Source organism: Shewanella sp. ANA-3, from assembly GCF_000203935.1.
Taxonomy (GTDB): domain Bacteria; phylum Pseudomonadota; class Gammaproteobacteria; order Enterobacterales; family Shewanellaceae; genus Shewanella.
The window spans coordinates 2,993,417-3,051,087 of record NC_008577.1 but is presented as its reverse complement, the minus strand read 5'-3'; the positions used below and the strand labels follow the sequence as shown (position 1 = coordinate 3,051,087).

Annotated in this window: 49 protein-coding genes and 9 tRNA genes (2 of these 58 running past the window's edge); 39 read left to right on the top strand and 19 right to left on the bottom strand. The window is 47.7% G+C overall.

The window, feature by feature from the left end; all coding sequences use genetic code 11:
• Positions 1 to 381 carry the final stretch of a TonB-dependent siderophore receptor gene (locus SHEWANA3_RS13450; RefSeq protein ID WP_011717457.1) on the top strand. Its footprint begins 1,836 nt before the window's first position, so 381 of the gene's 2,217 nt are visible here — the last part of the coding sequence; the start codon falls outside the window, past its left edge; the stop codon is at positions 379 to 381.
• 275 nt (positions 382 to 656) lie between these two features.
• Positions 657 to 1,664: a patatin family protein gene (locus tag SHEWANA3_RS13445; protein WP_011717456.1), complete on the top strand. Its 1,008-nt coding sequence runs from the start codon at positions 657 to 659 to the stop codon at positions 1,662 to 1,664.
• Between the two features lie 149 nt (positions 1,665 to 1,813).
• Here SHEWANA3_RS13445 and asnB read toward each other — a convergent pair whose 3' ends face one another.
• The 5 genes from asnB to purM form a co-directional block, all read right to left on the bottom strand.
• Positions 1,814 to 3,478, bottom strand: a complete 1,665-nt coding sequence (gene asnB / locus SHEWANA3_RS13440; RefSeq protein WP_011717455.1) for an asparagine synthase B — start codon at positions 3,476 to 3,478, stop codon at positions 1,814 to 1,816.
• Between the two features lie 464 nt (positions 3,479 to 3,942).
• Positions 3,943 to 5,616 (bottom strand): M28 family metallopeptidase, encoded by a 1,674-nt coding sequence (locus SHEWANA3_RS13435; protein WP_011717454.1) that lies wholly within the window; start codon positions 5,614 to 5,616, stop codon positions 3,943 to 3,945.
• Positions 5,617 to 5,813: 197 nt separating this feature from the next.
• Complete coding sequence (locus SHEWANA3_RS13430) at positions 5,814 to 6,560, bottom strand: HAD-IIA family hydrolase (RefSeq protein WP_011626525.1); 747 nt, start codon at positions 6,558 to 6,560, stop codon at positions 5,814 to 5,816.
• A gap of 138 nt (positions 6,561 to 6,698) precedes the next feature.
• Positions 6,699 to 7,343: a phosphoribosylglycinamide formyltransferase gene (purN, locus tag SHEWANA3_RS13425; RefSeq protein ID WP_011623140.1), complete on the bottom strand. Its 645-nt coding sequence runs from the start codon at positions 7,341 to 7,343 to the stop codon at positions 6,699 to 6,701.
• Entirely contained in the window at positions 7,343 to 8,380 is a 1,038-nt protein-coding gene (gene purM, locus SHEWANA3_RS13420; RefSeq protein ID WP_011623139.1) for a phosphoribosylformylglycinamidine cyclo-ligase, read from the bottom strand. The genes purN and purM overlap by 1 nt, the downstream gene beginning before the upstream one ends.
• Before the next feature lie 327 nt (positions 8,381 to 8,707).
• Here purM and upp point away from each other — a divergent pair, with 327 nt between their 5' ends.
• The gene (upp, locus tag SHEWANA3_RS13415) at positions 8,708 to 9,334 is read left to right on the top strand and encodes a uracil phosphoribosyltransferase (protein WP_011717453.1); all 627 of its coding nucleotides are present in this window, start codon (positions 8,708 to 8,710) and stop codon (positions 9,332 to 9,334) included.
• 202 nt (positions 9,335 to 9,536) lie between these two features.
• Positions 9,537 to 10,943, top strand: coding sequence for a GGDEF domain-containing protein (locus SHEWANA3_RS13410; protein ID WP_041412669.1), 1,407 nt, complete (start codon positions 9,537 to 9,539; stop codon positions 10,941 to 10,943).
• Between the two features lie 83 nt (positions 10,944 to 11,026).
• Here the strand turns inward: SHEWANA3_RS13410 and SHEWANA3_RS13405 are convergent, their stop codons facing one another.
• Positions 11,027 to 12,346, bottom strand: a complete 1,320-nt coding sequence (locus SHEWANA3_RS13405) for a Na+/H+ antiporter family protein (RefSeq protein WP_011717451.1) — start codon at positions 12,344 to 12,346, stop codon at positions 11,027 to 11,029.
• Between the two features lie 370 nt (positions 12,347 to 12,716).
• Between SHEWANA3_RS13405 and SHEWANA3_RS13400 the strand changes: the two genes are divergently transcribed.
• Positions 12,717 to 13,322: a peroxiredoxin C gene (locus SHEWANA3_RS13400; protein ID WP_011623136.1), complete on the top strand. Its 606-nt coding sequence runs from the start codon at positions 12,717 to 12,719 to the stop codon at positions 13,320 to 13,322.
• Between the two features lie 74 nt (positions 13,323 to 13,396).
• On the opposite strand, the gene rnt is transcribed toward SHEWANA3_RS13400, so the two are convergent.
• Positions 13,397 to 14,065 carry a ribonuclease T gene (rnt, locus tag SHEWANA3_RS13395; RefSeq protein ID WP_011717450.1) on the bottom strand — a complete coding sequence of 223 codons (669 nt, stop codon included), beginning with the start codon at positions 14,063 to 14,065 and terminating at the stop codon, positions 13,397 to 13,399.
• A 142-nt stretch (positions 14,066 to 14,207) separates the two neighbouring features.
• Here rnt and motY point away from each other — a divergent pair, with 142 nt between their 5' ends.
• The gene (motY, locus tag SHEWANA3_RS13390) at positions 14,208 to 15,080 is read left to right on the top strand and encodes a flagellar protein MotY (RefSeq protein ID WP_011717449.1); all 873 of its coding nucleotides are present in this window, start codon (positions 14,208 to 14,210) and stop codon (positions 15,078 to 15,080) included.
• Between the two features lie 116 nt (positions 15,081 to 15,196).
• On the opposite strand, the gene SHEWANA3_RS13385 is transcribed toward motY, so the two are convergent.
• Positions 15,197 to 15,610, bottom strand: a complete 414-nt coding sequence (locus SHEWANA3_RS13385) for an Rrf2 family transcriptional regulator (protein WP_011717448.1) — start codon at positions 15,608 to 15,610, stop codon at positions 15,197 to 15,199.
• A 116-nt stretch (positions 15,611 to 15,726) separates the two neighbouring features.
• On the opposite strand from SHEWANA3_RS13385, the gene SHEWANA3_RS13380 reads away from it, so the two are divergent.
• The 19 genes from SHEWANA3_RS13380 to SHEWANA3_RS13295 all read left to right on the top strand — a co-directional run bounded on the left by SHEWANA3_RS13380 (position 15,727) and on the right by SHEWANA3_RS13295 (position 27,399).
• Complete coding sequence (locus SHEWANA3_RS13380; protein WP_011717447.1) at positions 15,727 to 16,626, top strand: NAD(P)/FAD-dependent oxidoreductase; 900 nt, start codon at positions 15,727 to 15,729, stop codon at positions 16,624 to 16,626.
• A 704-nt stretch (positions 16,627 to 17,330) separates the two neighbouring features.
• Entirely contained in the window at positions 17,331 to 19,511 is a 2,181-nt protein-coding gene (locus tag SHEWANA3_RS13375) for a prolyl oligopeptidase family serine peptidase (RefSeq protein WP_011717446.1), read from the top strand.
• Positions 19,512 to 19,681: 170 nt separating this feature from the next.
• Positions 19,682 to 20,083 carry a tol-pal system-associated acyl-CoA thioesterase gene (ybgC, locus tag SHEWANA3_RS13370; RefSeq protein ID WP_011626519.1) on the top strand — a complete coding sequence of 134 codons (402 nt, stop codon included), beginning with the start codon at positions 19,682 to 19,684 and terminating at the stop codon, positions 20,081 to 20,083.
• Entirely contained in the window at positions 20,073 to 20,759 is a 687-nt protein-coding gene (gene tolQ, locus SHEWANA3_RS13365; RefSeq protein WP_011626518.1) for a protein TolQ, read from the top strand. Before ybgC ends, tolQ begins: the two co-directional genes overlap by 11 nt.
• A complete protein-coding gene (gene tolR, locus SHEWANA3_RS13360) occupies positions 20,759 to 21,193 on the top strand; it encodes a protein TolR (RefSeq protein ID WP_011623130.1) in 435 nt (144 codons plus the stop codon). The genes tolQ and tolR overlap by 1 nt, the downstream gene beginning before the upstream one ends.
• Positions 21,194 to 22,216 (top strand): cell envelope integrity protein TolA, encoded by a 1,023-nt coding sequence (gene tolA, locus SHEWANA3_RS13355; RefSeq protein WP_011717445.1) that lies wholly within the window; start codon positions 21,194 to 21,196, stop codon positions 22,214 to 22,216.
• 9 nt (positions 22,217 to 22,225) lie between these two features.
• Positions 22,226 to 23,554 carry a Tol-Pal system beta propeller repeat protein TolB gene (tolB, locus tag SHEWANA3_RS13350; protein ID WP_011717444.1) on the top strand — a complete coding sequence of 443 codons (1,329 nt, stop codon included), beginning with the start codon at positions 22,226 to 22,228 and terminating at the stop codon, positions 23,552 to 23,554.
• A gap of 46 nt (positions 23,555 to 23,600) precedes the next feature.
• Complete coding sequence (pal, locus tag SHEWANA3_RS13345) at positions 23,601 to 24,137, top strand: peptidoglycan-associated lipoprotein Pal (protein ID WP_011717443.1); 537 nt, start codon at positions 23,601 to 23,603, stop codon at positions 24,135 to 24,137.
• Between the two features lie 24 nt (positions 24,138 to 24,161).
• Complete coding sequence (gene ybgF / locus SHEWANA3_RS13340; RefSeq protein ID WP_011717442.1) at positions 24,162 to 24,914, top strand: tol-pal system protein YbgF; 753 nt, start codon at positions 24,162 to 24,164, stop codon at positions 24,912 to 24,914.
• 142 nt (positions 24,915 to 25,056) lie between these two features.
• Positions 25,057 to 25,132 (top strand) — tRNA-Lys (locus tag SHEWANA3_RS13335).
• A gap of 54 nt (positions 25,133 to 25,186) precedes the next feature.
• Positions 25,187 to 25,262 (top strand) — tRNA-Lys (locus SHEWANA3_RS13330).
• A gap of 35 nt (positions 25,263 to 25,297) precedes the next feature.
• A tRNA-Lys gene (locus SHEWANA3_RS13325) sits at positions 25,298 to 25,373 on the top strand.
• 36 nt (positions 25,374 to 25,409) lie between these two features.
• Positions 25,410 to 25,485, top strand: a tRNA-Lys gene (locus tag SHEWANA3_RS13320).
• A gap of 35 nt (positions 25,486 to 25,520) precedes the next feature.
• Positions 25,521 to 25,596 (top strand) — tRNA-Lys (locus SHEWANA3_RS13315).
• A gap of 34 nt (positions 25,597 to 25,630) precedes the next feature.
• Positions 25,631 to 25,721, top strand: a tRNA-Lys gene (locus SHEWANA3_RS13310).
• A gap of 35 nt (positions 25,722 to 25,756) precedes the next feature.
• A tRNA-Lys gene (locus SHEWANA3_RS13305) sits at positions 25,757 to 25,832 on the top strand.
• A 35-nt stretch (positions 25,833 to 25,867) separates the two neighbouring features.
• Positions 25,868 to 25,957, top strand: a tRNA-Lys gene (locus tag SHEWANA3_RS23620).
• Positions 25,958 to 25,992: 35 nt separating this feature from the next.
• A tRNA-Lys gene (locus SHEWANA3_RS13300) sits at positions 25,993 to 26,068 on the top strand.
• Between the two features lie 167 nt (positions 26,069 to 26,235).
• Entirely contained in the window at positions 26,236 to 27,399 is a 1,164-nt protein-coding gene (locus tag SHEWANA3_RS13295; RefSeq protein WP_011717441.1) for a DcaP family trimeric outer membrane transporter, read from the top strand.
• A gap of 58 nt (positions 27,400 to 27,457) precedes the next feature.
• Here SHEWANA3_RS13295 and SHEWANA3_RS13290 read toward each other — a convergent pair whose 3' ends face one another.
• From SHEWANA3_RS13290 to acs, 3 genes are all read right to left on the bottom strand, one after another.
• Positions 27,458 to 27,718, bottom strand: coding sequence for a GrxA family glutaredoxin (locus SHEWANA3_RS13290; RefSeq protein ID WP_011072684.1), 261 nt, complete (start codon positions 27,716 to 27,718; stop codon positions 27,458 to 27,460).
• A 60-nt stretch (positions 27,719 to 27,778) separates the two neighbouring features.
• On the bottom strand, positions 27,779 to 29,551 hold the full coding sequence (locus SHEWANA3_RS13285) for a DEAD/DEAH box helicase (RefSeq protein ID WP_011717440.1): 1,773 nt from the start codon (positions 29,549 to 29,551) through the stop codon (positions 27,779 to 27,781).
• A 226-nt stretch (positions 29,552 to 29,777) separates the two neighbouring features.
• On the bottom strand, positions 29,778 to 31,730 hold the full coding sequence (gene acs, locus SHEWANA3_RS13280) for an acetate--CoA ligase (protein ID WP_011717439.1): 1,953 nt from the start codon (positions 31,728 to 31,730) through the stop codon (positions 29,778 to 29,780).
• A 175-nt stretch (positions 31,731 to 31,905) separates the two neighbouring features.
• On the opposite strand from acs, the gene SHEWANA3_RS13275 reads away from it, so the two are divergent.
• Positions 31,906 to 35,346: a NahK/ErcS family hybrid sensor histidine kinase/response regulator gene (locus SHEWANA3_RS13275; RefSeq protein WP_011717438.1), complete on the top strand. Its 3,441-nt coding sequence runs from the start codon at positions 31,906 to 31,908 to the stop codon at positions 35,344 to 35,346.
• 60 nt (positions 35,347 to 35,406) lie between these two features.
• On the opposite strand, the gene SHEWANA3_RS13270 is transcribed toward SHEWANA3_RS13275, so the two are convergent.
• Both SHEWANA3_RS13270 and bioA read right to left on the bottom strand, forming a co-directional pair.
• Positions 35,407 to 37,008: a methyl-accepting chemotaxis protein gene (locus tag SHEWANA3_RS13270; protein ID WP_011717437.1), complete on the bottom strand. Its 1,602-nt coding sequence runs from the start codon at positions 37,006 to 37,008 to the stop codon at positions 35,407 to 35,409.
• Between the two features lie 503 nt (positions 37,009 to 37,511).
• Positions 37,512 to 38,870, bottom strand: a complete 1,359-nt coding sequence (bioA, locus tag SHEWANA3_RS13265) for an adenosylmethionine--8-amino-7-oxononanoate transaminase (protein ID WP_011717436.1) — start codon at positions 38,868 to 38,870, stop codon at positions 37,512 to 37,514.
• 122 nt (positions 38,871 to 38,992) lie between these two features.
• On the opposite strand from bioA, the gene bioB reads away from it, so the two are divergent.
• From bioB to bioD, 4 genes are all read left to right on the top strand, one after another.
• On the top strand, positions 38,993 to 40,045 hold the full coding sequence (gene bioB, locus SHEWANA3_RS13260) for a biotin synthase BioB (RefSeq protein ID WP_011623120.1): 1,053 nt from the start codon (positions 38,993 to 38,995) through the stop codon (positions 40,043 to 40,045).
• Positions 40,046 to 40,279: 234 nt separating this feature from the next.
• Complete coding sequence (locus tag SHEWANA3_RS13255) at positions 40,280 to 41,500, top strand: 8-amino-7-oxononanoate synthase (protein WP_011717435.1); 1,221 nt, start codon at positions 40,280 to 40,282, stop codon at positions 41,498 to 41,500.
• Between the two features lie 175 nt (positions 41,501 to 41,675).
• Positions 41,676 to 42,503, top strand: coding sequence for a malonyl-ACP O-methyltransferase BioC (bioC, locus tag SHEWANA3_RS13250; RefSeq protein WP_011717434.1), 828 nt, complete (start codon positions 41,676 to 41,678; stop codon positions 42,501 to 42,503).
• A 55-nt stretch (positions 42,504 to 42,558) separates the two neighbouring features.
• The gene (gene bioD, locus SHEWANA3_RS13245) at positions 42,559 to 43,254 is read left to right on the top strand and encodes a dethiobiotin synthase (RefSeq protein WP_011717433.1); all 696 of its coding nucleotides are present in this window, start codon (positions 42,559 to 42,561) and stop codon (positions 43,252 to 43,254) included.
• Positions 43,255 to 43,334: 80 nt separating this feature from the next.
• On the opposite strand, the gene SHEWANA3_RS13240 is transcribed toward bioD, so the two are convergent.
• The 3 genes from SHEWANA3_RS13240 to pepE form a co-directional block, all read right to left on the bottom strand.
• Positions 43,335 to 44,303: a DUF3187 family protein gene (locus SHEWANA3_RS13240; RefSeq protein ID WP_011717432.1), complete on the bottom strand. Its 969-nt coding sequence runs from the start codon at positions 44,301 to 44,303 to the stop codon at positions 43,335 to 43,337.
• A 700-nt stretch (positions 44,304 to 45,003) separates the two neighbouring features.
• Positions 45,004 to 46,584 (bottom strand): glucan biosynthesis protein G, encoded by a 1,581-nt coding sequence (locus SHEWANA3_RS13235; RefSeq protein ID WP_011717431.1) that lies wholly within the window; start codon positions 46,582 to 46,584, stop codon positions 45,004 to 45,006.
• A gap of 417 nt (positions 46,585 to 47,001) precedes the next feature.
• On the bottom strand, positions 47,002 to 47,712 hold the full coding sequence (pepE, locus tag SHEWANA3_RS13230) for a dipeptidase PepE (RefSeq protein ID WP_011717430.1): 711 nt from the start codon (positions 47,710 to 47,712) through the stop codon (positions 47,002 to 47,004).
• Positions 47,713 to 47,999: 287 nt separating this feature from the next.
• Between pepE and htpX the strand changes: the two genes are divergently transcribed.
• Positions 48,000 to 48,863 (top strand): protease HtpX, encoded by an 864-nt coding sequence (gene htpX, locus SHEWANA3_RS13225; RefSeq protein ID WP_011717429.1) that lies wholly within the window; start codon positions 48,000 to 48,002, stop codon positions 48,861 to 48,863.
• A 324-nt stretch (positions 48,864 to 49,187) separates the two neighbouring features.
• Entirely contained in the window at positions 49,188 to 49,538 is a 351-nt protein-coding gene (locus tag SHEWANA3_RS13220; RefSeq protein ID WP_011717428.1) for a cytochrome c3 family protein, read from the top strand.
• Positions 49,539 to 49,607: 69 nt separating this feature from the next.
• On the opposite strand, the gene SHEWANA3_RS13215 is transcribed toward SHEWANA3_RS13220, so the two are convergent.
• Positions 49,608 to 50,354 carry a cytochrome b/b6 domain-containing protein gene (locus tag SHEWANA3_RS13215; protein WP_011717427.1) on the bottom strand — a complete coding sequence of 249 codons (747 nt, stop codon included), beginning with the start codon at positions 50,352 to 50,354 and terminating at the stop codon, positions 49,608 to 49,610.
• 296 nt (positions 50,355 to 50,650) lie between these two features.
• Here SHEWANA3_RS13215 and SHEWANA3_RS13210 point away from each other — a divergent pair, with 296 nt between their 5' ends.
• Positions 50,651 to 51,286 (top strand): LuxR C-terminal-related transcriptional regulator, encoded by a 636-nt coding sequence (locus SHEWANA3_RS13210; protein ID WP_011717426.1) that lies wholly within the window; start codon positions 50,651 to 50,653, stop codon positions 51,284 to 51,286.
• A gap of 155 nt (positions 51,287 to 51,441) precedes the next feature.
• On the opposite strand, the gene SHEWANA3_RS13205 is transcribed toward SHEWANA3_RS13210, so the two are convergent.
• On the bottom strand, positions 51,442 to 53,208 hold the full coding sequence (locus tag SHEWANA3_RS13205; RefSeq protein WP_011717425.1) for a PDZ domain-containing protein: 1,767 nt from the start codon (positions 53,206 to 53,208) through the stop codon (positions 51,442 to 51,444).
• 145 nt (positions 53,209 to 53,353) lie between these two features.
• On the opposite strand from SHEWANA3_RS13205, the gene hinT reads away from it, so the two are divergent.
• The 6 genes from hinT (at position 53,354) to tsgA (ending at position 57,501) form a co-directional block, all read left to right on the top strand.
• Positions 53,354 to 53,710 carry a purine nucleoside phosphoramidase gene (hinT, locus tag SHEWANA3_RS13200; protein WP_011623075.1) on the top strand — a complete coding sequence of 119 codons (357 nt, stop codon included), beginning with the start codon at positions 53,354 to 53,356 and terminating at the stop codon, positions 53,708 to 53,710.
• A complete protein-coding gene (locus SHEWANA3_RS13195; RefSeq protein WP_011717424.1) occupies positions 53,707 to 54,234 on the top strand; it encodes a PaaI family thioesterase in 528 nt (175 codons plus the stop codon). The genes hinT and SHEWANA3_RS13195 overlap by 4 nt, the downstream gene beginning before the upstream one ends.
• A complete protein-coding gene (locus SHEWANA3_RS13190; protein ID WP_011623073.1) occupies positions 54,221 to 54,685 on the top strand; it encodes a PaaI family thioesterase in 465 nt (154 codons plus the stop codon). Before SHEWANA3_RS13195 ends, SHEWANA3_RS13190 begins: the two co-directional genes overlap by 14 nt.
• Positions 54,686 to 54,815: 130 nt before the next feature.
• Positions 54,816 to 55,208 (top strand): YcfL family protein, encoded by a 393-nt coding sequence (locus SHEWANA3_RS13185; protein ID WP_011717423.1) that lies wholly within the window; start codon positions 54,816 to 54,818, stop codon positions 55,206 to 55,208.
• A 362-nt stretch (positions 55,209 to 55,570) separates the two neighbouring features.
• Positions 55,571 to 56,275 (top strand): purine-nucleoside phosphorylase, encoded by a 705-nt coding sequence (deoD, locus tag SHEWANA3_RS13175; RefSeq protein WP_011717422.1) that lies wholly within the window; start codon positions 55,571 to 55,573, stop codon positions 56,273 to 56,275.
• 50 nt (positions 56,276 to 56,325) lie between these two features.
• Positions 56,326 to 57,501, top strand: coding sequence for an MFS transporter TsgA (gene tsgA / locus SHEWANA3_RS13170; RefSeq protein ID WP_041412667.1), 1,176 nt, complete (start codon positions 56,326 to 56,328; stop codon positions 57,499 to 57,501).
• A 55-nt stretch (positions 57,502 to 57,556) separates the two neighbouring features.
• Here the strand turns inward: tsgA and SHEWANA3_RS13165 are convergent, their stop codons facing one another.
• Positions 57,557 to 57,671, bottom strand: the 3' end of a protein-coding gene (locus SHEWANA3_RS13165) for a Crp/Fnr family transcriptional regulator (protein ID WP_011717420.1). 566 nt of this gene lie beyond the right edge of the window; the window shows 115 of its 681 coding nt (coding positions 567-681); the start codon falls outside the window, past its right edge — the gene reads right to left on this strand; it ends in the stop codon at positions 57,557 to 57,559.

Below are 57,671 nucleotides of genomic sequence, written 5' to 3'. Positions count from 1 at the left end.
TATGCCTATAACGATACCCAAGTGATTAAAGGCGTGATCAACGACAGCCTAACCAACACCTTTGGTGACGGCAAACATTTTGCCAATGCGCCGCGTCATCAAGCGGGGCTGTGGACACGTTACGATATTCAAGCGATTGATTCGGCCATTGCTTTTGGGATGGACTATGTGGGCGAGCAATTTAGCCTCAATGGTCAAACGGTGAAACCCCATACAGTGTTTGATATGAGCTGGACGACCCAATGGGACCAAACCCAAGTGCGCTTAAATCTGAAGAATATCTTCGACAAGGAATATGCTGTTAGCGGATTTAGTGAGCGCAATGGCCATTTCCCCGGTGAGCCACGTAATGTCACCTTGGAGTTGACCCATAAGTTCTAGGGTAAAGCTTCCAAGTGTCATCTATGCCCGCGTGATGATTCGTGGGCATAGATTGCTTATCAAGATATTGTATCTAAAGATAAATTTAACTATACCTTTTAATGTGCAGCGTGTTTTAGCATTGCTGCTAACCATGCCATGATCCGCATGAAACGCTTCTAATATTTTATTTATCGATTACAACGATAGATTCTATCCGTTTTTGACTGTGACAATCTTTGTTTAGACTGAGCTTATCTATTCTCCATTGCGTCTTTGTTGCGATAAGGTCAGTTATGCCGCCGATTAGCCATTTATCTTCTGCCTCTCAATCTGTTACCGCGCCGAAAGTGGCGTTAATTGCAGAAGGCGGTGGCCAGCGTGGCATTTTTACCGCAGGCGTACTCGATGCTTGGCTTGAGGCGGAGTTCGACCCCTTCGATTTATTGATTGGTACCTCAGCAGGCTCGCAAAACTTGACCAGTTTTTTAGCCAGACAAAAGGGTTACGCCAAAAAACTCATCCGAGGGCTAACGCGCCATAAACGCTTTTATCAACTAGGACGCGGTTTGATTGGTGCCAACGTTATCGATCTTGACTGGTATTTTGAGCAGACTCAGCGTGGCAGCTTTAAGCTGGATTTAGCTGCGGCGAGTCAATCCCTCAATGGGCGAGAACTCCTTATTACGACTACACGAGTGTCTGATCGCCAAGGGTATTTCTTGAGTCCAACCAGTCATGAGCACTGGCGTGAACTACTCAAAGCCTCTAGCGCCTTGCCTTTTTTATATAAACAGGGGGTCAAGTTAACGCCTTGGTTAGGGATTGAATCTGCTAATCATGTTGAAGCGACACTCGAACCCGAGCAAGACTTTTACCTCGATGGCGGTTTAGCGGCGCCGCTGCCCGTGCGAGAGGCGTACAAACGGGGCGCCCGTAAAATTGTGGTCGTGAGAACAGTCAATGAGGACTTTCAAGCCCAATCGGCTTGGGTACATAAGCTTAAATCGTGGATCTGTGTCTCTGGCTTTTGCCCTAAGACCATTGATTACTTAGTGCAGCATGAAGAAGCCTATCAGGCCGAGTTAGACTTTATTGCCAATCCTCCCGATGATGTTGAAATTGTGCAGATTTTTGCGAAGGCGCCATTACAGAGCAAGCTGTTAGGCAGTACAGATGTGGATTTACGCATTGATTATCAGCAAGGGATAAAGGCGGGGAAGGCGTTTCTTGCAACGTCTTCTGGGCAAATTGCCAAGGCTAAAGATGCGACGCCCGTTGCACCGCTGGCGATATCGGCCTAGGTTATTTGTTCGATCTCAAGGTGATATTTCAAAGCAGCATTTATGTTTGGCGCCATGTGGTCAAGCTAAATCCAAGTCTTAAAGAGTTAGATAGTTAAAGATAAAAGCCACCCTAGGGTGGCTTTTATCTTGATGGCATGCGTCAGCGATTAATAGCTGGCGGCATGCACTGAGCGTACGGCGCGGCCAGAGGGGTCGATAATGCCACGTAGGCTTTCATCCCATGCCAGCGCTTCTGGAGTAGAGCAGGCGACCGACTTGCCACCGGGAACCGTTTCGGCGGCGCTTGGCAATGGATAATGCTCCTCAAAGAAACAACGGTAGAAATAGGCTTCCTTGGTTTCTGGCGTGTTGTACGGGAAGCGGAACTTCGCGTTAGCCAGTTGTAAGTCGTCGACTTGCTCAGCAGCATGGGCCTTTAAACCATCGATCCAAGAGTAACCCACGCCATCGCTGAATTGCTCCTTTTGACGCCAGGCGACTTCTTTTGGCAGTTTATGCTCAAAGGCTTGGCGCAGAATGTGTTTCTCAATGCGGCCATCCTTAGACATTTTTGCCTCGGGGTTGATGCGCATCGCCACATCCATAAATTCCTTATCGAGGAAAGGCACACGGGCTTCGAGTCCCCACGCCGCCATGGCTTTGTTGGCGCGCAGACAGTCGAACAGATGCAGTTTATCCAGTTTACGCACGAGTTCTTCATGGAAGGCCTGCGCGTTTGGTGCCTTATGGAAGTACAAGTAACCGCCAAAGAGTTCGTCGGCACCTTCACCCGATAACACCATTTTAATGCCCATCGCTTTGATTTTACGCGCCATCAGGTACATAGGTGTCGCGGCACGAATGGTGGTCACATCATAGGTTTCTAAGTGGTAGATGACTTCTTTAATCGCATCTAAACCCTCTTGGAAGGTAAAGTTGATCTCGTGGTGAATGGTACCAATCGCATCGGCGACCTTCTTAGCGGCGGCTAAATCCGGCGCGCCTTTTAACCCTACGGCAAAGGAGTGCAGCTGTGGCCACCAAGCGCCACTTTGATCGTCATCTTCAATACGGCGCTTGGCAAAGGTTTGGGTAATGGCTGAGATCACCGAGGAATCTAAACCGCCAGACAACAACACGCCGTAGGGCACGTCGGACATCAATTGGCGCTTAACGGCGGCTTCGAGGGCATCACGTAATTCTTCTTGGCTGGCGCCGTTATCTTTCACTGCATCAAAGCTCTGCCAATCGCGAGTGTAGTATTGCACTGGCTCACCGATGCTTGAGTACAGATATTGCCCTGGCTGGAATTCGGCCACGGTTTTACAGACAGGCATCAGTGCCTTCATTTCGGAGGCGACATAGAAGTTACCCGCCGCATCACGCCCTGTGTACAGTGGGATAATGCCCATATGATCGCGGCCAATAAGGTAGGCGTCTTTGGCTTTATCGTAGAGTACGAAGGCGAAAATACCGTTTAATTTATCAAGGAATTCAGTGCCATATTCTTGATATAGCGCCAAGATCACTTCGCAGTCAGAGTTGGTTTGATAGCTGTATTTATCGCCGAGTTGGGCTTTGAGTTCTTTATGGTTGTAGATCTCACCGTTTACCGCGAGGATAAGGCTGCCGTCTTCGGTTAGCAGTGGCTGCGCACCGTGTTCAATATCGACAATCGCCAAGCGCTCATGGGCCAAAATCGCTTTGTCGCTGGCGTAAATGCCTGACCAATCGGGGCCGCGATGGCGCATCAGTTTGGACATTTCCAGTGCCACTTGGCGCAGCTCTTTCGCATCGGATTGAATATCTAAAATTGAAAAAATCGAACACATAATGCAACTCCTAAACCGCTATATTTCATTTGAGGATGTCTCAATTGAGTATCAATGTGCCAGCAATTCGGGATTTTGCCAAACATTATTTTTGACGATTCGTTTGATTTTAGGTGTTTTAAGTGAGTTTGCTGTATCTTTAAAATGCTTTTAATTGGTTTTTATTTAATTTATTTCGAATTTTTATGAATAAAGTGTTTTTGCTTGTGGGTTGCCAAGCGGGATATTGGTAAATACGTAATGTTGACTCAAGAAAATCCGTTTTTAGGAAAATAATCATAAATGTGAGCAAGATAGTGATCCAATCGCAAGTGTTGCTGATTTAATAAACAGTTTATCGGCGGTCAATGCGCGTGTTGCTACAGTCAAGGTCAAACTAAAGTGGGGCGGCTGGTAAAATAATAAGGCACCTCTCAAGGTGCCTTATAGGGATGTTTTAGCGATGAATCGCTTTACTTAAGTGTTTACTTTGCGGCCGTGGCAAGTTCCGTTTTGGCAGGACGCAGGCTGTTGAACTCAGTGCCTTGATAATAGCCTGGCCAATCTTGGCTGTTACCTAAGGTGCGAGTCACCTGATAGTAAACTTCGAGATCTTGAATCGCACCGCTCAGATCCCAGTCTTCATGGTATTCATCGCAGACATTGTGGTAGCAGCCCTTCATGGTCGCCTGCATCTGAGTCTTATAGCTTGCTGTTGCGGCATCTAGGGGCTCGCTGCCGCCACCAGCAAAGACCGCAGGCACGCCAAGTTTGGCAAAGCTGAAGTGATCAGAGCGGAAGAAACCGCCCGACGCAGGATTCTTTTCACCCAAAGCAATACGGTTTTGCAGTTTGGCGGCATCGACTAAGTAGTTCTCAAGCTCAGACTTACCTTTACCGACGATAGTGAAGTCCTTGGTTTTTCCATAGATATTGGTGCTATCTAAGTTGAGCACTGCCACTGTTTTATCAATGGGATAGATTGGGTTGGCAGCGTAATAGCGTGAGCCGAGTAAACCTTGCTCTTCACCTGTCGTCGCGATAAAGGTCACCGAGCGCGCTAAGCCGTGGCCCTGTTTGGCGTTATCGGCCAGTTGTCTGGCGATTTCTAAAATGCCCGCAATGCCCGATGCGTTGTCCATAGCACCATTGTAAATCTTATCGCCTTCTTTACTGTCATCTTTGCCAATATGGTCCCAGTGGCCAGTAAATAGGATTTGCTCATCGGCTTGCTTAGTGCCGGGAAGGGTGGCGACCACGTTATAGCTGTTGGCGTATTCGGCTTTGTTTTTAAAGGCGATGTTGGCCGTTTGCTCAAGGGGTAAGTTAATCGGGCTATCGGCGGCGCGCGCCATCAGCGTTGGTAGGGATAAACCTGCTTTTTCAAATAATTGTGTTGCAGCATCTAAGGTTAACCAGCCTTCGACTTGCACGCGACTGTCTTGCTCGGCTTTGCTGAGGACTAAATCTTGCTGCGCGCCAGTCCAGCTGTTTTCAACCACGGACCAAGGATAAGAAGCAGGCTCGGTATCGTGAATGATCAATGCGCCGAGCGCACCTTGGCGGCTCGCTTCTTCAAATTTGTAGCTCCAGCGACCATAGTAGGTCATGGCTTTACCGTTAAACTTACCTGAGTCAGGGCGGGCAAAACCGGGATCGTTCACTAAGATCACCGCAATTTTGCCTTTCATATCCACATCTTGGTAATCGTTCCAGCCATATTCAGGTGCATTCACACCGTAGCCAACAAACACTAAGGGCGCGTTTTCGATATTGACGCCGCCATTATCGTGACGACTGTTTAAGACGATATCTTTGCGAAAGGTTAACGGCAATCCTGCCAAGCTGATTTGCTGCGCATCGTAGGCGGTATAACTCACCATAGGTACTGGTTGTAAAAAACTGCCTTGATAGGCGCCTTTGAGTCCCATTTCGGCAAAGGCCTTAGATAGGTAGTCTAAGGTGAGCTTTTCACCGTGGGTAGTGGGGGCGCGGCCTTCAAACTCATCGGAGGAAAGGTTTTTAATATCGTTTCTAAAGCGTGCTTCATTCATTTGCACGGGTTTCAGTGCTGTACTGCTGTTGGCATCGGGCTGGGCCGAATTAGGGCTGCAGGCGCTGAGCATGGCTAGCGCGCAGACAGGATACAAACGTCGCATAGGTTAATCCTACTGTTGTTTTTAGGGCGTATTTCACGCATATATCAAAGGAGTATGTCGCGCCTTATCATGAAGCAAGCGCTACTGGGGAACAAGGGAGAGCCAAGGGGAAAAATGTTACTTAATGTTGCTTTACCGTATCGAGTCTGTTGTGGTTCTCAGCACGCTAAGGTGCTGAGAATCGGGCGATTTAAGGATTAAACTACATCAATATCGCCGGCGCAGGCGAATACATGATTGGGGCGGAAAGGCTCTTTATCGATATCTTCAAGCTTACTTACGCCGCTGGTAACCAGAATGGTCTCAAGCCCCGCTTGAAACCCCGCCAGAATATCGGTACGCATATTGTCGCCAATGATCACGGTATTTTCGGAGTGACCGTCGATATGGTTGAGCGCCGAGCGAATAATCCACGAGCTGGGCTTGCCCACATAAAAGGGCTTTTTGCCAGTAATGCGCTCTATTGGAGAACACAGGGCGCCGCATGCTGGACTGTAAGCGGGGCCGTGAGTGTCGGGATTGGTGGCGATAAAACGGGCACCGCGGGCGACGAATCCGGCGGCCTTATGGATCATATCCCAGTTATAGGAGCGGGTTTCACCCACAATCACGAAGTCGGGATTAATGTCGGTAATGGTAAAGCCAGCCTTGTAGAGCTCATGGGTGAGGGCGCCTTCGCCAATCACAAAGGCTTTACTGCCTTCTTGATGCTTTAAAAAATCGGCGGTGGCCATGGCCGAGGTGTAAAAACATTCTTCAGGTACGTCTATCCCGGCGGCGCTGAGGCGGTTTTGCAGATCTTTACCCGTTTGTACTGGGTAATTGGTCAGAATAACGAGGGGATTGCCTTGGTCGAGAACGCGGTGGATAAATTTATCACTGCCGGGGATCAGCTTATTGTCGTGCAGGAGTACACCATCGATATCGCAGATAATATTTTTCATCTAATAGTCTCTTGTATGCCGAACAAAATCACTTTTCGTTAGCTTATCTAATGCCACATTAGGCGAGAAAACAATGATTTTGTATGACAAGACGAAAAAAAAGAGACCCTTAAGGTCTCTTTTTTCGCGAGGCTGTGTTTAATCGGGGGCGTAGCCGTTAGGTCCGATTAAGGTGCCATCGAGATAGGCTTGGCCGTCCTGCATCTTGAGGCGTTGATGGCTGAACCATTTCACCACCAAAGGATAAATCGCATGCTCTTGCTCATGGACACGAGCGGCGAGCATCTCAGCGGTATCATCCTCATAAACAGGGACTTTTGCCTGTAAAATCACTGGGCCTGCATCCAGCTCTGGGGTGACAAAATGCACACTGGCGCCATGTTCAGTGTCTTTGGCATCAATGGCGCGCTGGTGGGTGTTTAATCCGGTATATTTAGGCAGCAATGAAGGGTGGATATTGATCATGCGTCCTAAGTAACGATTCACAAAATCGTTGGTCAGAATACGCATAAATCCGGCCAACACGATCAAATCGGGTTGGTACTTTTCAATTGTTGCCATTAACCGTGCATCGTAATCAGAGCGAGATTCACCTGAATGAGCAATCACGCAGCTGGTATCAATTTCACTATGATGGGCGCGAATTAAACCGTAGGCATCGGGTTTATTACTGATCACTCCGACAACTTCGGCCTGCAGATTATCGTCACAACCGTCGATAACGGCTTGCAGGTTACTGCCATTTCCGGAAATTAATACAACTACACGACAGCTTTGGGGCATTACAGGATCTCCACTTGCTCTTCATTGCCTTCGCGAGCAGCGATAGCACCGATTAGCCAAGCTTGTTCGCCTTCGGCGGCGAGCAGTGCCAGTGCGGCATCGACCTTATCGGCTGGCAGCGCAACGATCATGCCGACACCACAGTTAAAGGTGCGGTACATTTCATATTCTGCAATGTTACCGTTTTCCATTAACCAATTGAAAACGGCAGGCCATTGCCATGAATCACCTTGGATAACGGCTTTGCAGTTTTCAGGCAGTACGCGGGGGATATTTTCCCAGAAACCGCCGCCAGTGATGTGCGCCATTGCGTGCACGTCTGATGCTTCGATCAGCTTGAGCAATGATTTAACGTAAATTTTGGTTGGTTCTAACAGATGTTGGATCAATGGCTTGCCATTGAGATCCTGTTGAGGGTCCGCTTGGCTGACTTCTAATACTTTACGAACTAATGAGTAGCCATTTGAATGAGGACCGCTTGAGGCTAAGGCGATCAGCGCATCACCCGCAGCCACTTTACTCCCGTCAATGATGTCGGCCTTTTCAACCACGCCCACACAGAAACCTGCGAGGTCGTAATCTTCGCCTTCATACATGCCTGGCATTTCAGCGGTTTCACCGCCGATTAACGCACAACCAGATTGGAAACAACCTTCGCCGATGCCGTTAACAACAGAGGTTGCTGTTTCTACATCTAGCTTGCCTGTTGCGTAGTAATCGAGGAAAAACAACGGCTCAGCACCTTGAACGATCAAGTCGTTCACACACATAGCCACTAAGTCGATACCGACTGTGTCGTGTTTTTTGTAATCGATAGCTAAACGCAATTTAGTACCAACACCATCGGTGCCTGACACTAAAACAGGTTGCTTGTATTTAGTGGGTAATTCACACAATGCGCCAAAACCACCTAAGTTGCCCATTACCTCTGGACGACGGGTACGTTTAACAGCCGCTTTAATGTTACTTACCAGTGCATTACCAGCATCAATATCAACGCCAGCGTCTTTATAGCTCAGTGGGGTAGGAGTGCTCACGGAGGATCCTCTCGGGTACATCGTTATTGGATTTTTATGCGGCGGTATTCTACCAGCTTGTGCTAGGGGTCGAAAGCCATGATTTGGATTTATCGCCTTGCGGGGAGTATTTTTAGCTTCACAGGGGGATATTTCACATTTTCTATCCTGCGATTGGTCATAAAATAGTAGATGAATGGGCGTATCTTAAGCGATAGGCAATAATTCTTGGGATATTGCTCACGATTAGCTCGAATGGCAAAACTTTATGTTTTACCCAATAAACAAATCATCTAAAATCTGAAAAATTTGCCTAAGATATTTCGCGAACAACAGTAGGAGAGAAAAATGAAAGTTGTCGAGGTTAAACACCCGTTAGTGCGTCACAAAATCGGCCTGATGCGTGAAGGTGACATTAGCACTAAACGTTTCCGCGAGCTAGCCGCCGAAGTGGGCAGCTTGTTAACCTATGAAGCTACCGCAGATTTCGAAACCGAAACTGTTACGATTGAAGGCTGGAATGGTCCAGTTGAAGTGGATCAGATCAAGGGCAAAAAAGTGACTGTTGTGCCAATCCTGCGTGCGGGTTTAGGTATGATGGACGGTGTACTTGAGCATATTCCAAGTGCGCGTATTTCGGTTGTAGGTATCTACCGCGACGAAGAAACCTTAGAGCCAGTGCCATATTTTGAAAAGCTGGCCAGCGATATGAACGAGCGTATTGCACTGATCGTTGACCCTATGCTGGCAACCGGCGGCTCTATGATTGCGACGATCGATCTGCTGAAAAAACGCGGTTGTACGTCAATTAAAGCCCTAGTGTTAGTCGCTGCGCCTGAAGGGATTAAAGCCCTTGAAGCGGCTCACCCAGATGTAGAGCTGTATACTGCCGCTATCGACAGATGCTTAAACGAGAAAGGCTATATTCTGCCTGGTTTAGGCGATGCCGGTGATAAAATCTTCGGTACTAAATAAAAACGAGATGACTTAACCGTCATTAAGATTCGATAGGGGAGCTTAGGCTCCCTTTTTGTTTTTGGCGTCCGCAATACAAAATTCATCGCCCTTCCCACTGCTTGAACTAGAGTTAACAATAAGATTTATTTCAATTTAATACTTGAACAATACAAATGTTCGTTATATTCAATTCATTTTAAGTAAGATGATCGCAGGGATTATGATTAGTACAAAACTCAGTTGGGCACTGGTTCGTCAATCCTGTTCACTGGCAACATTGATATTTGTTGTCCTGCTGCTCATTCTCTTACCCTTCAAAATCGATAAGGAACATAAGGCTTTCGTTCATTTCCTGAGGGCAAAACACACTGTGCCAAGTTATGTGGAGCTGCTTGGGAAAGGATTGTCGTTACACGATATTATTGATTTTGATAGCGCGCTGCTTGCGCCCTTTAAGCTCGACCCTTCGCGCTTATTATTGCCTCCTGGAAGTCATTTACTGCCGGAAGAAGAGCAAATCATTCGTTATTTTGACTACCTCTATTCGAGTCGCAAGAATGCGGTTCGCGGGGCTTTTGTCTATATCGGCTTATATAAAAGCAATGCCTTGTATGTGGCATCCCCAATTCCTGAAGAAGTGAAAAACCGATTAATTCACGATCACATTTTGACCAATGAGTTTTGTCAGCGGCTGCATTATTGTAGTAAGGACGCGTCGGCGGAGTCCTTGGCGGACGGTATCGTGTTATCGATTCCTTATGTTGATGAAATTACAGGAAATGTAATTTTCTCTATGGCGGCACCGATTTCATCTTCCCACGATCCTGCGCACCTGTGGGGGGATGTGATTGCCGATACGGCATTTATGGCATCGGGATTTATGCGGGGTAAAGGCTATGAGTCGGTGATGACTCCTTATGGCACAGATATAGTGATCACTGGCGACAGCCTCTGGACGCGTATTACGCCAGAGTTCTTGTTTTATCCCATGAGTAATCATCTGGATAACCTCACCACATTAACCTACAAAGTCAGTGTATTACGCTTTGTGGTTCAGTATGTTCCCTTATGGTTCTTGTTGTGCGTGTTAACTGTTATCTTCCAACTCAGATATATGCGCCTTAAACAGCTGCGAGCAGAACGTCAACGGTTCGGCGAAGCGATGCTGCAGGATCCTTTTACTAAAACCTACAATAAGAAGATCTATGAGACGCTGACATTTAAGGCGGCGACCGAGGGCCTGTATGCGGTGATCTGTATCGATGGCGATAAAATCAAAACCATCAATGACACCTACGGACATAAACTGGGCGATATGGCGATTCTGCAAATTGTTGAAGCCATGCGGGCGGTATTTCGGGAGAATGACTTGTTTATCCGCACTGGTGGGGACGAATTTGTGGTGATCCTCAGTAATTGCTCCCAGGATAAAGCGTTACAACTTGCTCATAAGCTTAAAGAGAATGTTGAGCAGCGCCAGTTCTTAAGCATGCTAACGGTATCGTGCGGGGTGGCAGATTCGAGCGGCTATCCATCCTTTGACTCAGTGTTACAGGCGGCGGATAAGGCTTTATACGTGGATAAGGCCAAAAAGGGTGGGCATGTGTCCGATAATAGCCTGCGCTGAGTTCCTTTTACTGAGCTAGCTAGACATTAAAAATTAGGCATAAAAAAGCGTGGTCTTGCCACGCTTTTTTATTGCTATCTGCCCTAGAGCACCATGGCGGCAATCCAACCAAAGACCAGTAAGGGAATATTGTAATGGATAAAGGTTGGGATCACGCTGTCGCGAATATGGTCGTGCTGACCATCGGCATTTAAACCCGAGGTCGGGCCCAATGTTGAGTCAGATGCTGGTGAGCCAGCATCGCCCAAGGCCGCAGCGGTGCCGACTAACGCGATAGTTGCAGGCACTGAAAAACCAAAGCTTAAGGCTAAGGGCACGTAAATTGTCGCGATAATCGGAATGGTCGAGAAGGACGAGCCAATGCCCATGGTGATCAAAAGACCGACCAGTAACATCAAAAAGGCGGCAAGGGCTTTATTATCCCCAATCAATGAACTCAATGACGAGACAAGTGTGCCGACTTCGCCGGTTTCTTTGACTACCGCAGCAAAACCTGCGGCGGAGATCATGATAAAGCCGATATTGGCCATCATGCGCACGCCTTGGGTGAAAATATCTTGATCGGCAACGTGCTTAAGCGCGCCCGAAAAACTGAAGATCATAAAGCCGACTAAGGCGCCGAAGATCATCGAATCGGTTTCAAGTTGCACAAACAGGGTCGCCAGAATCGCAAACGCGGCGATAACGATATTGCGTTTATTGAGGCTTTCTTCAGGTTCGGCGGTCAGTACCTTAGCTTCATCGTAAACCCTAGGTTTGCGGTAACTGAAAAATACCGCGATCAGCAAGCCGACCACCATACCGGCGGCGGGGATCAGCATGGCAGGGGGTATTTGATCGCGTACGGCAACCAATCCATTGCCCGTCAGGTTAGAGAGCAAAATATCATTCAAGAAAATCCCACCAAAGCCTACGGGTAAAATCATATAGGTGGTCACAAGACCGAAGGTCAGCACGCAGGCGACCAGACGGCGGTCGATATTCAGCTTGGTCATCACATGCAGCAGCGGCGGCACGAGTATCGGAATAAAGGCGATATGGATTGGCAGGATATTTTGCGATGCCATCGACATAGCGAGCAGGGATAACAACAATAACCAGCGGACCCAGTTGGTGTTGGTAGCATTGGGATCTTTGCCAAGGCTTTTAATGATGGAGTTGGAGATCAGTGTCGTTAAGCCCGAATGGGATAGTGCCACAGCAAACGCACCAAGTAAGGCATAACTGAGGGCGATTTGTGCGCCGCCACCTAATCCCGTATTGAAGGCATCAATCGTTTGATGCAGATCCATTCCCCCGACCAAACCGGCAACGAGGGCACTGATAGTGAGTGCAATCACCACATTCACCCTCGCCAAACTGAGGGCTAACATTAAACACACTGCAATAACGACTGCATTCATAGACAATATCTTAATTCTGTAAACCAAAGGGACTATTTTTGACTGCAAAGGCCGTGTCTGTCCAGTTTACGGCGGCTTAATCTGAAAAATATCTGAAAATGTGAATTGGGTGGGTTTTTACTGTTAGACGAATGTGTTCTCGCACGCTTACCACTCGTCCAGATTGCTCTATCCTTAAGCAGTAGTGTCAAAATGCCCTTGAAAAATGTGATATTGGTCTTAAATAGGTTGTAAGGCAAAACGCACGACTTATAATGCCTAAAGATTTGATTGGTAAACTCCCTCAAAGACACTCGCGCAAATCAGCGCAAGCGTGTTTAAGGGATGTTTTACTTTAATAGTTAGTTCAACTCATAGATGGAGATATAAAATGAGCGTATTAGTAGGCCGTCCGGCTCCTGATTTTACTGCTGCAGCTGTATTAGGTTCTGGCGAAATCGTAGATAGCTTTAACTTAACTGCGGCCATCAAAGGTAAGCCAGCGGTTGTATTTTTCTATCCACTTGACTTCACTTTCGTTTGTCCATCAGAGTTGATCGCTTTCGATCACCGCATGGAAGAGTTCACTAAGCGTGGTGTTGAAGTGATCGGTGTGTCTATCGATTCTCAATTCACTCACAACGCATGGCGCAACACCCCTGTAGAAAAAGGTGGTATCGGCCAAGTGAAATACACTTTAGTTGCTGACGTTAAACACGACATCTGTAAAGCATACGATGTTGAGCACCCAGAAGCTGGCGTGGCTTTCCGTGGTTCATTCCTGATCGACAAAGAAGGTATGGTACGTCACCAAGTGGTTAACGATCTGCCATTAGGCCGTAACGTTGACGAAATGCTGCGTATGATCGACGCTCTGCAATTCCACGAAGAGCACGGTGATGTATGCCCTGCGGGTTGGGAAAAAGGCGACAAAGGTATGAACGCAAGCACTGAAGGTGTTGCGGCTTACTTAGCAGAAAACGCAAGCTCTCTGTAATTTGCGGATTTTCGCGTAATAATAAAGCTGCCCTAGGGCAGCTTTTTTATTGGACGGTCGATAAGCATTAACGCCTATTCCTCACCATCTGCATCCTCTGACTCACCCGCGGCTAATAATGGCCAACCACCTAACTGCTTCCAGCGGTTGACGATATGGCAAAACAGCTCTGCGGTGCGCTCGGTATCGTAAAGTGCTGAGTGAGCCTCTTTATTATCGAAAGGGATCCCCGCCATGATGCAGGCTTTGGCCAGCACGGTATGGCCAATCGCTAAGCCTGCGAGTGTTGCCGTATCAAAGGTGGCAAAAGGGTGGAAGGGGGATCGTTTTAAGTCACAGCGCTCAATCGCTTTACTCACAAAGCCATGATCGAAGGCGGCATTGTGCGCCACGATAATACTGCGGTGACAATCTGAGGCCTTCTGCGCCTTTTTAACGGCTTTAAAAATCTCTAAGAAGGCTTCTTTTTCGCTTACGGCGCCGCGTAATGGATTGGTGGGATCAATACCATTAAAGGCCAGCGCCTCAGGTTCTAAGTTGGCGCCTTCAAAGGGCTCAATATTGAAATGCAGGGTTTTATCAATGCCGAGCAAGCCTTCATCATCCATTTTTAACAGCGTGACGGCTATTTCCAGCAACGCATCGGTTTGAGAGTTGAAGCCCGCGGTTTCGACATCTATCACTACCGGAAAGTAGCCTCGAAATCGGTGTTTCAATTTGTTTGCGTCGCTAATATCGCTCATTAAAGTACCCAAGAAAAATGATAGGGCGCTATTATGCTAAATGTACTAGGATGTGTCATGTTTGATTGGTGGTTTTATGAGCTAAAGGAACTAAATAGTTTGCCGATAAAACTTCGTAACCGAATAAACACGAGTAAGGGCTATGTGGCGAAAACTGATATTAGTATCAATTTTATGCGTTCCAGCAACTGCAATGGCAGAGTTGCGCCACTATGTGGCCTCTTTGGGCGAATCCCAATGGCGAGTCAGTCAAAACAGCCCCATCGTATGCCGTCTTGAGCATGATATTCCATCTTACGGTAAGGCGATTTTCACCAGCGAAGCGGGTAAACAGTTAAACCTTAACTTTACCTTGGACATGTGGGTGAAACCGGACCAAGTCACACAGGCGACCTTGATGAGTCGCGCCCCCCAGTGGCGTCCTGGCGTAGTATCGAAAGAAATCACTTCACTACGTTACCAAAAGTATTTTAATGGTGAAGTACCAAAGCGTGCCGCTTGGTCGATGTTGAGCGAACTGAGCCGTGGCATGGAGCCGACGTTTTATTATGCCGATTGGTATAACGAATCGAATAAAATTGCGGTAGGGCTGTCGGCGGCGAACTTTGGCCGTAAATATGCTGAGTTTAAGTCGTGCCTATCACACTTATTGCCATACAGTTTCGAGGATATCGCCTTTACCGTACTGAATTACGAAGAAGGCGGCACCGATTTAACCCGTTTCTCACAGCAGCAGCTTTCCCGCATTCAGGAATACTTGTCCTACGATCCGGATGTGGAACTGGTGTTAGTCGATGCCTATACCGACAGTTACGGTGGCCGCTCCGTTAACCAAAAAGTATCGGATAAGCGCGCAGAATCGGTAAAAGATTTCTTTGTCGCCAGCGGTATTCCTCAGGATAGGATTGTCACTGTTGGCCATGGTGAGCGCCGTCATGTGGCATCGAATGATGATATTGAGGAGCGAGCACTCAACCGCCGCGTCGTTATCCGGATCAGTAAGCCGCTGATGTGATATTTGGCTCTAAGTTCTAGTTTCGTTCAGTTTAAATGCACTTCATATAAACCAACAATGCCAAGCCTTCTGACTTGGCGTTATTGGTTTCTTTCTTCTCACAGTTTATGCGCTCATTATACCGATTGAGTAAACGCCAATTTATCTAAGGTGATCTCACCAAATCGTTGCAGCAACAATGACTCAGCTTCTTGCATAACGTCCTTTAATGCGTCGTTGACGGCTATTTCAATAGGGCAGTTATTGTGTTCATCAGTCAGGCCAATCGTAAAAAAGGCACTGTCTCCTAGTGCTTGATGAATTTCCAGCAGAGTGATCTTGGCAAGTGGTTTTGCCAAAGCCCAGCCGCCAGCATGCCCTTTGCTTGAGGTGACATAACCTTGATCTCGCAGTAGCGCCATTGTTCGGCGAACCACCACGGGGTTAGTTCCAATCATTTCGGCCATTTTTTCGGAAGTGAGCTGCGTTGCAAATGCATCTAAATGCACAAGAATGTGTAATACACGCGATAATCGACTGTCTTTTCTCATACAACACCTATTGCTATTTCGTCGAAGCATATCATGAAACTTTTGAAGTTACATGTGTTGATTCTCACAATATTATCATGTAACAATAAAAGTTACACAAATAGAAGGGGTGATTTATGCAAGTCGAAATTGTCATTATTGGTGGTAGTTTTGCTGGGTTAGCAGCCGCTTTGCAATTAGCAAGGGCGCAGCGAAAGGTTGTGGTCATTGATGCTAATCAACCACGGAATAGGTTTGCCCATGCCTCACATGGGGTGTTTGGCCTAGATGGTAAAACGCCAGCGGAAATAAGAACGACTGTCCTTGCACAGTTGGAGCAGTATCCAAGTTTTTCGTTGCAGGAAACACAAGCCATTGGTGTCGAACAAACACAAACGGGTTATGCGGTCTTAACGGCTGACGGTATGAATATTCGCTGTCAGAGGTTGATTTTAGCTATGGGTATCCAAGATACATTGCCAAATATTGAGGGAGTAGCGACATATTGGGGGAAAGCCGTTGCTCACTGTCCTTATTGCCATGGTTATGAATTGCGGGGTAAATCCTTGGGGGTTCTGGCAAGTGGTGAATTAGCCATGCATCAAGCCCTTATGCTGCCTGATTGGGGGCCGACGACATTATTTACGCAACAAGCCTTTGTTCCCAACGATGGCGAACGACATGCCCTTGCCAAACGGCAAGTACAAATTGAAACCACCCCAATAGTTTCAGTGCATGGTGATGGTGAATTGCTCACCCACGTGGTACTCGCAGATGGGCGCACGGTTGCATTACAAGGTTTATTTGTTGCGCCGCAAATCCAGCTGCCAACGCCTCTGATTGAGATGTTAGGTTTAGCGCTTGAAGCGGGCCCACTTGGTAATATTGTTAAAGTGGATGCGCAAAAGGAAAGTTCTTTGTTGGGGGTGTTTGTTGCAGGTGATCTATCCAACCAGATGCAAAGTGCAACACTTGCCATCGCCTCGGGAACTATGGCGGGAATAGCGGCTCACCGTAGCCTTATTTTTACTTCCTAACTGACAAGTGCTCATTTTGAACAAGTGCTATAGACGCACGTTAATCCCGATTGTTTATAACGTCTCACAGTGGATTACTATTTGTCATGGTTTGCTGTAGTGGGACTTAGGCTGAACACGGTTGCTTGCCATATGGCTTTTATCGCGTGTGGTTCTCGGAGATTTTTATGTAACAAAAAACGACTGAAAATCGCTAGAGTTTAGCTGTGTGTTTGAATCGAGATAAAAAAAAGCCCGCTTAAACTAAGCGGGCCGCAAAAAATGCATTTGCAATCAACAAATTGAAGGAAGGAAGTCAAGCATAAGAACCAGGGATGAACTGACATCTTAAAAAGACACCAGTTTAAAAGTTCTTTGTTTTCCATATCCGCTAGCGGATATCTCCTGAAAACAAGCACATTCTAGTGTGTCCCAAAGGCTCAAGCAAACGAGAAAAATTGCCCTGACACATTAGCAAAACTAATGGATAATTAAGTGATCTGGCTCACTTAAGTCACTATTTAGCTTGATTAACAACTTGTCAGTCAGAATTAATGCATAAAAATACACTTCAATAAACTCATCATTGCTACCACTTTGTTAAATCTTGTCTCTTAGCGAGAAAAGCTCATCTTTTGCTGTGGCATTGCCATGAAAAATTTTGCTTGTATAGTACTTGCTGCAAAAGAGCGTTAAGCCAGACATCACCAAAAGGACGATAAAAGATGGCATTAAGATTTCGCCTTGCCCAGCAAGGTTTATTAGTGGCCACATTGGGCATGGCGTTGGCCGCCTGCCAGAGTGGCAATACGCCAGAAGAGGCCGCACAGCAGGTCAGCGCCAACAAATTGGTTTACCCTGAAACCCGAAAAGACAACTTAGTCGAGACGATTCACGGTGTTGCAGTGGCGGACCCTTACCGTCACCTTGAAGAAAACACGCCAGAAACCGAAAGCTGGGTAAAAGAACAACAGGCCTTTGGTCAAGCTTACTTGGCGAAGATCCCCAACAAACAAGCCGTGGTTGACCGTATCACAGAGCTGTGGAACTACGAGAAAATCTCAGCTCCTTTCGAGAATGGCGATAACCAGTTTTATTACCGTAACGATGGTTTACAAGCGCAATCGGTACTGTATGTAAAAGGCAAAGACGGCGTTGAGAAACCTGTACTGGATCCAAATGGTTTTTCAGCCGATGGAACTGTGGCGCTTTCCGGCGTATCAGTCAGTAATGACGGCAAGATTTTAGCCTATGGTGTGTCTCAGTCGGGCTCTGACTGGCAGCAGTGGCAGTTTATCGATATTGCCACGGGTAAAAAGCTTAAAGATGAACTCAACTGGATTAAATTCTCCAGCGCGGTGTGGGATAAGGAAAACCAAGGTGTTTTCTATGCCCGTTACGATGCGCCCGCGGGCGGTGATTTACTGGCCGATGTGAATTTTAATCAAAAAGTGTATTACCACAAATTAGGCACAGATCAGCGCCAAGATTTATTGATTTACGAACGCCCACAAAATAAAGATTGGGGCTTCGGTATCGATGTGTCTGAGCAGGGCGAATATTTACTGTTGTCAATTTCCCAAGGCACAGACAAACGTAATCGTTTCTTCTATAAATCACTGTTTGAACCTAAAGCGCAGGTGGTGGAATTAATCCTTAACCTCGAAGCGGAATATGAGTTTTTAGGCAATGATGGCGCCGTATTTTATTTCAAGACCGATTTAGATGCGCCAAACGGTAAAGTGATTGCCATCGATACCCGTAATAGTGATAAATCCCAGTGGCAAACCATTATTCCAGAATCGAAAGATCCTATTAATAAAGTGGCCATTATTAATGACCATTTAGTCGTGAGTTATTTGCACGATGTATTGGGACAGTTATCGATTTTCAGCATGGGCGGACAAAAGCGTCAGGATGTCACTTTACCTGGTAAAGGTAATGTTGCCGGACCTTTCGGCAAGGCGAGTAAAGACTATTTCTACTATGTCTTTAACAGCTATATTCAACCCGAAACCACCTATAAGTTCGATTTTAAAACGGCAGAATCGACAGTGGTCGCTAAGCCGCAGGTGTCGTTCAATCCCGATGACTATGTGTCTGAGCAAGTGTTTTACACCAGCAAGGACGGTACTCGCGTCCCTATGATGGTGTCCTACAAGAAGGGGCTGGTGAAGAATGGGCAAAACCCAACGCTTCTGTATGCCTATGGCGGCTTTGCGATTTCAATGACACCGCGTTTTAGTCCTGCCAACATCGCTTGGTTAGATATGGGCGGCATTTACGCAGTACCAAGTTTGCGTGGCGGCGCGGATTACGGTGAAAGCTGGCACCAAGCAGGGATGTTCGATAAGAAGCAAAATGTGTTTGATGACTATTTTGCGGCGGCCGAATATCTGATCAACGAAAAATACACTAACAGCACTAAGCTAGGTGCCTATGGTCGCAGTAACGGTGGTTTGTTGATGGGTGCTGCTGTCACCCAACGTCCTGAACTGTTTGCCGCTGTGTTACCGGCCGTGGGTGTGCTGGATATGCTGCGCTTCCACAAGTTCACCATTGGCTGGGCTTGGACCAGTGAATACGGCAGTGCCGACAACGCGGAGCAATTCCCTGCGTTATTGGCTTACTCGCCTTACCATAACGTTAAAACGCAGGCCTATCCTGCGACTATGGTGATGACGGCCGATCACGATGACCGCGTGGTACCGCTACACAGCTTTAAGTTTGCTGCCATGATGCAAGAGATGCAGCAGGGCGATAAACCCGTCATTATGCGCATTGAGTCCAATGCAGGGCACGGTGCGGGCAAACCGACGGCGATGAAGATCGACGAGTTTGCTGACATTTACAGCTTCCTGTGGCAAAGCTTTGGGCTGACATTGCCGCAAACTCTCGCAAAATAGCGAACTATGTTAATGAAATGGGGTCGTTTGACCCCATTGTTATTTACAAATCCCTCAATTGCGCTGAAACCCGCGCTATCCCTATCTATATCTTCGTCGGGTCATTCACAAGTCTTGTTTCCCTAGGTATAGTAAGCGTCAATTTTTCAACCAAAATTTGCTGATTTCAAATGACGTTTAATTGGCCCATTTCAGTCTATTACGAAGACACCGACGCAGGCGGGGTTGTCTATCATTCGAACTATCTCAATTTTTTTGAGCGGGCGCGAACCGAGTGGTTAAGAGCCTTAGGCGTAAGCCAGACTGCACTGTTAGCCGATGATACGGCGTTTGTGGTTAAGCGGGCGGAATTGGATTTTAAAAAAGCCGCGCGTTTTGAACAGAACCTTATTGTAGAAACTAAGGTCATAGAGTTGAAAAAGGCCTCGTTGGTATTTCATCAACGTTTGGTTGATCATCAGGGAGACTGTTATTGTGAAGGTACAGTGCTAGTGGCCTGTGTTGCCTTATCACGAATGCGGCCCCGAGCTATTCCCTTAAATATTGTGCAGGAGTTTGACAGTGCAAGCTGATATGTCGATTGTTGGGTTATTTTTACAAGCCAGTTTATTAGTGAAATTTGTGATGTTCACTTTACTTTGCTTGTCTGTGATGTCTTGGACGGTGATTTTACAACGCCGTAGCTTATTGACATCTGCAAAAAGTAAATCGGCAAAATTTGAAGATAAATTTTGGTCAGGCGTTGATTTAAATCGTTTGTATAAAGAATTATCGGCTCGTCCAGATAATACTGGCTTAGAGTCATTATTTGTGACGGGTTTTAAAGAATATTCTCGTCTAAATAAATTAAATAGCAAAGTGCCCGATGCGGTGATGGATGGGACTTCACGTGCCATGCGCGTCACCTTATCCCGTGAGTTAGAAAAGTTAGAAGCAAACTTACCTTTATTGGCAACCATTGGTTCGACTAGCCCTTATATCGGTTTGTTTGGTACGGTATGGGGTATTATGAATTCATTTATCGCTATCGGATCAATGGAGAACGCGACGCTTGCCATGGTGGCGCCAGGTATTGCAGAAGCTCTGATTGCAACCGCAATGGGTCTGTTTGCGGCAATCCCTGCTGTTATCGCTTACAACCGTTTTGCCACCCAAGTTGAAAAGCTTGAAATCGGTTACGCTAACTTTATGGAAGAGTTCTCTAGCATCCTGCATCGCCAAGCGTACAGTGAGAAGGAAGGCGTATAATGCAAGTCGGTTATCAGCGTAAACGTCGTCGCCCCGTTGCCGAAATCAACGTGGTGCCTTATATCGACGTCATGCTCGTGCTGCTGATTATTTTCATGGTAACAGCGCCGATTGTGACCCAAGGGGTGAAAGTGGAGCTGCCTCAAGGGGCCGCCGAAGTGCTGCCTGCGGACAGTAAGCCGCCAGTGGTAGCGTCTATCGATGCCGACGGCGCTTATTTCCTCAATCAGGGCGGTTCCAATAACGAAGAGATGGAATTGGATGAGTTAGCCACCGCCGTTGCGGCAATCATGGTGACAGAGCCTGAGCGCCCTGTGGTGGTGAAAGCCGATAGAAATATTCCTTACGATAACGTGATCCAATTGATGGTAACCCTGCAGCAGGCAGGCGTTCCCTCAGTCGGTTTGATGACGGATTCACCCAAGGAGAAATAGGTGGCGGATAATTCAAATGTTGCATTACCTCTGTCGATTTCAGCAGGTATTCATATTGGCGTGATAATTATTCTGGCCATTGGCATAGATTTCACCCATAAACCTGAACCTGTGCAACAAGTTAGCGCCCCTGCAGTAAAAGCTGTTATGGTTGATCAGCAAAAAGTGGCTAATCAAGTTGAAAAGCTTAAGCAGGAAAAGCGCGATGCCGAGCGCCGCGAACGTGAGCGCCAAGCCGAACTTGAACGCAAAGCACAGGAAGCAAAGCAAGCCCGTGAGCGTGAACAAGCACAGCTGAAGAAACTGGCGGAAGAACGTAAGCAGCAGGAAATTGAGACCCAAAAGGCCAATGATGCCGCGAAAGCCGCGCAGGTGAAGCAGCAACAGGAAAAGGAAAAAGCGCAGAAAGCTGAAGCCGACCGCAAGCAGAAGGAGCAAGAACGTAAACTTGCTGAAGATGCAGCCCAAAAAGCGGCGGAAAAACGCAAAGTAGAAGAGGCCGCTGCCGCGAAAGCCGAGGCTGACCGTAAGCAGAAGGAAGCCGAAGCCAAGGCGAAAGCAGAAGCTGATGCTAAAGCCAAAGCGGAGGCAAAAGCCAAGGCCGATGCAGAAGCGAAAGCAAAAGCCGAAGCTAAGGCAAAAGCGGATGCTGAAGCCAAGGCGCGTGCCCAGCAAGAGCAGGAAATGGCCGATGCGTTAGCCGCCGAGCAGGCTGCGTTATCGCAGACCATGAATAAGCAAATGCAAACGGAAGTGGGTAAATACACCGCGATGATTAAATCGACGATTCAACGTAACCTAGTGGTTGACGAGTCGATGCGCGGTAAAACCTGTACCGTTTCTGTGCGTTTAGCCAATGATGGTTTTGTGATCAGCAGTCAGACGCAGGGTGGCGATCCTAATGTGTGCCGTGCAGCAAAAGCGGCGATCTTAAAAGCGGGCAAGTTACCAGTGTCTCCGGATCCTGCTGTTTATAACTTGATGAAAGAAATTAACTTAATCGTTGAACCAACGTTTAATTAAAGGAGTCCCATGAAAATTTTGGCAAAATGGTTAGCATTGGCGGTTCTGCTTTGCACTATGCCGGCAAAAGCGGCGCTGGATATTGTGATCACTGAGGGTGTGGATGCGGCGCGTCCAATCGCAGTGATGCCATTCCAATGGCAAGGTGCGGGTGCGCCACCCCAGGCGATCGCCGATGTGGTGATGTCTGACTTAATTCGTAGCGGTACCTTCAAACCATTAGATGAATTAGGGTTACCACAACGTGGTATCGGTGCCTTAGCCCAGTTTGACGCGAGCGCGTGGGCCAATGTCGGTGCCGAAGCCGTCGTAGTCGGCTCGGTAAAACCTTATGGTACGGACCAGTTTTTGGTGAGCTTTGACCTTATCGATTTGGTTAAAGCGCAAAACCAAGCGCTAAAAGGCCCTACCAGTGCGACAGAGTTTTTGATGGACAGTCGCCAAACAGTGATTTCTGCGGCGCAGTTCCGTCAATATGGCCACCGTATTAGCGATATCGTCTATGAGAAGCTTACTGGTATTCGTGGCGCTTTCTTAACCCGTATTTCCTACGTGGTGGTGAATCACACTCAGAAAGCGGCTTATTCACTGATGATCGCCGACTATGACGGTTACAACGAGCAAATGTTACTGCGCTCTCCTGAGCCGCTGATGTCGCCTTCTTGGTCACCCGATGGTCGTCGTTTAGCCTATGTAAGCTTTGAAAACAAAAAGGCTGAGATTTTTGTTCAGGATCTTTACACCCAAGTGCGTACTAAGGTGAGCAGCTTCCCTGGCATTAACGGTGCACCGACTTTCTCGCCAGATGGTAAATCCTTGGCTGTGACCCTCTCAAAGGATGGTCAACCTGAGATTTACGTTATCGATATCGCCACTAAGGCGGCAAAACGTATTACCAACCACTATTCCATCGATACTGAGCCTTCTTGGTATCCCGATGGCAAGTCATTGTTGTTTACCTCCGAGCGCGGTGGTAGACCACAGTTATATCGTGTAGATTTAAATTCAGGCAAAGTGACCCGTGAAACCTTTGAAGGTGAATGGAATTTAGGTGGTTCAATTACCCCTGATGGTCGCAGCATGATTTTTGTGAATCGCACAAACGGTAAATTTAATATTGCACGTATGGATTTAAGTACGCGCTTTATGCAGGTGCTGACATCGACACGTTTGGACGAATCTCCAAGTGTGGCCCCTAATGGTACTATGGTGATTTATGGCACCACGTATCAAGGCAAGCAAGTTTTAGCAGCTGTTTCTACGGACGGACGCTTTAAAGCGAGATTACCGGTAGGTCAGGGCGAGGTGAAATCACCTTCTTGGTCTCCGTTTCTCTAATGTATTAGCTCGATTTATTCACATTTAATTTTATAAGGAACAGATAATGGATCTGAACAAGTTGTTAAAAGCTATGTTGGTAGCACTTCCAATTATGGCTATTAGTGCGTGTAGCTCAACTTCTGAATCAGAAACTGATGCAATGGGCTCTACAAACGGTTCTGGTAGCGAACTGAATGGTGGTGGCGTTCAAACTGGCGGTATTGGTGGAATGTTGTCACCTGAAGAGCAACAACGTCAGCAACTCGAGCAGTTGAGAAAAGAACACATCATTTACTTCGACTTCGACCGCAGTGAAGTTCAAACTGAATTCGCCGCCGTACTCGAAGCCCACGGTACTTATTTAGTTGAGCACCCAAGCGTACGCGTATTGATTGAAGGTCATGCCGACGAGCGTGGCACGCCAGAATACAACATCGCACTGGGTGAGCGTCGTGCTAAAGCTGTTGCTAAATACTTACAAGGCATGGGTGTACAACCTAGCCAAATGAGCATCGTAAGCTATGGCGAAGAAAAGCCACTTGACTTCACTCGTACCGATGAAGGTTTTGCTAAAAACCGTCGTGCAGTTTTAGTTTACTAAGATTGAATTACGGAGAGTAACTAGATGAAACGTGCCGTCTTAATTACGGCAATGTTCTTCGGCGCAGGAGCTGCAGTGGCAGCTCCTGCTCCTGTTGAAGATATTGCTGGTGGTTCAGGTGATGACAGACTTGCTCGTTTAGAGCGCATTGTAAAATCGAGACAACAAAGCGAAATTGATATGCAGCGCCGTCTGGATACTTTGCAGCAAGAAGTTCTCGACTTACGTGGTTTGACTGAACAACAGAATTATCAAATAGAGCAGATGCAACAACGTCAGCGTCAGCTTTACGATGAAATTGCCAATTTATCCTCCAAAGCCGCTGTTGCGCCAGCTGCTTCTACTCCTGCAACGCCCGCTGCTGTGGCAGCAAGTGCCAATGCCGCCGCCAGTAGCTTAAGTGAAACGGCCAGCTACGAAAGTGCGGTGAACTTAGTGCTGAAAGAGCGCAAGTATGACGATGCTATTCCAGCGTTTCGCGCTTTCATTAAACAGTATCCTGACTCAGTCTATGCCGCCAACGCCAACTATTGGTTAGGACAGTTACTGTTTAATAAGAGTGAATTTGCTGAAGCCAAACAAGCCTTCAATACTGTCGTGACCCGTTTTAGTGATTCCAACAAACGTGGCGACAGTCTCGTGAAGCTTGGCATGATCGCAGAGAAAACCGGTGATAAAGCCGGCGCGACTCAATACTACCAACAAGTAGTAAAAGACTACGCCAACAGCGCTGCAGCACGCATTGCACAACAACAATTGGCTGCAATTAAAGCATAATTAACTAAAAAACATACTCTTAGTCTGTTTTTCATGCAAACGACAAAAAATTGGGAATTTACGCTTGCATGGGAAAATGAAAAAGGTATTATAGGCGCCCTCGGAACGGCGAGGTCGTTCGGGGCGCAAAATACCAGTAAATGGGTCGTTAGCTCAGTCGGTAGAGCAGTTGGCTTTTAACCAATTGGTCGAAGGTTCGAATCCTTCACGACCCACCACTTACTCTAGTAAATAGAATAAGTTAGCGGTATTTGAAGTGTTGTAAATAAGATGGGTCGTTAGCTCAGTCGGTAGAGCAGTTGGCTTTTAACCAATTGGTCGAAGGTTCGAATCCTTCACGACCCACCACTTTTCTGGAAGTGTAAAATTCAGAGTCCTTAGATGGGTCGTTAGCTCAGTCGGTAGAGCAGTTGGCTTTTAACCAATTGGTCGAAGGTTCGAATCCTTCACGACCCACCACTTTTCTGAGAGTGTAAAATTCAGAGTCCAATAGATGGGTCGTTAGCTCAGTCGGTAGAGCAGTTGGCTTTTAACCAATTGGTCGAAGGTTCGAATCCTTCACGACCCACCACTTTTCTGGAAGTGTAAAACTCAGAGTCCTTAGATGGGTCGTTAGCTCAGTCGGTAGAGCAGTTGGCTTTTAACCAATTGGTCGAAGGTTCGAATCCTTCACGACCCACCACTTTTCTGAGAGTGTAAAACTCAGAGTCCTAGATGGGTCGTTAGCTCAGTCGATTATTTTATAAAGCTAGGGCAGTTGGATTTTAATCAATCAGTCGAATGGTTTAAATCCTTCACGACCCACCACTTTTCTGAGAGTGTAAAACTCAGAGTCCTTAAATGGGTCGTTAGCTCAGTCGGTAGAGCAGTTGGCTTTTAACCAATTGGTCGAAGGTTCGAATCCTTCACGACCCACCACTTTTCTGAGAGTGTAAAATTCAGAGTTCATAGATGGGTCGTTAGCCTGTCGCTTATTTTATAAAGCGAGGGCAGTAGGCTTTTAACCAATCAATCGAATGGTTTAAATCCTTCACGATTCGCCACTTTTCTGAGAGTGTAAAATTCAGATTCCTTAGATGGGTCGTTAGCTCAGTCGGTAGAGCAGTTGGCTTTTAACCAATTGGTCGAAGGTTCGAATCCTTCACGACCCACCACTCTAAAATTCCCTAATAAACTCCTCTTTAGCTTGCAATCCCAAAGTATTTTCGCGTTATATTCAGCATTTTCTACTTTTGTCTCATAGACTTATTGCCAATGTTGCTCGCTTGTTAAATTGTCCATATTGGCTGCGGACAAATAATAACAACTGGGGAAACATAAAATGAAACAAGCAAAACTTAGCTTGCTTTACTCTGCAACCTTATTGGCATTTATGGGCTCTGCCAATGCGGCTTCTTTAAAAAATACTGACGTTGAATTTGGTGGCTATATCAAGGCGGACGTGATGTTCAGCGATTATGGCAATGGGGCACCCGATTCGGGGGATTTATCCCGTCAGTTTTACGTACCGGGTACCATTTACGGTAAAGACGGCAACGGTAACCAAGTGGTGGATTTCCAAGCCCGTGAAACGCGATTCAATTTTAAGGCGGCAACGGATCTTGATGGCCATAGCTTGTCGGGCTTTATTGAACTGGATTTTATGACCCACACCGATGGCAATGAGCGGGTGTCTAACAGCTATTCACCACGTATCCGCCATGCCTATGTATCCTATGATAATTGGACCGTAGGTCAAACCTGGACCACTTTCCAAAACCCTGCAGCTCTGCCCGAAAACCTCGACTTTGTGGGTGCTGCAGATGGTACGCCCTTTGTGCGTCAATCGTTACTGCGTTATACCCATGGCAACTTCCAATTTGCGATAGAAAACCCTGAAACAACGGTAACTCCGAACCAAGGTGGCGCACGCATCACCAGTGGTAATGGTGTCGTGCCTGATGTGGTGGCGCGATACAATCTCAAGACGGACGGCGGCGCCTCATTCTCGTTTGCGGGTATTGCTCGTCAACTCAATTTAGAAACCAAAATCGGTGCGACCCAAATCGATAGTTCGAGCTTTGGTTACGGCGCCAGTGTGGCGGGGATTATCCCCATTGGTAAAGATGATCTGCGCTTTACCGCAACCTATGGTGACGGTTTAGGGCGTTATATGGCGCTTAACTACATTAATGCGGGTGTGTTAGATGCGAGCGGCGATATCGAATCCATTCGTACCTTCGGCGGCTTTGTGTCTTACCGTCATTGGTGGAACGAACAGTGGCGCACCAGTGTGACACTCTCTGGTATGCAAGCGGATAATGATGTGGCTTTAACGGGCACAGGGGTGAATAAGGATGCCTATTCTGGCTATATCAACCTGTTGTATTCCCCTAGTAAACCACTGACCTTTGGGGTGGAATATATGTACGCCCAAAACAGTAAAGAGAATGGTGATGATGGTGATTTAAGCCGGATCATCTTCTCGGCGAAGTATGTGCTCTAACGTTTGATGTAATAAATAAAAAGGAGACCTGAGGTCTCCTTTTTATTTGGTATTAGGATTAACCTAACAGGTTGTTATCGCGAACATATTGTTCGAAATCGGTGCAACCACCTACGTGTTTTTCATCAACGAAAATCTGTGGCACAGTTTCGACTGGCTTACCGACAGTCTTCTCGAGATCTGCTTTAGAAATCCCTTCGGCGTGGATATCCACGTATCTAAATTTAAAGTCATCACGTTTTTCAACGAGTTGCTCTGACAGTTGTACTGCTCGCACGCAATAAGGACAGCCAGGACGGCCAAAAATAACAACGTACATAATAGCTCCTTAGGATTACTTTAAGCGTTTTATACCATAGCGCTAACCGAATTGATAATGTCAGATGTGTTTATTTTCAGTTTGATAGCGCCCTTGGTAATCGAAATAGCTTTCGAGCAGATCCCAGCCTTTTTTGTGCTTTTTGAGCAGTAACAGATCTGGCATTCGAAAGGCGGTACTATCGGCAATCAGCTCAGACACGTTTTTGTATTGCTTAGGTTTTAGGCCCGGCGTGCGACTATGGGGAAAAATAAACAGCGCATACAAGGCACGCCATTGGGCTGGCGTTTGCAGTTTAAAGCGTCGATTAAACTCGTTTCCTTCAATGTCCAGATATTGCACCTTAAGATCGCCCGCATCATCTAATAACGTCATATGTTGGCAGCGGAACAGATGATGGTGCTGCTTATTCAATACTTGCTTAAGGCGTTTGTCGGGGTCGATTAAGGTTGATTGGCAATGCTGGCAAATACGCGCTGCAATGTCGTTCTCTTGTCCACAATCGGGACAGGATTTAGATCTAAATCGAAAGTCACATTGCTGCTTTTGCCCATGATGCTCGACTATGCCCTGACAGCGACGGCCAAAGTGTTCGATAATATCGCCATCATTGTCGGTTAATCCCCAAAAGATATTGGCAAACTGGCAGACAGGGCAGTGCACTTGTACCGGAACCGACTTGCTATTGGGCTTAGCTTGACCGACTTCTGGAAAATACAAATCATAGCCATTGGCTGCGTAATCAATCACTAAACAATCTTTTTTACTTTCACAGATCCTAAGACCGCGGCCAATCATTTGCTGAAACAAACTCACCGATGCGGTGGGGCGTAAAATCGCAATTAAATCCACATGGGGCGCATCGAATCCCGTGGTCAATACCGCCACGTTGACGAGGAACTTAAGCTCCCTCGCTTTAAAGCGCTTGATAAGCTCATCACGCTCATTATCTGGCGTTTGTGCCGTGACGATTGCCGTTTGCTCGCTGTGCTCCTTATTGAGCTGGCTGACAATTTCCTCAGCATGGCGCACTGTCGCCGCAAAAATAATGATCCCCTGGCGGTGGTGACTCAGTTCAATCAGTTGCTTCACAATCGCCGTTGTCGCGCGCCCGGCGTGATTCAGCAGTGCATTGACTTGGGCCTCGGGATATTCGCCATTGTCATTGGGCTTGATTTGGCTGAAGTCATATTGAGCGCTTAAACCATCGAACAAGGTGGGCGCGGTTAAATAACCTTGTTTAATCAGCGGACGGATGGGAAGCTCGAAAATACACTGCTCGAAGATCCCAAGTTCAGGCGAGCCAACTTTGCCATGGTAATGGCGTTTGTAAATCCAGCCCGTACCGAGCCGATAGGGAGTGGCCGTTAGGCCTAATAACCTCAGCTTGGGATTACGCTGCTGTAAATGACTTAAGATTTGCTGATATTGACTGGTTTTTTCGAGGCTGACTCTGTGGCACTCATCGATAATCACTAGCGAGAAGGGCTCATCGAATTGATTTAATGCGCGCGCGGCGGATTGGACACTGGCCACGACGGTTTTGCCGTCAGTCGATTTTTGATTTAACCCTGCGGAGTAAATGCTGGCTTCAGTCGTCAGTAACCCCACCTTTTGCGCGTTTTGGGCAACCAGTTCCTTCACATGGGTTAAAACAAGCACTCGTCCTCTGGCGATGCGGGCCAGCTCGGCAATAACGATACTTTTCCCGGCTCCCGTTGGTAGGACTAATACGGCGGAATCGGTGCTTTTTTTGAAATGCGCGATGGCGGCATCGACGGCTTGTTGCTGGTAATCCCTGAGGGTAACGCTTGGGTTGGAATTAACTGACACGCTGTTAGCTATTCTTGGTTGATTGAGTTTGGCGCCAAGCTTAACACAGAACCAAAAAAATGCCCCTTGGTTGGAGGGGCAACTAAGAGAAAGGGGCAATCAGGCACTTTCTCAACAGGGTTTGCTTCATTTAAAGGAACCTATACTCGACGGAGCAAGGTTCAAACGTACAGGAGCTAAAGCTGCGCTTAACCGTGATAAATCACGATTAAGCGCGGGATAACGATTACTCGTTACGATTCAAGCGAGTTTCAATCAAGGTCTCAATCACGGCTGGATCGGCCAGTGTTGATGCATCACCTAAGTTGGTCACTTCGTTCGCGGCGATCTTACGCAGGAAACGGCGCATGATTTTGCCTGAACGTGTCTTAGGTAATCCTGTCGCCCACTGGATAAGATCCGGTGTGGCCAGAGCGCCAATTTCTTTGCGAACCCATTGGCGCAGCTCTTGGCGAAGCTCTTCACTCTCTTCTGTGCCGCGGGTTAACGTCACATAGGCGTAAATACCTTGGCCTTTAATATCATGGGGATAGCCCACAACAGCGGCTTCAGCGACCAGTTCGTGTGACACCAGTGCACTTTCTACCTCTGCTGTACCTAATCTGTGGCCGGAGACGTTAATCACATCGTCCACACGGCCGGTGATCCAGTAGTAACCGTCTTCATCGCGGCGCGCGCCGTCACCGGTAAAGTACATGCCACGGAAGGTTTTGAAGTAGGTCAGCACGAAGCGTTCATGGTCGCCATATACGGTACGCATTTGGCCTGGCCATGAGTCGAGCAGCACTAAGTTACCTTCGGTTGCACCTTCTAAAATGTTACCCATGTTGTCCACGAGCGCCGGTTGTACCCCAAAGAAGGGACGAGTCGCCGAGCCGGGTTTGGTATCGGTTGCACCTGGTAATGGCGTAATCAAAATGCCGCCGGTTTCGGTTTGCCACCAAGTATCGACAATCGGGCAATGCTCATGACCGATGACCTCGTGGTACCAGCGCCAAGCTTCTGGGTTGATGGGTTCACCCACTGAGCCCATGATGCGCAGCGAGCTGCCATCATACTTGTCAAAATGCTGTTTACCTTCGGCCATCAGTGCACGGATAAGTGTCGGTGCCGTATAGAGAATATTCACCTTGTGACGGTCAATCATCTCGCCTAAACGCGCAGGGCTTGGGTAATTAGGGATCCCTTCGTGGATAAGCACGGTCGCACCGTTCGCCAGTGGGCCGTACACCATGTAGGAATGACCCGTGATCCAACCCACGTCGGCGGTACACCAGTAAATCTCACCGGGTTTGTAATCGAACACATACTCGTGGGTCATAGAGGCATACACCATATATCCGCCGGTGGTGTGCAATACGCCCTTGGGATTACCAGTTGAACCAGAGGTATAAAGTAAGAAGAGCGGATCTTCGGCGCCCATTTCTTCAATGGCGCAGTGCTCGGATGCGGTTTCAACCAGAGAATGCCACCACACATCGCGGCCTTCGACCCAGTCAACCTTGCCGCCAGTACGTTTAAGTACAATCACCTTCTCAACGCTGGTGACATCGGGATGCTTTAGCGCATCGTCGATGTTGCGTTTGAGTGGGATCGCGCGGCCACCACGCATACCTTCATCGGCGGTGATAACCACTTTAGATTTACCGTCGATAACCCTTGAAGCGATAGAATCGGGTGAGAAGCCACCAAAGACCACCGAATGCACGGCACCGATGCGGGCACAGGCCAGCATTGCCACCGCCGCTTCTGGCACCATTGGCATATAAATGGTCACAATATCCCCACGACGCACGCCTTGGCTGCGTAGGGCGTTGGCAAACTTACACACTTGAGTGTGCAGCTCACCGTAGGTGATTTGACGTTGTTCGCTGGCGTTATCGCCTTCCCAAATAATGGCAACGCGGTCGCTGTGCTCTGCTAGATGGCGATCTAAGCAGTTGGCTGAGGCGTTTAGGGTGCCGTCGTAGAACCAGTTAATCGATAAGTTATGATCGTCAAAAGTGGTTTTTTTGATTTTAGTGTATGGCTTTATCCAATCGATCCGTTTGCCGTGCTCTCTCCAGAAACCCTCTGGATTGACAATCGACTCTTGGTACATTTTTTTATATTGATCGTTATTTACAAGTGCATTGGCAGCGATATTGCCGGAGACTTTGTAGAGAGACTGCGAGCTCATAGGGCTTCCCTTTCTAAAAATTGCGTAGTCTGAGTATGGTATGCAAGGGGCAGGCAACTCCATTAGACCTTGGTCTAGTTTTAAAATTTCCTTTATATTTAGGCTGTTGCACTCGAAAATCTGGCTAGATTTCAGCCATTATTTATCGCACAATAATGGAAAAAAGAGCAAAAATATGAATCTAACCTTAGTCGTCGCCGTTATTGCTATTTGTTATGTCTCACTTTTATTCCTTTTAGCCTGGGGCGCGGAGCGTTGGTTTAGCGGCGTGACCAAGAAGCTTCAGGTAGGCATTTATGGTTTAAGTCTGGCGGTTTATTGTTCTTCCTGGAGCTTTTTAGGTACCGTAGGGCAGTCGGCTAATGATTTTTGGTCCTTTATCCCGATTTTTATCGGTCCTATCATTATTTTCACCTTAGGTTTTGGCATGCTGCGCAAGATGGTCCTCGTGTCCAAGGCGCAAAATATTACCTCGGTCGCCGACTTTATCGCCGCCCGTTACGGTAAGTCACAAACCTTGGCGGCCATTGTTACCCTCATCGCGCTATTTGGCATCATGCCCTACATTGCCCTGCAACTTAAGGCGATGGTATTTAGCCTTAATTTGTTTCAGCCAGCAGACGATCCTTTAAACGGCATTACTATCCCTTTACTTATCACAGCATTGCTGGCGATTTTTGCCATTCTATTTGGGACGCGTAAGCTCGACGCTACCGAGCATAACCCCGGCATGATGCTGGCGATTGCCTTTGAATCGTTAGTCAAACTGGCGGCATTTTTGCTGGTGGGGATTGTGATTAGCTTTGGGGTGTTCGACGGTTTTGGTGATATCTGGCAGCAAGCAAGCGAAAAAGCCTTAATTAATTACCCAAATCCGCGAATCGAAGCCTTAATGCCTGAGCTACTCGTTGGCATGGCTGCGTTTTTATGTATGCCGCGGCAATTCCACGTGATGGTGGTGGAGTGCGCCGATGAGTCGGTGTTGTCAAAGGGGCGCTGGTTGTTCCCGCTGTATTTGGCCTTATTTGGCTTATTTGTTGGGCCACTGGCACTAGCGGGTAAAGTCATCCTTGGGGATAGCGTTGCCGCAGACACTTATGTGATCAATTTACCGCTTGCGTTAGATCATCCACTGCTCGCCGTGATTGCGCTGTTAGGCACTTTATCAGCGGCGACTGGCATGGTAATTGTGGCGGTAGTGACAATAAGCGTGATGGTGAGTAACGAGTGGCTGGTGCCCGTGATGCTGCGCACGGGCAATATCCGTGAGAAAAACTTTAGCCAGTTTTCGCAGATGCTGTTAAATGCACGCCGCCTGGCCATCGTCATCATCCTTGGCCTGGGTTATGGCAGTTATCTGGCGCTCGCCGACAGTGACTCGCTATCGCACCTTGGGATGTTATCCTTTGGGGCGTTTGCCCAGCTGGCTCCTGCGCTGGTGGGAGGGCTCTATTGGAAGCACGGTAATCGTGCCGGGGTGTTTTTAGGCTTAAGTGTGGGCTTTGGCCTGTGGTTTTACATCATGCTGAGCGGCATGAATGACGGCCAAAATGTGGCGACCTTATTGTCGAGTAATATCGACCTGTTAGATGCCATTACCCCCAATGTGCGCGATGCGCTCACAGCCTTGTTTGCCAATATTGCCTGCTACATCTTAGGCTCGATTTGGTTTAGGGCGGGGGTGGCCGAGCGTATTCAAGCCAGCGCCTTTGTCAGCCCGGGTAAGCTTAAAAATAATGCCAATAAGAAAAATGGCCCTATCTCCCAGCAGGACTTGCTTATCTTAGCCAGCCGCTTTGTTAGCCCAACCCGCGCCTATGAAAGCTTTAGCCGATTCTCAACTGAGGCGGTTAAGAGTGACAGCTGGCACAAGGCCGCAACCCCTGAGCTTATCGCCCACACCGAACGCTTACTCGCCGGGGTGCTTGGCGCATCGAGTGCTTCCTTGGTAATGGACTCAGTTTTACAGGGGCGCGACTTGGCGCTCGATGAGGTCTTTAGCCTTGTCGATGAAGCCTCATCGAAAATCATGCTCAGCCAAGATATGCTGCGCGGGGCTATCGAGCATGCCTATGAGGGGATGAGTGTTATCGACAGCGACCTTAACTTGGTGGCATGGAACTACAAATACGTGGAGCTGTATCAATATCCTGAAGGTTTTTTACAGCAAGGTATGCCGATTGGCGAAGTGATCCGCTTTAACGCGGCGCGGGGATATTGCGGCGAGGGGGATATTGAGTCGCAGGTCGAAAAACGTGTGCAGCATATGCGTAATGGCACGCCGCATACCTCAGAGCGGCAACGTAAAGACGGTAAAGTGATTAAAATTCAAGGCAATCCTATGCCAGATGGCGGCTTTGTGATGACTTTTACCGACATCACTCAATACCGCGAGCAGGAACGGGCTTTGCTTGAGGCCAATGAAACCCTCGAATCGCGCGTTAAAGAGCGAACCTACGAGTTAGCCATGCTAAACAGTGAATTACTTGAGGCCAAGGCGCAGGAAGAAATGGCGAACGCTTCTAAGAGTCGCTTTTTAGCGGCGGTAGGGCACGATTTAATGCAACCCTTAAATGCGGCAAGGCTGTTTACTGCTTCTTTGTCCCAATACCCTAATTTGGACCGCGAGGCGCGCACCACCCTATCCCATGTAAATAGCTCGCTCAAAACAGCGGGCGAGTTGCTCACCGACTTATTGGATATTTCGAAGCTGGATTCCGGCATGGTGGAGGTCAATCGCCGCGACTTTGCCATATCCGAGCTGCTCAATGGTCTGTCGGTCGAATTTGAGGCGATGGCGGCGGACAATCAAATTCGCTTTAAGATGGTCCCCTGTAGCGCGACGGTTAATTCCGATCCTTCGTTACTGCGGCGTGTGCTGCAAAACTTCTTAACCAATGCTTACCGTTATGCCCGAGGTGGGCGGGTGCTGTTTGGCTGTCGCCATCGCGGCAGTGAGTTAGAGATCCAAGTATTAGATACGGGCTGCGGGATTGATGAGCACGAAACCCGTGAAATTTTCAAAGAGTTTAAGCGCTTAAATAATCCACGTAGTAAAAGCGTTAGCGGCCTTGGCCTAGGGTTGGCGATTGCCGATAGGATCAGCCGGGTACTAAACCACAGTATTCAAGTGTCCTCACAACTTGGACGTGGTTCAGTGTTCTCTATAAGTGTGCCTTTAGGGGAAACCGTGCGTCAGCCGCAGGTGAAGGCGTTGCCATCGCTATTGCAACCTTTGTCTGGCATTAAAGTGCTATGCATCGACAACGAAGAGGCCATTTTGGCGGGGCTTGAGAGTCTACTCAGCCGCTGGCAGTGTGAGGTGATTTGCGCCAAGGATTTAGCCGATGCGCGCATAAAGTTAGGCCTAAAAGGGGTGGCGCCGGATATTGTTTTAGCGGATTTCCACTTGGACGATGGCCAAAATGGTGTCGATGCGATGGATGGGATCCGCGCGCTCTATGGCAAAGAGTTACCGGGCATTTTAATCACGGCCAATACCCGTAAGGAGCTGGTGGAGGATGTGCAGCGCCGGGGTTACCACTATATGGCGAAAATGATTAAACCGGCGGCGCTGCGGGCATTGATTTCGAGCCTAGTCAAGGCGAGTCGTTAAAGAAGGGGCCAACATCAGGATGTTGGCCCCATATTGATATCACTCTGATATCACTCTGATTTAGAGCTTAAACGCCGCCAGTTTGTTATTGAGATTAAGCGATAGCTCGGCGAGGCTCTCGCTTTCTTGAGCGAGATAGGTGGCTGATTCAGACACTTCAAGCGCCGAACTATTAATCCCGCAGACGTTACGGTTCATTTCTTCTGCCACCGCGCTTTGCTCTTCGGCCGCGGTTGCAATCTGGGTGGCCATATCACTCACGTGCTTAATATGGGTCACAATGAGGGATAAATCGTTGCCTGCCTTTGTGGACTGGTCAACGCTCTTTTCAGCCAGATCGCGGCTCGTATCCATCGCATTGGCAGCACTGACGGCACGTTGTTGTAATAGGGAAATAGTGTTTTGAATTTCCTCTGTCGATTGCCTCGTTCTGCTGGCTAATTGCCGCACTTCATCGGCCACCACGGCGAAACCTCGGCCCTGCTCACCGGCACGCGCCGCTTCAATGGCGGCGTTTAATGCTAATAAATTGGTTTGATCCGAAATAGCACTGATCACCGCCGTCACTTCACTGATTTGCATGATTTCTTCTTTTAATTTATTCACTTGCTGCGTTGCTTGTTCCACTTCTTTGGCAAGCGCATGGATACCGTCAACGCTGGCGTGCACGTCCTTATCGCCAAGTCCGGCTTCGCGGGTGGCTTCTTTAGTGTCTTTCGCGGTACTTTCGGCATTATTGGCCACATCGGCAATGGTGGCGCTCATTTCGTTCATCGCCGTGGCTAACTGGGCGAGTTGATCCCGCTGGTTGTTTACCGCTTGATTGGTTTCTTCGGCGGTTGATGCTATACGTGAAGCGGCTTGTGAGACGTTGTCGGCGCTGTGGTTAGCCTCAGCCAATGCCGTTCGAATGCTTGCCATGCTCTGATTGATATTGTGCGCTAGGGCCGCAAGTTCATCTTTGCCTGTGACCGCAAGCTGCGGCGTCAGGTTGCCAGTGGCGATGATTTGCATCGCGTTATTCACTTGATCTAAGGGTTGAACAATAGAGCGACTGATGATGTAGCCCAGTGCCGCCATCAGTAGAATGAGAATAAGTGTAGTGCCGCCCATTAGCACATATTCATGCCAAATCGTGTTTTCAATGTCTTGCAGTAAAATCCCCGATCCTAAAATCCAGCCCCAGGGTTTAAATCCCATCACTAAGGACATTTTCTGGGCTTTTTTGCCATTGCCTGTTACCCAAGGATATTGCAAGACACCTTGCTGACCATTGCGCCCTAATTCGACCATGCTGAACCAGTACTGCTCTGCGCCATTGTTGCCCATTTGCTGGCTGACTAACTCGGGTTTAACGGGGTGAACTATGATGTGGCGTGTTTCATCAATCACAAACAGGTAGTTGTCACCGTCGAACCGCATATTGTTAAGCATCTCTTTTGCGGCTTGTTGAGCCTGCTCTAGGGGTAAGTTTTGCTGTAAAGCCTGAATACGACTGAGGGCTAAGCTGAGCACTGCGTTGAGTCTGGCTTCACGTTCTGCCATCAAATTGCTTTTTAAGGTAGTGACAGAAAGGGTGAGAAGAATTAAGGCGCCGATAAGGGCTGTGATAAGTTGTAGCGCGAGTTTTCGGCTGACGGGGATGTCGGCGAGTTTAAACATAAAAGCTCCTTTTTCTTGGTCACGCTCACTAAGCTATCCTTTTTGCCTAGGTTTTTAGCGGCTGCTTATGAAACGTACTTATGTGGAAGTCAGTGTTATTAAGCATTACTGGCTTTAACTAATTTTCCAGTTAACTTGCTAAATAAATGTGAAAATAGTGAGATTTTATGCAATTTGTGAACAAGGTTATCTAAAGCGTTTTTATGTGACGACTTTCACTCAAAGTAAGATTAACCACATTAAGAGTACAAAAGATCACTCAATTCGGAGCCGGTTGATTGAACTGGGTTAGGATCGCAAAGCCAAAGTCAGAGGCCTTAGAGAAACAGTCCAGCCGAGTGTTACTCACTCGGTTGAACTGATATTTGGCTGAGTTTAAATTGGGCCAAGCTAAGATGTGCAGAACAGAGCAGAGCAGAGCAGAGCAGAGCAGAGCAGAGCAGAGCAGAGCAGAGCAGAGCAGAGCAGAGCTTGCATCACGAGTGCATTGTGATTGAACAACATTAGCCGTGGCTGATAGTGATGCTCTCTGTCACCAGTGCCTCGCTTTGATTGGCATGGGGCGGTGCAATCGTTGCCGCCACTTGCTTCATCGCCTGAGTCAGCCTTGTGAGCTGTGAAGAACTAATCACATAGGGCGGCATAATATAAATCAGGTTGGCAAAGGGGCGCACCCATACGCCTAAGTCGACAAATTGCTGTTGCAGTGCGGCGGTATTGACCGCTTGGTGCATTTCGAGCACGCCAACCGCGCCGAGCACGCGCACCTCTTTCACGCTGGGAATATCGATGGCATCGGCAAGCTCGCGCTGCATTTGCTGCTCGATGGCGGCAACCTGTGCTGGCCACTCCTGCTGATTGATTAAATCTAAGCTGGCGCAGGCGGCGGCGCAGGCGAGGGGATTGCCCATAAATGTCGGGCCATGCATAAAGACACCTGCGGGCGATTGGCTAATGCCTTGGGCGACGTTATCCGTGCACAAGGTGGCGGCAAGACTGATATAACCGCCCGTTAACGCTTTGCCCAGGCAGAGAATGTCGGGCGTGATGTCGGCATGCTCATAGGCAAATAACTTACCAGTCCGCCCAAAACCCGTGGCGATTTCATCGAGAATAAGCAGCACATTATATTCATCACACAGGGCACGCAGGCCGCGTAAATACTCGCTGCTGTAGAATCGCATTCCCCCAGCGCCCTGCATAATCGGCTCGATAATCACGGCGGCAATCTCTGGATGTTGCTCGCGTAAAATACGTTGCATTGGCGCTAAATCATCTTGGCGTAATGGCTCACCGAAGGGTGTTTGCGGCGCGTCGACAAAACACTGCTTCGTGACGGCTTCGCCAAACATGGTATGCATGCCACCTTCGGGATCGCAGACACTCATGGCGGCAAAAGTATCGCCATGGTAACCCTTCTTCACCGTAAGAATGCGCTGTTTTTGGGCCTTTTGCGCTAAAGGCAAATCTTGCCCCTGCCAATATTGCAGCGCCATTTTGATGGCGACTTCGACGGCAATTGAGCCTGAGTCGCAGAGAAAGACTTTAGTGAGGGGCTCGCAGGTCATCGCCAGCAGTTTTTTGCAGAGTGTAATGGCGGGCTCGTGGGTAATGCCGCCAAACATCACATGGCTAAGTTGGTGCAGTTGCCGCTCCATCGCCGTTAATATCGCTGGGTGTCCGTAACCATGTACGCAGGCCCACCAGGAGCTGGTGCCATCGATAAGCTTACGGCCATCGACCAATTCCAGCTCGCAGCCTTGTGCACTGTGTACCCCATAAACAGGAAGTGCGCGGGTCATGGAGGTATAAGGATGCCAAATATGGGCGCTATCAAAATCCAAATCGAGTAAATTGCGCATAAAAGCTCACAGCGTTGATTGAAAATTAATCAGTGGTAAACCTGTATCACTGGTTGGCGTTGACAGTTTAAGGGCTGAGGTTATCCTAGCCAAGGTAAAATACAAAAATAAAAGGGTGTTCAATGTCGCAGTTGCAAGTTCGTCATGATTGGAAGCGGGAAGAAATCGAAGCCTTATTTGCGCTGCCGATGAATGACTTATTATTTAAAGCACACAGTATCCACCGTGAAGTGTACGATCCTAACGAAGTGCAGATCAGCCGATTGCTGTCGATCAAAACTGGTGCTTGTCCTGAGGATTGTAAATATTGTCCGCAGAGTGCGCGTTACGACACTGGCCTTGAAAAAGAGCGCCTATTGGCGATGGAAACCGTATTGACCGAAGCGCGCAGTGCCAAAGCCGCGGGCGCTTCACGTTTCTGTATGGGCGCCGCATGGCGTAACCCGAAAGATAAAGACATGCCATACCTCAAGCAAATGGTGCAAGAGGTCAAAGCCCTCGGCATGGAAACCTGTATGACCCTTGGCATGCTAAGTGCTGAACAAGCCAACGAGCTGGCCGATGCAGGTCTTGATTACTACAACCACAATTTAGATACCTCGCCTGAATATTACGGCGATGTGATCACGACCCGTACCTATCAAAACCGTTTAGATACCTTAAGCCACGTGCGTGCATCGGGCATGAAAGTTTGCTCTGGCGGTATTGTTGGTATGGGCGAAAAGGCCACAGACCGAGCGGGCTTATTGCAACAACTGGCTAATTTGCCTCAGCATCCCGATTCTGTGCCCATTAACATGTTGGTCAAAGTGGCGGGTACCCCCTTCGAAAAACTCGATGATTTAGATCCGCTCGAGTTTGTCCGTACTATCGCCGTGGCGCGTATTTTAATGCCTAAGTCCCGTGTGCGTTTATCGGCTGGCCGTGAAAACATGACTGACGAACTGCAGGCCATGTGTTTCTTTGCTGGCGCGAACTCGATTTTCTATGGCTGCAAGCTGTTGACTACGCCAAACCCTGAAGAAAGTGATGATATGGGCCTGTTCCGCCGTCTGGGATTACGTCCTGAGCAGGGTGCTGCCGCGACTATCGATGATGAACAGGCGGTATTAGCCAAAGCTGCTGCCCACCAAGATAAAGCCTCGGCACCTTTTTATGATGCGGCGGCGCTGTAACTAAGGCTTATCGCCACAGTAAAACTTGCTACGTTGGACTTGCGTTTTGTTAAGTGGCGAAGCGCAGGTTCCAAAGGATGATGCGGGCGGTGAGACTCAGCGAGCATTTGAGTCGTCGTTATGCCGAGACTGAACGAAAAACCAGTCAAGACGCCGAGTAAGCCAGCAAAGTAAAATACACAGCAAGAAAAGTTGAGCAAGAGAAATTGAGTAAGAAAAGTTGAGTAAGAAAAAATGAGTTCACCACTCACCTCAAAACTGGGTTCAAAAATCCTCGCCCGTCAGCAGGCGTTAGCCGAGCAAGGTTTGCTTAGGCAGCGTCAGGCATTGTCGAGCGCGGTAGCACTCAGTGAGGATGGTCCCCAGTTTGGCTTAGCGGAGCAGCACTATCTTAACTTCAGCAGTAATGATTACTTAGGCCTTTCCCGTGCTCCCGCATTGGTCGAGGCGCTGCGCCTTGGCGCTAAGCAATATGGCGTTGGTAGCGGCGCATCACCGCTGGTGACGGGCTACAGCGAGGCGCATTTGGCGCTAGAAACTAAGCTGTGCCAGATAACAGGATTTGAGGCGGCGCTACTCTTTAGCTCAGGGTTTAGTGCCAATACTACCTTGTGTAAAACCTTGTTCGATAAGCAGGATGTGGTGCTGGCCGATAAACTGGTTCATGCATCGATTATCGATGGATTACGCGATAGCGGCGCGGATTTTAAGCGATTTTTGCATAATTCCACCGAAAGCGCCGAGCGTCTATTAGCGAAGAACGCTGTATCTGCCCTGATCACTGAGAGTGTGTTCAGCATGGATGGTGATATTGCGCCGATTTCGGCGTTATCCGCACTTTGCCGAGCACATAATGCTTGGCTAATTGTCGATGATGCCCATGGCTTTGGCGTTGTTGATGCTGTGAGTGTTCAAGCTGAGTCTACTCCAGCTTCAAACCTTATCGATATCCAGATAGTGACCTTTGGTAAGGCGTTAGGCTGTCAGGGAGCCGCGATTCTTGGTTGTCGGCAGTTGATTGAATTTCTGGTCAGCAACGCACGGGAATATATCTATTCCACCGCCTTGTCGCCCGCCAATGCGGCCCTTGCCTTGGCCGCTGTTGAATACACTGAGGCCCATCCTGAGCTTAAGCAAAAATTGCAGCGCAATATCTTATTGTTCAAGCAGTTGTGCCAAGATGCTGACATTCCACTCCTAGGTAGCGACACGGCGATTCAACCTTTGATTATTGGTGATGCGACGCAAACCATGCGGGTGGCGGAAAAGCTAAAGGCATTAGGCATTTGGGTCGGCGCTATTCGCCCACCCACAGTGCCGGTCGGCTCGGCAAGATTGCGCATTACCTTAAGCGCATCCCATAGCGAGGCGGTAATAAGGTGCTGTGTCAGTAGTATTGCCACTGTGCTGAAGGAATGCGCACTGCCCAGGGTTTCTGAGCGGCCTGAAGGGTAAGCCTGCGTTTGATTCAGAATATCCGGTGAATGGCAGGGCACTTCAATGCTCGGTATTGAGTTCTTGAGAGTGAAGAGCTTGAAGATAAGAGCTTGAATGTAAGAGTCTGAAAGTAAGAGCTTGAAGATAAAAGCTTCTAAGTAAAAGTTTGATGTTAAAGTGAGAATAATTTGTGATGTCTATGCCGCTTGGCGTGAGTGTACATTCCCATCCATCTGCCAGTCAGGTCGAGCATATTGCCGATAGGTTTTCTGCTGCGGCCAAGCGCTACCAAGAGCATAACTGTTTACAGCGTTTAAGCGGCGCGAGTTTGTTGCAGGGATTTGCTGCCAAGGGCGCAATTCTTGATATTGGCGCGGGGCCGGGGACCGATTTTGCCGACCGTGCAGTGGGTGACAATATCAAGGTTTATGCCCTCGATATCGCCCTCGGAATGCTGCAACAACTTCAAGTGACTTTCCCTCGGTACCAATGTGTGTGCGGTAATGCCGAGCAACTCCCCTTTGCCGATGGGAGTATCGATAGTATTTACTCCAATTTAGCCCTGCAGTGGTGCCATGATTTTTCGGCTGCGACCAGTGAAATGGCCAGAGTCTTAAAACCCGGTGGAGAAGCGCACCTGAGTATTGTGGCCGAAGGCAGCCTGGCGCAGTTATCCCATCTTGGTTTGAGGGTGAACGGTTTTCAATCCCTTGAAAGCTTACAAGTCGCCTTTGATACCTCTGATTGGCAACTGTTTGATGTCCAACTTGTGCCAATGACCGTCTATTTTCAAGATCTTAAAACCTTGCTCTATTCCATAAAGGGTGTGGGCGCATCGGTGCAATCGTACATACAGACCGAAAACTCTTCAGATGTCGATGCTCACTTAGGCAAATTGCGGGGCCGCCGCGATTGGCTGGCACTACAACAACGCGCAGAACTATTCCGTGAGGCTCAGGGCCTGCCTTTAACCTATCAGATCGCTCAATTTTGTGTGCGCCGCCAAGACGATAGGGTGTAAGGCTCGTCGTTTAGTTTTGAGCGCGTGATTGACCATGGACTAATAAGGAAAACGCATGTTTTTTGTAACAGGTACAGATACCGACAGTGGTAAAACCTTAGTGTCGACGGCACTGTTAACCGCATTCAATCGTGAAGCTGCTCGCACAGGCGCTGCGCACTTAAGCCTTGGGGTAAAACCTGTGGCCTCGGGATGTGAAACCACAGCGCAGGGCTTACGCAACAGTGATGCGTTAAAACTGATGTCGGCCTCATCTTTAAAGCTCAGCTATGAGCAGGTCAATCCGATAAGCTTTGAACCCGCCATCGCGCCGCATATTGCCGCAAAACAGCTTGAGGTTAATTTATCTCCAGAGGCGATTTTGGCAGAACTCGACAGACAAGCCTTTGAGCAGGCTGATTTTTGCTTGATAGAAGGTGCGGGTGGCTGGCGTTTGCCCTTAGGGGACGGGCGTTATTTATCGGAATTAGTGCAGCAACTTAATTTGCCAGTGATCTTGGTTGTGGGAATGAAACTTGGCTGCTTAAATCATGCATTATTAACCCAAGAGGCGATAATCGCCGATGGCTTAACCGTGGCGGGTTGGGTGGCAAATTGCGTCGATCCCAATATGAGCGTGTTTGATGAAAACTTAGCATCGCTTAAAGAGATGATGACATCGCCTTTCTTAGGTTGTGTTCCACATCTTAAGCAGGCTGATGCAGAACATGCCGCCCATTTTATCGATATTCAAGCTTTGTTGATGAAATAACCCATTCAAAAATACGTGTGATATAAAAAAAAGAGGCCATACAACCTCTTTTTTGTTATTGAGTGTTTAATTTGTTGTGACTAAAACTTAACTCGGTAGCCAATATTAAAGGCGATGTCAGTGCTGTTATCCATATTGAAATAATTTTCAACGACGGAAAACTCAATTGCACTTGTGTCTAAGTAATAACGGTAGCCGAGTAATATTTCATTTGACGCCTTAGCGAAATCGTTTTCAGTTTCTAATAAACCTTGGTAATGATGTAACTCAATTAACCAGCCATGGCGACCCGTGATATATTCATAGCCGAGATTGACTGAATAGGCATGATTATCGTAGCGGATCCCCGAGAGCACTTCATTGCCCTGCCTAAAACTGACTGCGGCGCTAGAATGAAAATGATGCTTCTCGTAACGGAAGCTGTAATTTAACTGCAACGCTTGTTCAAAGGCTTCATTTTCAAAGGGACCTGAGTCCACATAGTTATAATATAAGCTACCACCTAAGGATAAACCCTGATGTTGGTTCTCAAATAATTGATAACCAACATAAAGCATAATGGCATTATTGAGTGTCTCACCCGAAATATCTTGTTGGTTTACACCATCTTTAGAAAATATTTGGTTTTGGTGTTTTGCCGTATCTTCACGACCATTTTGGCTAAAACCAAAAGCATCATGGAACCACATAGTTACCGAGTCTAAGTGATTATCGCCGCTAAAGCGCCAGTGATAACTTGTGTCTATCATCCATTTGTCATTGATTTGCCAAGTCAGTCCACCTTCGAGGGTGTTGTGGTAGTAATCGGCAAAATAATCATCGGTTTCAGCCCAAACACTGGCCGCACTTGCAGATAAGTGCAGCTCTTTTTGACCTTCAGGTAACGAAAACCCAGATCTAAGCATCGGCGTTAAACTGCCCGCTTGGGTCGGTGATTGTGCGTAGGTGCGTAAAGGACCGTAGTCACTAAAATCGACGGCAGTAGCAAAGGCATTCGGGACAAACAGCAAAGAAAGTGCAAAGGCTGGTTTTAGGTTTGAAAACGGCATAGCTTAAATATCCGTCTAGATAATGAGTTATCTAGATTCGATGGGTTGATGAAACAGGGTATTATCGACCAACAGTTACACTGATGATTAATATAGATGTTAACGTTAATTGTGGTATTAACATTTTGTTTGCAATTAAATCAGCGTATAGCAGAGTAAAACCAACGCAAGCCAAAACACTCGCCCAATTATTGGTAGTGAATATAAGGCAAGTAAGATACTTATCATTAACAATATTGTCGTTGGCTTACGAAAGTACGCAGCATTTAATGTGGGTAACTTCATTTTTTCTCTGACATATTCATGATGCGAAATATAACTAACACTGAATATGGTGATTGCAATAGATGGATATCTTGTAAAGAAGTGTATATAGCAAATATTCAGTTGCTGTGAAGGGGTAATATACCGTTGTGGAGTAGGGGAGTAAATCTTATGGGCGTGCTAAATAGGGCCGAAAATTGGAACTGAAGTTCCCTATTTTTGTTAGATAGAAATAATCCTAGATATTCCGAAGACGTTATTCTGCCCAATTTATCCGTAAATTAAGAAGCTGAATAGCTAAAGAGTTATGATGTTGCCACGAGTTGCTGAGAATATTTGAGGTAGAGCTCAACACTCGTTAGTGTAAAACATAGCGTAATAAAAAACGCCGTAAGTTCGGCGTTTTTATGGTTTAACGGATAGCTAGCTTATTTGCCTAGGGCCAATCATCACTGTTCCAGCGATACAGCCAAGTGGCGGCCACAGGTTTTTCATCTTTACGCAATTGGATGCGCAGTTCTGCCACATTGGTGCTTTCGGGCTCGAAAGTCACAAATACGCGGGCACCATTGATATCTGGATGAGCGACGATACGCGATGACAGAATTTTGCCCTTGCTGATACTGGCATCAATCACAATGTTCTCAATATCTTGTGGTTTGATATTGCTGTAATCGATAAGCAACTCTTTACCTTTGGCTTGCTTTTGTCCTTTTGAGCTGCGAACCACTCGCGCCTTAGTGTTAGCACTGGGGCTATCGTTAGACGCAGTGATGCGATAGGAGTAACGATAGGGTTCACCTTGCTTCAATCCGCCCTGAGGCTCCCAGTAAGTGACTATATTGTCGTTGGTTTCGGCGCTCGATGGGATCTCAAGAAGCACTAACTGACCTTTACCCCAATCGTTAAGCGGCTCAATCCAAGCGGAAGGGCGCTGCTGGTAGTTTGCAGTCAGATCTTGATAGTAATCGAAGTTACGATGGCGTTGGATTAAGCCAAAACCCTTAATATCTTCATCGCCAAAGGCACTGATCTGCAATTTATTAGGGTTATTGAGCGGGCGCCATAAGCGCTCACCGTTACCGCGATCAATTTGTAATCCTTCGGAGTTATGTACCGCTGGGCGATAATCTGGCTTATCCGGCGTATCTAAACCACCATAGAGGAACATTGAGGTCAGTGGTGCAATCCCTACATGGGTAATATCACGGCGGGGGAATAGGGTGACATCTACCTCGACCCGTGTTGGCGCGCCAGGGTAAATACCGAAGCGATAGGCACCAGTAACGCTCTGACTGTCCAACAGCGCATGCACCACAATCGCCGTTTGATACTTAGACGGACGCTCTACCCAAAAACGTTTGAATAATGGGTATTCCTCACCTTTAGGTTGAGCGACATCGATAGCTAATCCACGGTTCGATAAACCATAGGTTTGCCCTTTAGACAGTGCTCTAAAGTAGCTCGCGCCTTGGAACATGATGAACTCATCTTTTACCTCATCATCATTGATGGGGTAGTGCAGGCGCACGCCGGCGTATTGGCCAACCTGAGTCAGTAATTTCTCTATGGTATCGTTTGGCACACTAAAGGAGGATTCGGTTAATTCGATAGGAAATGCATGGCTGTTTTCAACCACATCGATATCGACTAGGTTTTTGTATAAAAAGCCGGGGGCAAACAGTTGTACCGAAAACTTAGTGGGGGTTCCGCCCCAAATCGCGGCGTTTTCTTGATAATTGATTTTGCCATAGGTGGCGTAATCAAGATCGATTAGCTCCTTGGGAGCTTTTCTCGCTTCTTTAAACGGTTTTTGAGCCAGTTGCTGGGCAAGTTCAACCACAGTGTCATGGGAGAACATCTTGGCTTTTTTCTCTTGAGTGGCATCGGCGCCATAGGCAGTAAAACTGCTGATGCCGAGTGTACAGGCGAGTAACGAACCGAGAAAAAACCTCGACTTGGCCGCTTTTGGGCGCGAGATAGGGGTGAAATGATTGAATGTTGAATGCAGTCGCAAAATAGAAACTCCTCACTTTAATGGGCTAAGGCGAGAGACTCGCACTTAATGACTTGCCCAAAACTCCCGATTTATAAATAACTTAGAAGGCTTTTGTACGGGAAGTGCTCAGGGGTGAATAATAATTTAATCTTGTTTATCAAAGTGTTCGACAACGAAATTAGAGCAGTTACTTAAGTGGTGCAAGTCTTTTCTCCCGCGGGATAAGTGTTTGCCTTATCGGTTAAAACACTTGCTGGCTGGTGTTATCACTTGGGATATTGTTGATTTCCGTCCTCACTGCGCGCGGTATCCTTGCCTCTGTATACGACATTTTGCGGCATGTTATCGGCCAGCCAGCTTGATGACACACTCATCACACTCATGCTCGGTGGCCGATAGTAGCAGATCCGCTTAGGCAATGCCGCCGCATAGATCTTATTTCAGCAAATGGGATAAATCGCTGCCGACAGGGATCGGGATTTCTTGCTGCTCACCGCAGAATAAATAGGCCGGATTGTCACCTAGCAGAGATAAGGTGTCTCCCTGACGCCAAAGTGCGCTGCCTTCGACAATACCCACAACCGGCGTGATGGGATCGACACGAGTGAATTCGAGCAAACGTTGGGCGCGGGTTTCGCCGTTATGTCCCGGAGCGCGATAATTCGAATAATGTGGATTTAACTGAAACGGCACGATATTTAACGCGGTAAAAGACGGTGGCTCAATAATCGGCATATCGTTGGTGGTGCGAATACTCAATCCGGAGACATTAGAGCCCGCGCTCCAACCAATATAGGGTTTACCATTCTGCACTTCTTCACGGATAAGATGCACTAAATCATACTTATAGAGCTCGTGCAGTAAATGGAAGGTATTGCCGCCACCGATCAAAATGCCGTCGGCATCTTTAATCGCTTGGCGCGGATCAGGATGCTGGTGAATGCCGCTGATATCGAGCCTAAGTTCGCTTAATCCCGCCACGACTGAGGCCAAATAAGTGTCATAACTCATACTGACACCAGCATAAGGGATAAAAATCCATTTTTGGGCGTTAGCGGTGAGCGGCTTGATAAAGGGAAGCGCATGGGAAAGGTAAGGCGTATCACCGACGCGAGAGCTGCTCAGCAGTAGGGCATTGATTGTCATTTTTTTATCCTGAAATCTCGGAATGTGCTGGCATGTTAACAAAGTTTAATCGCGATAAACATAGATAAACACACATGAATTTGGCTGTAACGCTGACAGCGCCTAGATTTAAGTTTGGATTAATACATTGTCCCTAGACTCACGAGCCATGAAAGGCAATGTCTAAATTGAGAGAAAAATTAGCGAGTAGAAAAACTCTTATCTTTACCCCTTGAATTTCGATTAATTGGACATATTATGTCTTTGAGCAAAGTTAAATGGCATATGTTTGCCGTAAAGGAGCTGAAATGAAGCGTATTTTTTTATTAATTGCGACTAACCTAGCCGTGTTGCTGGTAGCCTCAATTGTGATGTCTATTCTGGGCGTGAATACGTCGACTATGGGTGGACTGCTTGTGTTCGCTGCGATTTTTGGATTCGGCGGAGCCTTCATCAGCTTAGCCATTTCAAAATGGATGGCGAAAAAGACCATGGGCTGTGAAGTGATCACCACTCCCCGTGATAGCACAGAGCGTTGGTTATTAGACACTGTTGCCCGTCAAGCGCAGCAAGCTGGGATTAAAATGCCAGAAGTGGCAATTTACCAATCGCCAGAGATGAATGCCTTCGCCACAGGCCCAAGCAAAGACAACTCATTAGTTGCCGTGAGTACCGGTCTGTTGTATGGCATGAGCCAAGACGAAGTTGAAGGCGTACTCGCCCACGAAGTGAGCCACGTTGCCAACGGCGACATGGTGACCTTGACCTTAATTCAAGGCGTGGTGAACACCTTTGTTATCTTCGCGGCACGTGTTGTTGCGGGCATTATCAACAACTTCGTCTCGAGCAACGATGAAGAGGGTGAAGGTTTAGGCATGTTCGCCTATATGGCGGTCGTGTTTGTCCTCGACATGTTGTTTGGTATCTTGGCCTCGATCATCGTGGCTTACTTCTCACGTATCCGTGAATACCGTGCTGACGAAGGTGCGGCGCGTTTAGCGGGCAAACATAAGATGATTGCAGCGCTTGAGCGTTTACGCCAAGGCCCTGAAAGCTCGGCAATGCCAGCACAAATGTCGGCTTTTGGTATTAACGGTAAGCGTTCAATGGCTGAGCTGATGATGAGCCACCCGCCATTAGAGAAGCGTATCGCCGCCTTACAAACTCGTTAATCGAGTTCAAAAGTTCACAAAAAGGAGACCTAGGGTCTCCTTTTTTATTGGGGCTTTTCTTTTGCTGATGACTAGGCTAGGGAGGTTTTTAGTTGTGACTTTTAGGTTGTGGCAATGTAAAACTCTTATATAAGCATGTGGTTACATGATGCAGCGCACATTTTACTCCTCGGTATATTGATAAAGTTACTTTGCATAAGATTGGGTTGCTTATTGCTCAATCCTTAGCTAAGTTAAATCGAGTCGTGCTATTTACATTGGTTGCGAGATGGAAGTCACCCTGACAAGAATTTCCACTGTCAATCGCCATTGGAGGATACAATTGTGAGCAAAAAACTATTAAGTGCGCTTTTCGGGGCAAGTCTTGCAGCGCTAGCGCTGTCACCAACCGCATTTGCCGCGGATCAAAAATTATCAGACTTCCATGCAGAATCTGGTGGTTGTGAAAGCTGTCATAAAGACGGTACACCTTCTGCTGACGGTGCTTTCGAATTTGAACAATGTCAAAGCTGCCACGGCTCTTTGGCTGAAATGGACGCGGTACACAAGCCACACGATGGCAACTTAGTGTGTGCTGACTGTCACGCGCCACACGATATGAACGTAGGTCAAAAACCTACCTGTGAAAGCTGCCATGACGATGGTCGTACTCCAGAATCTATCCTGAAGAAGTAATCCTACTTCGGCATCAGTTTGATAAAAAACGCCAGCAATTGCTGGCGTTTTTTATAGGCATGATTGATCTCACTCGTCCTTCGGTTGTCCTTGGATCAGTTTTTTGCCAGAAAACATGGCGGAAATGATCCCGGGTTGGCGTTTGATTTCGGTATAAATCACGGCAAACACATGCAGCACGATAAGGAGCATTAATAAGTACACGGCGTAAACGTGTACTTCACCGGCAAGTCCCTTCATGGGCTTGATAGCATTGGCTTTATCGGTATCTACGCCTGTAGCATCGTAGGGTTTTAAGCTACTTGGCTCAACATCCGCTGCGGCTAAGTAGCTTTGTACTGTGCTGCCGAGCGGCGGATAGTAAATATCAGTACCTGCGCGAATCAGGCCTGTGATCATTATGGTGACAAGCAAGAGCATGATGGCGAGTACGGCGAATTTCCCCTTAGGATTGTGGCCTAGATACTGGGGATTTTTACCCGCGGCAAGTTCCGCTTTATAGTTTTGTAACTCGTTCTTGCTATTGGCATTGGGGAACATATGGCTAAAGCGGGCGAATTTATTGCCCATAAAACCCCAAACTAGGCGGATCAGTAAATTAATTGCAAAGCCATAGCCAATGATGACGTGCAGGGTCTTAAGCCCAATTTTGCCGGAGAGTTCGGTAATGCCTAAGTTGCTGCGAAACATCATCATGCCGCCAACGATAAGCAGGGCGAGTACGAGGATGAGATTAATCCAGTGGAACAGACGCGTGGGTCTGTCCCACACGCGATAGGACTGCATTTCAATAGAGCTTGGCTGCGGGTTGGACATGGTATTTCCTTATGATTTGTGTTGATTTGATCTTACGCCTTTCTATTAAAAATAGCGCATTATTTTCAGTTTAAATTCAGCCTTCTGATTGACAATGCTCAGTGCTAAAGTTGCAGAAGTTTTTGATTTGCGTACGGTAAATATTTTTATCGTAAGTCTTTTGAATCTGTTTTATCTAATGCTAATATCGTGTGCACGGTAGACTTGGAAGTCTATTGAACGGATGTTGAAGTGGTATTGAGAGATGTTTCTCCTCTCAAAATGAATAATCGTTAACCAGACAGGGAGTGAGCAGGATGTTCAAAATATTACATTGGATTGTAGTGTCAAGATCGCAAGTTCTGATGGAATTGCTGGCCGGACGCTGGCCGCAGGAGTTTCTCGTTAAGCTGTCGCAAGTCAGCCCGGATGAGATGTGCGATCAAATCAAAGATAACCAAGCCTCTATGGTGGTGATTGATCTTTCCACCGTCGATCTTCAAAAAGCCTATCAATTTCAACGCTTGCTTGCCCGCGAACATCCGAGTGTGCGAGTTGTTTATATCCAGTTCCCTAAACAAGTTGATGCCCGCTTCTTAATGCAAGCCTCGACCACAGCAGGGGTGTTTTATCTGGATGCAGGATTGACTGAAATCAGCCTTGGCCTCTCCAACATCTTGCGCGGACACAGAGTGATCCCTATCCAATTGGTGAATGGGGTGAATGATGACTTTGGACTATTCGAAGATACCGAGCCATTGACCATCCGTGAGCGTGAAGTGTTACAAGCACTGCTGTCTGGCAGCACTAACCTCGATATCGCCAATCAATTGTTTGTCAGTGAGAGCACCATTAAGACGCACTTATACCGTGTATTCCGTAAGATTGGTGTGTCGAGCCGTGGTCAAGCCATCGCGTGGGCGCAAACCTATTTACACGATGTGGTGGTGTAATCCATTGTTGATGTATCGCTAAGCCAATATTCAATTGAGCAAACAAAGAATTAAATAAAAAGGGGCAATCGTCGATACGATTGCCCCTTTTGTGCTTTATGGGTTAAAGACTAATGCATTAAAAATTAGTGCATAAAAGGCTAATGCGTTGAAAATTAGCGACCCAACCAAGCCTGGAGTTTATCTTTATCTGTGATGCTTAAGGCAACTGTATCCTTTGGCGCCTCAGCAATAATCAGTTCTCCCGTCATCAATTCATCGCGTCTAAACCAATGTAGGCTTAAGCGTTGTCCGAGTGGGTATTGCTGAAGCTGCGCCTCAAATTGGCCTGTCACCTGCAGATTATCCGCCGCAATTAAGATATCTCCGGCGCTTAAGCCCGCAAGGTGCGCAGGGCTGCCTTGGGCGACAGTGGTCACTTTAAGGCCCATTGGCGCGGCTTGCGTCTTAGCGCCAAAGGCAATTTCATACCCTTTAGCCGTGCCACCGCCGACATCCTGTGCGCCATTGCTCGCGCGTAAGGTCAATTCAACCCCAAACTCGGCAAGTCGCGGCGCCAGTGGAATATCGTCGGTATTGTCTAAATAGGCGAAGAGATCTTGGCAATCACGCCCCAATAAGCGTTCAACAATCCTTTGATGGCATTCGTCTGTGGTGCCACGATTTTGCAGGGCATATTCCTGCCACAAAATGGTCATCACATCGTCGAGATTGTATTTACCTTGGGTTTCGCTTCTTAGTGTTAAATCAAGATACAGGGCAAACAGGGCGCCCTTAGTGTAATAACTGATAATGGCGTTTTGGGCGTTCTCATCCTGCTTATAGAACTTAGTCCAAGCGTTAAAGCTGGAGTCCTTAATGCTTTGTTTAAAGCGGCCTTGACTGCGATATACCCTTGTAAAGGTTTCGCTCAGCATATCTAAGTAGCTTTGCTCATCGACTAAGCCTGCGCGATAAGTGAGGAAATCATCATAATAGGAGGTGATGCCCTCATAGGCCCACAGCTGCGGCGTATAGGCTTCCGCCTCGAGTTGATAGGGTAAGAAGCATTCTGGCTTGATGCGCTTGACGTTCCAGCTGTGGAAATACTCATGGCTGCAGAGCGATAAATAGGTGCGATAGTCGTTATTAATCGGCGCATCCATCGACAGCGGTAAATCCTTGCGCGAGCACATGAGTGCCGTCGATGCCCTATGTTCTAATCCACCAAAACCATTGTCGAGCACTGTCGTCATAAACAGATAACGTTCAAAGGGCGCAGGCGTGCCAAACAGTTTGATTTGATACTCGCAAATTGCCTTTAAATCTTGGCAGAGTCTCGGCATATGGGCGCGGTGGCGACCGTTTAGTACGATATCGTGTCTGACTCCGCTGGCTTCGAAACTGGCTTGGGTGAATAGGCCCATTTCTACCGGATGGTCGATAAGATCGTCATAGCTTTGCGCGCAAAACTCACCAAAGGCAAATTCATCACCGCTTTGGCGTGTCATGCTGGTGGCAAGGCGCCACTCATTTAGGCTCGGCTCGGTCGGCGCCGCCATCGTCACGGTGTGTAAGCCTGCCTCAAAGCCGTGGGCGGCTAAAAATACACTGCTACCGTTAAAGAAACCGTGGGTCATATCGAGGTGTGCGGTGCGTACCGACAAGTCCCAAGCATAAACTTGATAGGTTAAGGTGAGCTGCGTGCTTTGATGTTCAACCGACCAGGTTTGTTTATCCAGCTGAGTGAGCGTAAGCGGCTCACCGTTAGCGCCTGTGGCTTTGAGGTCGATAATATTCTTAGCAAAATCCCGCACCATATAACTGCCAGGAAGCCACGCGGGCAGGCTAAAAACTTGCTTAGGGTGAGGCGTTTGTACCGTCATGGTGACGGCGAACAAGTGCGCCTTGGGATCGACGGGAATGATGTGATAGTGGATCATAATTTATCCTGTAAAACCGCTGCGTTTTAATGGGCGTCATGCTGCCAAAAATGCGCACAACAGGCAAATGAAACGCAAAATATCTGGAGACACAAAGCGTTGAATTGCTAGTATACTATCCCAATTAACCCAAGGAGGACTCCCCATGGCCGAAGAAACCATTTTCAGCAAAATTATCCGCCGCGAAATTCCCGCCGACATTCTGTATCAAGACGAGCTGGTGACGGCATTTAGAGACATTTCGCCAAAGGCGCCAACCCATATTCTGATTGTGCCGAATCATTTGATCCCAACTGCAAATGATATGAAAGCCTCGGATGAACCTGCACTCGGCCGGATGATGACAGTGGCGGCTAAACTCGCGGCTGAGGCGGGGATTGCCAAAGACGGTTATCGTTTGATCATGAACTGCAACAAACATGGCGGACAGGAAGTGTACCATATCCATATTCATCTCGTCGGCGGAGAGCCATTGGGACCCATGCTGAGCCAAGGTCAATGAAGGTTAATCCCGAGTTTTTTCCGCTGACTCAAATGGCGCAGCGATTTGTCGATCAGCTCGCCCAGTGCCGCCGCTTAGGGCTCACCGTGCTCGAGGCCAGTGAGCATCATGTACTGATTGAGTTGCCCTATAGCACTGAGTTAATTGGTTATCCCGATACAGGTGTTATCCATGGCGGGGTGATCACCACCCTGATGGACACCGCCTGTGGCAGCGCTGTAGTGAGTGCGATTTTTCAAAAATATCAATCCTTAGAGATTTCGCCCACCCTCGACTTACGGGTCGATTATATGAAGCCCGCCCAGCCCCATAAGCCAGTTTATGGCTTTGCCGAGTGCTATAAGTTGTCATCTAATATCGCCTTTACCCGCGCCATCGCCTATCAGGACAGCATTGATGATCCTATCGCCCATGCGGTGGGCTCCTTTATGCGCATCAGCCCCGAAATGGTAGGGGATGCCTTTAGGCAAGCCTTGATGGGAGAAGCCGTGCCGCCCTTAGGAGAGACAGATGAACTCAAATAAGCCGACCGAGCAGAAAACCCTCGATGTGCAGGGAATTGTAAAACGCGCCACCGAGCTGAACGACTTTGGTCATCTACTCGAACACGTGCCCTATGCTAAGTTTATTGGCATGAAGGTCGAGCGCTTTGGCGACGAGCTGATTTTCAAACTCCCCGCTAAGGACGACAATATCGGTAATCCAATCCTGCCCGCGATTCATGGCGGAGTGATTGCTGGTTTTATGGAAATGTCGGCCATAGTGCAATTAATGGTGTTTATGCAAACGGCAAAAGTGCCAAAAGTAGTTGATTTCTCCATTGATTACCTGCGTGCCGGCCTGCATAAAGACAGCTTTGCCGAATGCCGTATCACCCGTCAGGGTCGACGGGTCGCCAACGTGAATATCAATTGTTGGCAAACCAATCGTAAGCAGTTGATCGCAACCGCAAGGGCGCACTTTTTGATTGATTAATCGCGAGGGCGGGGCAGGATGAGCACGTTTTGCCGATGTGTACGTTAAGCATAAGTTCAGCTGGCGTCGCGTAGTGTCATTGCCCATCCGTTGTTCGGCACCTAGGTTTTTGTGAGTGAGGGAAAACAAAATGAAAGCAATTTACAGTGGATTAATCTTGGCAGCAGCACTGACACTCGGTGCCTGCACTAATACGGCGGGCATTTCGGTGAACTCACTGGGAGAAACCCGCGTCGATAACAACAGCTTCGCCCGTGATATCAGTGTTGAAGGGGTTGAGGCGCGCCGCGTTGGCGATCTTATCCAAGGTTCGGCCTTGATCGTCAGCAAGTCCTCAAGTGATATGCGAGTGCAATATAAGTTCACTTGGTATGATGCCAGCGGCTTTACCATCGAAGATGAAGCCACCAGTTGGAAATCGGTGAAATTACACGGTAAACAACAGCTGCAAGTGTCGGCCGTGGCCCCAAATGCACAAGTGGCGAAATTCGATGTTTATGTGCGCGAGACCTATTCAAACTAAGCTTGAATCATAGGGTTGAGTTGTCACTATCGCGTTAGAGCATTTGGCATTTCAAAGCTAAGTTAACGCGCGTTGATAAAGGCTTTCGCTCCATTTATAAAGACTTACGTTTTCAGGGCGTAAGTCTTTTGCTTTTATCTATCCTCATCCTCATCCTCATCCTCACCAACCCATCTTCCTTCTGCTCGTTTGTGCGGGATTGAGTTTGTCCCGTGACGGTTGCTACGCCGAGAAGCAAAGTTGCGATAACTAACTCAGTTCGACGGAAAAACTCAAACAGCGACAGAAAAGCGGACTTTAGTCCTAAAACTATTTCAGGGTTGAGCACTACTATCAGCATAATATTAGATGAGGATAGACCTATGACTGCGCACATTAATGCACAACCTACTGATTTTGCTGAAACTGTTATTATGCCTGGCGATCCGCTACGGGCGAAATATATTGCCGAAACCTACCTTACTGATGCCGTAGAAGTCACCAACGTTCGCAATATGCTGGGCTACACAGGTTATTACCAAGGGCAGCGTATTTCTGTAATGGGGCACGGTATGGGGATTTCCTCAATGGTGCTCTATGGCCATGAGTTGATTAATTTTTTTGGTGTGAAGCGCATCATTCGTATCGGCAGTTTAGGCGCAACCCAAAAACACGTGCAAATGCGGGATGTGATTTTAGCGCAGGCGGCGGGTACCGACTCACCCACGAATGCCAAGCGTAGCAGTGGCTATCATATGGCAACCTCGGCCACCTTTTCCTTACTGCACAAAGCCTATACCCAAGCCAATGAAAAAGGCATTAGCGTGAAAGTTGGCAACGTATTTAGTGGCGATCTTTATTATGATCCCGACGAAGATATGATCCCAGCACTGGAGCGTTTTGGGGTATTGGGTATCGATATGGAAGTCGCGGGTCTTTATGGCTTAGCGCATCAACAGGGCATTGAATCATTGGCCATTCTCACGGTATCCGATCATTGCCTAACGGGTGAGGAAACCACCGCCGAAGAACGCCAGTTATCCTTCAATAATATGATCGAACTTGCGCTCGCGACTGCGCTGAATTAGGTCTCTCGTTAACCTTTGCACCTTTCGCATTTCACGATGGAATGACAAAAATGAATAATAAAATCACCTTAACTGCCATTAGTTTTCTCGCGAACTTTATTATGGCGGGTTTTGCGACGCAATTTGGGATGTTGATAGAACCCATAGCGGAGAAGTTTGCGGCCGATGTGAATGATGTGGCTTCAATCTTCTCCTTACTTAATGGTGGCGCATTGGCAGGGACCATTGCCGCCTTCTTCTTTATTGAAAAGTTGGGCATCAAGCGGATCACCTTACTCAGTTACAGTCTAGTCGCGCTTTCTGCACTGGCATTACACCTTACCAGTTCGCTACAGCTAGTGATGGTGGCCATGACCTTAATTGGATTCTGCGGCGGGATTGGTCTGTGTATCGCTGGCACCATTGTGGTATCTGTATGGCAAGCCAAAATGCAGAGCACTATGTTAGTGGTGCAGGATGCGACCTTTAATGTTGCTGGGGTGGTGTTTCCGCTGATCACAACCTACGCCTTAACCAATGCCTTATCTTGGAGTTACAGTTACTTAGCCGTGGGTTTGGTTGCCTTAGGCACGGTGATTATTAGCTTATTCACCAATTTTTCTCTGTGCGAGCAATCATCGAATACGGAGGAGAAACAACAATCGGAGTGGAACTTCGGCATTATCAGCGGCGGTATCGGCTTATTTTTAGGCATGCTGGCGCTGTATACCTTCCTCACGTGGGCGCCGTTATTTGTAAAACAAAAATTTGATATCCCATTTGAGGAGGCGGGCAATATCATTACCCAATACTGGTCGGCCGCGCTGATTGGTGCCTTAATTTCAACCCTGATCGTGACCCGGGTAAAAATTCATCATTTCTTAGTTGGTATTATTGGTTCTGCCATGGTGATCACCTTCGTGATTGTGACTACCGATAAACTGAATTGGATTGCTTATTTAACCTATGGTTACGGCTTTGTCTGCGCGGCACTTTACAATGCATTTATTGCCTATGGCGTGTCGTTTGTGAAGCAAGCCAGCAGCAAGAATGTCTCCTACATTCTGATCAGTGGCAGTACGGGCGCCATGTTTAGTCCGGCGATCAGTTCGTTCTTCGAACGTATTATCGGCTTACAAACCGTGATGTATGTGATCCCCGTGCTTTATGCCGCAATCTTTATGTTGTTGATTGCATCGAGTCGGATGAAACCTGCCATGTCTGCACAATCACTTTCGGCAAGTTAAGCTAAAGGCCCATACTTGGTTGTTATCTGCCGAGTATGGGTGTTGTCGAAGTGGGTTAAATGCCTGCTTCGACAAAAGCTTTAAGTGCATCCAGGTTTTTAATCCGAATGCCTTCTTTTTTACGCTCGATTAAACCGCGCTCTTCCAAATGTTGCAGTGCCCTTCGATAG

Bases quoted from the DNA above. Each gene is read 5' to 3' on its own strand.
- SHEWANA3_RS13435 (WP_011717454.1), bottom strand. From the start codon at position 5,616: ATGCGACGTTTGTATCCTGTCTGCGCGCTAGCCATGCTCAGCGCCTGC.
- SHEWANA3_RS13430 (WP_011626525.1), bottom strand. From the start codon at position 6,560: ATGAAAAATATTATCTGCGATATCGATGGTGTACTCCTGCACGACAAT.
- bioB (WP_011623120.1), top strand. From the start codon at position 38,993: ATGTCGCAGTTGCAAGTTCGTCATGATTGGAAGCGGGAAGAAATCGAA.
- deoD (WP_011717422.1), top strand. From the start codon at position 55,571: ATGACTGCGCACATTAATGCACAACCTACTGATTTTGCTGAAACTGTT.
- SHEWANA3_RS13375 (WP_011717446.1), top strand. From the start codon at position 17,331: ATGGCATTAAGATTTCGCCTTGCCCAGCAAGGTTTATTAGTGGCCACA.
- hinT (WP_011623075.1), top strand. From the start codon at position 53,354: ATGGCCGAAGAAACCATTTTCAGCAAAATTATCCGCCGCGAAATTCCC.
- upp (WP_011717453.1), top strand. From the start codon at position 8,708: ATGAAAGTTGTCGAGGTTAAACACCCGTTAGTGCGTCACAAAATCGGC.
- pal (WP_011717443.1), top strand. From the start codon at position 23,601: ATGGATCTGAACAAGTTGTTAAAAGCTATGTTGGTAGCACTTCCAATT.
- tolB (WP_011717444.1), top strand. From the start codon at position 22,226: ATGAAAATTTTGGCAAAATGGTTAGCATTGGCGGTTCTGCTTTGCACT.
- purN (WP_011623140.1), bottom strand. From the start codon at position 7,343: ATGCCCCAAAGCTGTCGTGTAGTTGTATTAATTTCCGGAAATGGCAGT.
- SHEWANA3_RS13405 (WP_011717451.1), bottom strand. From the start codon at position 12,346: ATGAATGCAGTCGTTATTGCAGTGTGTTTAATGTTAGCCCTCAGTTTG.
- SHEWANA3_RS13380 (WP_011717447.1), top strand. From the start codon at position 15,727: ATGCAAGTCGAAATTGTCATTATTGGTGGTAGTTTTGCTGGGTTAGCA.
- pepE (WP_011717430.1), bottom strand. From the start codon at position 47,712: ATGACAATCAATGCCCTACTGCTGAGCAGCTCTCGCGTCGGTGATACG.
- SHEWANA3_RS13385 (WP_011717448.1), bottom strand. From the start codon at position 15,610: ATGAGAAAAGACAGTCGATTATCGCGTGTATTACACATTCTTGTGCAT.
- SHEWANA3_RS13275 (WP_011717438.1), top strand. From the start codon at position 31,906: ATGAATCTAACCTTAGTCGTCGCCGTTATTGCTATTTGTTATGTCTCA.
- SHEWANA3_RS13290 (WP_011072684.1), bottom strand. From the start codon at position 27,718: ATGTACGTTGTTATTTTTGGCCGTCCTGGCTGTCCTTATTGCGTGCGA.
- SHEWANA3_RS13400 (WP_011623136.1), top strand. From the start codon at position 12,717: ATGAGCGTATTAGTAGGCCGTCCGGCTCCTGATTTTACTGCTGCAGCT.
- motY (WP_011717449.1), top strand. From the start codon at position 14,208: ATGTGGCGAAAACTGATATTAGTATCAATTTTATGCGTTCCAGCAACT.
- SHEWANA3_RS13195 (WP_011717424.1), top strand. From the start codon at position 53,707: ATGAAGGTTAATCCCGAGTTTTTTCCGCTGACTCAAATGGCGCAGCGA.
- acs (WP_011717439.1), bottom strand. From the start codon at position 31,730: ATGAGCTCGCAGTCTCTCTACAAAGTCTCCGGCAATATCGCTGCCAAT.
- bioD (WP_011717433.1), top strand. From the start codon at position 42,559: ATGTTTTTTGTAACAGGTACAGATACCGACAGTGGTAAAACCTTAGTG.
- SHEWANA3_RS13240 (WP_011717432.1), bottom strand. From the start codon at position 44,303: ATGCCGTTTTCAAACCTAAAACCAGCCTTTGCACTTTCTTTGCTGTTT.
- ybgC (WP_011626519.1), top strand. From the start codon at position 19,682: ATGACGTTTAATTGGCCCATTTCAGTCTATTACGAAGACACCGACGCA.
- SHEWANA3_RS13190 (WP_011623073.1), top strand. From the start codon at position 54,221: ATGAACTCAAATAAGCCGACCGAGCAGAAAACCCTCGATGTGCAGGGA.
- tsgA (WP_041412667.1), top strand. From the start codon at position 56,326: ATGAATAATAAAATCACCTTAACTGCCATTAGTTTTCTCGCGAACTTT.
- bioC (WP_011717434.1), top strand. From the start codon at position 41,676: ATGTCTATGCCGCTTGGCGTGAGTGTACATTCCCATCCATCTGCCAGT.
- SHEWANA3_RS13445 (WP_011717456.1), top strand. From the start codon at position 657: ATGCCGCCGATTAGCCATTTATCTTCTGCCTCTCAATCTGTTACCGCG.
- SHEWANA3_RS13185 (WP_011717423.1), top strand. From the start codon at position 54,816: ATGAAAGCAATTTACAGTGGATTAATCTTGGCAGCAGCACTGACACTC.
- tolR (WP_011623130.1), top strand. From the start codon at position 20,759: ATGCAAGTCGGTTATCAGCGTAAACGTCGTCGCCCCGTTGCCGAAATC.
- SHEWANA3_RS13210 (WP_011717426.1), top strand. From the start codon at position 50,651: ATGTTCAAAATATTACATTGGATTGTAGTGTCAAGATCGCAAGTTCTG.
- SHEWANA3_RS13215 (WP_011717427.1), bottom strand. From the start codon at position 50,354: ATGTCCAACCCGCAGCCAAGCTCTATTGAAATGCAGTCCTATCGCGTG.
- SHEWANA3_RS13255 (WP_011717435.1), top strand. From the start codon at position 40,280: ATGAGTTCACCACTCACCTCAAAACTGGGTTCAAAAATCCTCGCCCGT.
- ybgF (WP_011717442.1), top strand. From the start codon at position 24,162: ATGAAACGTGCCGTCTTAATTACGGCAATGTTCTTCGGCGCAGGAGCT.
- SHEWANA3_RS13295 (WP_011717441.1), top strand. From the start codon at position 26,236: ATGAAACAAGCAAAACTTAGCTTGCTTTACTCTGCAACCTTATTGGCA.
- htpX (WP_011717429.1), top strand. From the start codon at position 48,000: ATGAAGCGTATTTTTTTATTAATTGCGACTAACCTAGCCGTGTTGCTG.
- SHEWANA3_RS13205 (WP_011717425.1), bottom strand. From the start codon at position 53,208: ATGATCCACTATCACATCATTCCCGTCGATCCCAAGGCGCACTTGTTC.
- SHEWANA3_RS13270 (WP_011717437.1), bottom strand. From the start codon at position 37,008: ATGTTTAAACTCGCCGACATCCCCGTCAGCCGAAAACTCGCGCTACAA.
- SHEWANA3_RS13410 (WP_041412669.1), top strand. From the start codon at position 9,537: ATGATTAGTACAAAACTCAGTTGGGCACTGGTTCGTCAATCCTGTTCA.
- bioA (WP_011717436.1), bottom strand. From the start codon at position 38,870: ATGCGCAATTTACTCGATTTGGATTTTGATAGCGCCCATATTTGGCAT.
- asnB (WP_011717455.1), bottom strand. From the start codon at position 3,478: ATGTGTTCGATTTTTTCAATTTTAGATATTCAATCCGATGCGAAAGAG.
- rnt (WP_011717450.1), bottom strand. From the start codon at position 14,065: ATGAGCGATATTAGCGACGCAAACAAATTGAAACACCGATTTCGAGGC.